The organism is Bradyrhizobium sp. RD5-C2, from assembly GCF_019972155.1.
In the GTDB taxonomy this organism is placed as follows: domain Bacteria; phylum Pseudomonadota; class Alphaproteobacteria; order Rhizobiales; family Xanthobacteraceae; genus Bradyrhizobium.
Map to the genome: position 1 here is coordinate 28,120 of NZ_BOVL01000011.1, position 55,543 is coordinate 83,662.

At 64.1% G+C, this 55,543-nt stretch carries 54 protein-coding genes and 2 pseudogenes (1 of these 56 cut by a window edge); 34 read left to right on the plus strand and 22 right to left on the minus strand.

Annotated elements, in window-relative coordinates:
• Positions 1-1,264 (minus strand): LLM class flavin-dependent oxidoreductase (locus tag BraRD5C2_RS12855; RefSeq protein ID WP_223968882.1); only part of this gene is annotated, 1,264 nt, incomplete at its 3' end.
• A gap of 314 nt (positions 1,265-1,578) precedes the next feature.
• Between BraRD5C2_RS12855 and BraRD5C2_RS12860 the strand changes: the two genes are divergently transcribed.
• The 5 genes from BraRD5C2_RS12860 to BraRD5C2_RS12880 are packed head-to-tail and all read left to right on the plus strand — an operon-like array spanning position 1,579 to position 6,196.
• The gene (locus BraRD5C2_RS12860) at positions 1,579-3,207 is read left to right on the plus strand and encodes an FAD-dependent oxidoreductase (RefSeq protein ID WP_223968884.1); all 1,629 of its coding nucleotides are present in this window, start codon (positions 1,579-1,581) and stop codon (positions 3,205-3,207) included.
• Complete coding sequence (locus BraRD5C2_RS12865) at positions 3,204-3,524, plus strand: 4Fe-4S dicluster domain-containing protein (RefSeq protein WP_212310343.1); 321 nt, start codon at positions 3,204-3,206, stop codon at positions 3,522-3,524. The genes BraRD5C2_RS12860 and BraRD5C2_RS12865 overlap by 4 nt, the downstream gene beginning before the upstream one ends.
• Before the next feature lie 48 nt (positions 3,525-3,572).
• The gene (locus BraRD5C2_RS12870; RefSeq protein ID WP_223968886.1) at positions 3,573-4,697 is read left to right on the plus strand and encodes a methionine ABC transporter ATP-binding protein; all 1,125 of its coding nucleotides are present in this window, start codon (positions 3,573-3,575) and stop codon (positions 4,695-4,697) included.
• A complete protein-coding gene (locus BraRD5C2_RS12875) occupies positions 4,687-5,352 on the plus strand; it encodes a methionine ABC transporter permease (RefSeq protein ID WP_223968888.1) in 666 nt (221 codons plus the stop codon). Before BraRD5C2_RS12870 ends, BraRD5C2_RS12875 begins: the two co-directional genes overlap by 11 nt.
• 49 nt (positions 5,353-5,401) lie before the next feature.
• Positions 5,402-6,196 carry a MetQ/NlpA family ABC transporter substrate-binding protein gene (locus BraRD5C2_RS12880; RefSeq protein WP_374707988.1) on the plus strand — a complete coding sequence of 265 codons (795 nt, stop codon included), beginning with the start codon at positions 5,402-5,404 and terminating at the stop codon, positions 6,194-6,196.
• Between the two features lie 43 nt (positions 6,197-6,239).
• Here BraRD5C2_RS12880 and BraRD5C2_RS12885 read toward each other — a convergent pair whose 3' ends face one another.
• Positions 6,240-7,643: an LLM class flavin-dependent oxidoreductase gene (locus BraRD5C2_RS12885; RefSeq protein WP_223968891.1), complete on the minus strand. Its 1,404-nt coding sequence runs from the start codon at positions 7,641-7,643 to the stop codon at positions 6,240-6,242.
• A gap of 398 nt (positions 7,644-8,041) precedes the next feature.
• Between BraRD5C2_RS12885 and BraRD5C2_RS12890 the strand changes: the two genes are divergently transcribed.
• A complete protein-coding gene (locus BraRD5C2_RS12890; RefSeq protein WP_223968893.1) occupies positions 8,042-9,367 on the plus strand; it encodes an O-acetylhomoserine aminocarboxypropyltransferase/cysteine synthase family protein in 1,326 nt (441 codons plus the stop codon).
• A 33-nt stretch (positions 9,368-9,400) separates the two neighbouring features.
• A complete protein-coding gene (locus BraRD5C2_RS12895; RefSeq protein WP_223968894.1) occupies positions 9,401-10,198 on the plus strand; it encodes a MetQ/NlpA family ABC transporter substrate-binding protein in 798 nt (265 codons plus the stop codon).
• A gap of 856 nt (positions 10,199-11,054) precedes the next feature.
• Here BraRD5C2_RS12895 and BraRD5C2_RS12900 read toward each other — a convergent pair.
• Positions 11,055-11,414, minus strand: coding sequence for a hypothetical protein (locus BraRD5C2_RS12900; protein WP_223968895.1), 360 nt, complete (start codon positions 11,412-11,414; stop codon positions 11,055-11,057).
• 36 nt (positions 11,415-11,450) lie between these two features.
• Here BraRD5C2_RS12900 and BraRD5C2_RS12905 point away from each other — a divergent pair.
• From BraRD5C2_RS12905 to BraRD5C2_RS12925, 5 genes and pseudogenes are all read left to right on the plus strand, one after another.
• Positions 11,451-11,729 (plus strand): annotated as a pseudogene (locus tag BraRD5C2_RS12905) (helix-turn-helix domain-containing protein); the annotation flags it as partial.
• A 242-nt stretch (positions 11,730-11,971) separates the two neighbouring features.
• Positions 11,972-13,222, plus strand: coding sequence for an acetyl-CoA C-acetyltransferase (locus tag BraRD5C2_RS12910; RefSeq protein ID WP_223968896.1), 1,251 nt, complete (start codon positions 11,972-11,974; stop codon positions 13,220-13,222).
• Between the two features lie 18 nt (positions 13,223-13,240).
• Positions 13,241-14,023 (plus strand): SDR family NAD(P)-dependent oxidoreductase, encoded by a 783-nt coding sequence (locus BraRD5C2_RS12915; RefSeq protein WP_223968897.1) that lies wholly within the window; start codon positions 13,241-13,243, stop codon positions 14,021-14,023.
• A 25-nt stretch (positions 14,024-14,048) separates the two neighbouring features.
• Positions 14,049-14,816 carry a crotonase/enoyl-CoA hydratase family protein gene (locus BraRD5C2_RS12920; RefSeq protein WP_223968898.1) on the plus strand — a complete coding sequence of 256 codons (768 nt, stop codon included), beginning with the start codon at positions 14,049-14,051 and terminating at the stop codon, positions 14,814-14,816.
• 126 nt (positions 14,817-14,942) lie between these two features.
• Positions 14,943-16,103, plus strand: a complete 1,161-nt coding sequence (locus BraRD5C2_RS12925; protein ID WP_223968899.1) for an acyl-CoA dehydrogenase family protein — start codon at positions 14,943-14,945, stop codon at positions 16,101-16,103.
• Positions 16,104-16,141: 38 nt separating this feature from the next.
• On the opposite strand, the gene BraRD5C2_RS12930 is transcribed toward BraRD5C2_RS12925, so the two are convergent.
• A complete protein-coding gene (locus tag BraRD5C2_RS12930) occupies positions 16,142-16,819 on the minus strand; it encodes a GntR family transcriptional regulator (RefSeq protein WP_223968900.1) in 678 nt (225 codons plus the stop codon).
• A gap of 142 nt (positions 16,820-16,961) precedes the next feature.
• On the opposite strand from BraRD5C2_RS12930, the gene BraRD5C2_RS12935 reads away from it, so the two are divergent.
• From BraRD5C2_RS12935 to BraRD5C2_RS12945, 3 genes are all read left to right on the plus strand, one after another.
• Positions 16,962-20,363, plus strand: coding sequence for a molybdopterin-dependent oxidoreductase (locus BraRD5C2_RS12935; RefSeq protein WP_223968901.1), 3,402 nt, complete (start codon positions 16,962-16,964; stop codon positions 20,361-20,363).
• A gap of 51 nt (positions 20,364-20,414) precedes the next feature.
• Positions 20,415-21,869, plus strand: coding sequence for a short-chain fatty acid transporter (locus BraRD5C2_RS12940; protein WP_223968902.1), 1,455 nt, complete (start codon positions 20,415-20,417; stop codon positions 21,867-21,869).
• Positions 21,870-22,241: 372 nt separating this feature from the next.
• Complete coding sequence (locus tag BraRD5C2_RS12945; RefSeq protein WP_223968903.1) at positions 22,242-22,445, plus strand: hypothetical protein; 204 nt, start codon at positions 22,242-22,244, stop codon at positions 22,443-22,445.
• Between the two features lie 107 nt (positions 22,446-22,552).
• Here BraRD5C2_RS12945 and BraRD5C2_RS12950 read toward each other — a convergent pair whose 3' ends face one another.
• On the minus strand, positions 22,553-23,041 hold the full coding sequence (locus BraRD5C2_RS12950) for a hypothetical protein (RefSeq protein WP_223968904.1): 489 nt from the start codon (positions 23,039-23,041) through the stop codon (positions 22,553-22,555).
• 292 nt (positions 23,042-23,333) lie between these two features.
• On the opposite strand from BraRD5C2_RS12950, the gene BraRD5C2_RS12955 reads away from it, so the two are divergent.
• On the plus strand, positions 23,334-26,387 hold the full coding sequence (locus tag BraRD5C2_RS12955) for an ATP-binding protein (RefSeq protein ID WP_223968905.1): 3,054 nt from the start codon (positions 23,334-23,336) through the stop codon (positions 26,385-26,387).
• Positions 26,388-26,480: 93 nt separating this feature from the next.
• Here BraRD5C2_RS12955 and BraRD5C2_RS12960 read toward each other — a convergent pair whose 3' ends face one another.
• From BraRD5C2_RS12960 to BraRD5C2_RS12975, 4 genes are all read right to left on the minus strand, one after another.
• A complete protein-coding gene (locus tag BraRD5C2_RS12960) occupies positions 26,481-27,206 on the minus strand; it encodes a formyltransferase family protein (RefSeq protein WP_223969283.1) in 726 nt (241 codons plus the stop codon).
• Between the two features lie 38 nt (positions 27,207-27,244).
• Positions 27,245-28,603 (minus strand): hypothetical protein, encoded by a 1,359-nt coding sequence (locus tag BraRD5C2_RS12965; protein ID WP_223968906.1) that lies wholly within the window; start codon positions 28,601-28,603, stop codon positions 27,245-27,247.
• A 58-nt stretch (positions 28,604-28,661) separates the two neighbouring features.
• Entirely contained in the window at positions 28,662-31,007 is a 2,346-nt protein-coding gene (locus tag BraRD5C2_RS12970) for a hypothetical protein (RefSeq protein WP_308444416.1), read from the minus strand.
• A gap of 180 nt (positions 31,008-31,187) precedes the next feature.
• Positions 31,188-31,463, minus strand: a complete 276-nt coding sequence (locus BraRD5C2_RS12975) for a hypothetical protein (protein ID WP_223968908.1) — start codon at positions 31,461-31,463, stop codon at positions 31,188-31,190.
• A gap of 211 nt (positions 31,464-31,674) precedes the next feature.
• On the opposite strand from BraRD5C2_RS12975, the gene BraRD5C2_RS12980 reads away from it, so the two are divergent.
• The 11 genes from BraRD5C2_RS12980 (at position 31,675) to BraRD5C2_RS13030 (ending at position 41,809) form a co-directional block, all read left to right on the plus strand.
• On the plus strand, positions 31,675-32,376 hold the full coding sequence (locus tag BraRD5C2_RS12980; protein WP_223968909.1) for an RNA polymerase sigma factor: 702 nt from the start codon (positions 31,675-31,677) through the stop codon (positions 32,374-32,376).
• 140 nt (positions 32,377-32,516) lie between these two features.
• Positions 32,517-33,341, plus strand: coding sequence for a flagellin (locus BraRD5C2_RS12985; protein WP_050405219.1), 825 nt, complete (start codon positions 32,517-32,519; stop codon positions 33,339-33,341).
• A gap of 63 nt (positions 33,342-33,404) precedes the next feature.
• Positions 33,405-35,111, plus strand: coding sequence for a flagellar filament capping protein FliD (fliD, locus tag BraRD5C2_RS12990; RefSeq protein WP_223968911.1), 1,707 nt, complete (start codon positions 33,405-33,407; stop codon positions 35,109-35,111).
• The gene (locus BraRD5C2_RS12995) at positions 35,111-35,554 is read left to right on the plus strand and encodes a flagellar export chaperone FliS (RefSeq protein ID WP_223968912.1); all 444 of its coding nucleotides are present in this window, start codon (positions 35,111-35,113) and stop codon (positions 35,552-35,554) included. Before fliD ends, BraRD5C2_RS12995 begins: the two co-directional genes overlap by 1 nt.
• 94 nt (positions 35,555-35,648) lie before the next feature.
• Positions 35,649-36,170 (plus strand): hypothetical protein, encoded by a 522-nt coding sequence (locus BraRD5C2_RS39520; protein ID WP_308444417.1) that lies wholly within the window; start codon positions 35,649-35,651, stop codon positions 36,168-36,170.
• Positions 36,171-36,395: 225 nt separating this feature from the next.
• A complete protein-coding gene (locus BraRD5C2_RS13005) occupies positions 36,396-37,067 on the plus strand; it encodes a flagellar hook assembly protein FlgD (RefSeq protein WP_097675462.1) in 672 nt (223 codons plus the stop codon).
• 19 nt (positions 37,068-37,086) lie between these two features.
• A complete protein-coding gene (flgE, locus tag BraRD5C2_RS13010; RefSeq protein ID WP_223968914.1) occupies positions 37,087-38,358 on the plus strand; it encodes a flagellar hook protein FlgE in 1,272 nt (423 codons plus the stop codon).
• Positions 38,358-38,609 carry a hypothetical protein gene (locus BraRD5C2_RS13015; RefSeq protein WP_308444418.1) on the plus strand — a complete coding sequence of 84 codons (252 nt, stop codon included), beginning with the start codon at positions 38,358-38,360 and terminating at the stop codon, positions 38,607-38,609. Before flgE ends, BraRD5C2_RS13015 begins: the two co-directional genes overlap by 1 nt.
• Positions 38,610-38,628: 19 nt before the next feature.
• Positions 38,629-39,084, plus strand: coding sequence for a flagellar protein FlgN (locus BraRD5C2_RS13020; RefSeq protein WP_092125877.1), 456 nt, complete (start codon positions 38,629-38,631; stop codon positions 39,082-39,084).
• Positions 39,085-39,111: 27 nt separating this feature from the next.
• Entirely contained in the window at positions 39,112-40,884 is a 1,773-nt protein-coding gene (gene flgK / locus BraRD5C2_RS13025; protein ID WP_223968917.1) for a flagellar hook-associated protein FlgK, read from the plus strand.
• Between the two features lie 16 nt (positions 40,885-40,900).
• A complete protein-coding gene (locus BraRD5C2_RS13030) occupies positions 40,901-41,809 on the plus strand; it encodes a flagellin (RefSeq protein WP_223968918.1) in 909 nt (302 codons plus the stop codon).
• A 19-nt stretch (positions 41,810-41,828) separates the two neighbouring features.
• On the opposite strand, the gene BraRD5C2_RS13035 is transcribed toward BraRD5C2_RS13030, so the two are convergent.
• The 4 genes from BraRD5C2_RS13035 to BraRD5C2_RS13050 all read right to left on the minus strand — a co-directional run bounded on the left by BraRD5C2_RS13035 (position 41,829) and on the right by BraRD5C2_RS13050 (position 45,265).
• Complete coding sequence (locus BraRD5C2_RS13035) at positions 41,829-42,767, minus strand: substrate-binding periplasmic protein (RefSeq protein WP_223968920.1); 939 nt, start codon at positions 42,765-42,767, stop codon at positions 41,829-41,831.
• Positions 42,764-43,057: a c-type cytochrome gene (locus BraRD5C2_RS13040; protein WP_223969285.1), complete on the minus strand. Its 294-nt coding sequence runs from the start codon at positions 43,055-43,057 to the stop codon at positions 42,764-42,766. The genes BraRD5C2_RS13035 and BraRD5C2_RS13040 overlap by 4 nt, the downstream gene beginning before the upstream one ends.
• Positions 43,058-43,127: 70 nt before the next feature.
• Positions 43,128-44,792 carry a methanol/ethanol family PQQ-dependent dehydrogenase gene (locus BraRD5C2_RS13045; RefSeq protein WP_223968921.1) on the minus strand — a complete coding sequence of 555 codons (1,665 nt, stop codon included), beginning with the start codon at positions 44,790-44,792 and terminating at the stop codon, positions 43,128-43,130.
• A gap of 227 nt (positions 44,793-45,019) precedes the next feature.
• A complete protein-coding gene (locus tag BraRD5C2_RS13050; protein ID WP_223968922.1) occupies positions 45,020-45,265 on the minus strand; it encodes a hypothetical protein in 246 nt (81 codons plus the stop codon).
• Positions 45,266-45,443: 178 nt separating this feature from the next.
• Between BraRD5C2_RS13050 and BraRD5C2_RS13055 the strand changes: the two are divergent.
• The 4 genes and pseudogenes from BraRD5C2_RS13055 to BraRD5C2_RS13070 all read left to right on the plus strand — a co-directional run bounded on the left by BraRD5C2_RS13055 (position 45,444) and on the right by BraRD5C2_RS13070 (position 47,696).
• Positions 45,444-45,844 (plus strand): annotated as a pseudogene (locus tag BraRD5C2_RS13055) (EF-hand domain-containing protein).
• A gap of 341 nt (positions 45,845-46,185) precedes the next feature.
• Complete coding sequence (gene pqqA / locus BraRD5C2_RS13060) at positions 46,186-46,266, plus strand: pyrroloquinoline quinone precursor peptide PqqA (RefSeq protein ID WP_009031067.1); 81 nt, start codon at positions 46,186-46,188, stop codon at positions 46,264-46,266.
• 242 nt (positions 46,267-46,508) lie between these two features.
• Positions 46,509-47,357, plus strand: a complete 849-nt coding sequence (locus tag BraRD5C2_RS13065) for a hypothetical protein (protein ID WP_223969287.1) — start codon at positions 46,509-46,511, stop codon at positions 47,355-47,357.
• Positions 47,358-47,459: 102 nt separating this feature from the next.
• Positions 47,460-47,696 carry a hypothetical protein gene (locus BraRD5C2_RS13070; protein WP_223968924.1) on the plus strand — a complete coding sequence of 79 codons (237 nt, stop codon included), beginning with the start codon at positions 47,460-47,462 and terminating at the stop codon, positions 47,694-47,696.
• A 3-nt stretch (positions 47,697-47,699) separates the two neighbouring features.
• Here BraRD5C2_RS13070 and BraRD5C2_RS13075 read toward each other — a convergent pair whose 3' ends face one another.
• The 4 genes from BraRD5C2_RS13075 to BraRD5C2_RS13090 are packed head-to-tail and all read right to left on the minus strand — an operon-like array spanning position 47,700 to position 50,466.
• The gene (locus tag BraRD5C2_RS13075; protein ID WP_223968925.1) at positions 47,700-48,053 is read right to left on the minus strand and encodes a hypothetical protein; all 354 of its coding nucleotides are present in this window, start codon (positions 48,051-48,053) and stop codon (positions 47,700-47,702) included.
• Positions 48,054-48,093: 40 nt separating this feature from the next.
• Positions 48,094-48,804, minus strand: coding sequence for an ABC transporter ATP-binding protein (locus BraRD5C2_RS13080; protein ID WP_223968927.1), 711 nt, complete (start codon positions 48,802-48,804; stop codon positions 48,094-48,096).
• Positions 48,794-49,531: an ABC transporter permease gene (locus tag BraRD5C2_RS13085; RefSeq protein WP_092115659.1), complete on the minus strand. Its 738-nt coding sequence runs from the start codon at positions 49,529-49,531 to the stop codon at positions 48,794-48,796. Before BraRD5C2_RS13085 ends, BraRD5C2_RS13080 begins: the two co-directional genes overlap by 11 nt.
• A 2-nt stretch (positions 49,532-49,533) precedes the next feature.
• On the minus strand, positions 49,534-50,466 hold the full coding sequence (locus BraRD5C2_RS13090) for an ABC transporter substrate-binding protein (RefSeq protein WP_374707992.1): 933 nt from the start codon (positions 50,464-50,466) through the stop codon (positions 49,534-49,536).
• Between the two features lie 149 nt (positions 50,467-50,615).
• Here BraRD5C2_RS13090 and BraRD5C2_RS13095 point away from each other — a divergent pair, with 149 nt between their 5' ends.
• Positions 50,616-50,957 (plus strand): hypothetical protein, encoded by a 342-nt coding sequence (locus tag BraRD5C2_RS13095; protein WP_374707989.1) that lies wholly within the window; start codon positions 50,616-50,618, stop codon positions 50,955-50,957.
• A 25-nt stretch (positions 50,958-50,982) separates the two neighbouring features.
• On the opposite strand, the gene BraRD5C2_RS13100 is transcribed toward BraRD5C2_RS13095, so the two are convergent.
• Together BraRD5C2_RS13100 and BraRD5C2_RS13105 are read right to left on the minus strand one after the other, a co-directional pair.
• Positions 50,983-51,807 carry a quinoprotein dehydrogenase-associated SoxYZ-like carrier gene (locus BraRD5C2_RS13100; protein ID WP_223968931.1) on the minus strand — a complete coding sequence of 275 codons (825 nt, stop codon included), beginning with the start codon at positions 51,805-51,807 and terminating at the stop codon, positions 50,983-50,985.
• Between the two features lie 43 nt (positions 51,808-51,850).
• Entirely contained in the window at positions 51,851-52,741 is an 891-nt protein-coding gene (locus tag BraRD5C2_RS13105) for a quinoprotein relay system zinc metallohydrolase 2 (RefSeq protein ID WP_223969289.1), read from the minus strand.
• A gap of 203 nt (positions 52,742-52,944) precedes the next feature.
• On the opposite strand from BraRD5C2_RS13105, the gene BraRD5C2_RS13110 reads away from it, so the two are divergent.
• Together BraRD5C2_RS13110 and BraRD5C2_RS13115 are read left to right on the plus strand one after the other, a co-directional pair.
• The gene (locus BraRD5C2_RS13110) at positions 52,945-53,826 is read left to right on the plus strand and encodes a substrate-binding domain-containing protein (RefSeq protein WP_223968933.1); all 882 of its coding nucleotides are present in this window, start codon (positions 52,945-52,947) and stop codon (positions 53,824-53,826) included.
• Positions 53,823-54,377, plus strand: a complete 555-nt coding sequence (locus tag BraRD5C2_RS13115) for a PQQ-dependent catabolism-associated CXXCW motif protein (RefSeq protein WP_223968935.1) — start codon at positions 53,823-53,825, stop codon at positions 54,375-54,377. Before BraRD5C2_RS13110 ends, BraRD5C2_RS13115 begins: the two co-directional genes overlap by 4 nt.
• Positions 54,378-54,413: 36 nt before the next feature.
• Here BraRD5C2_RS13115 and BraRD5C2_RS13120 read toward each other — a convergent pair whose 3' ends face one another.
• The 3 genes from BraRD5C2_RS13120 to BraRD5C2_RS13130 form a co-directional block, all read right to left on the minus strand.
• On the minus strand, positions 54,414-54,710 hold the full coding sequence (locus BraRD5C2_RS13120; RefSeq protein WP_223968937.1) for a copper-binding protein: 297 nt from the start codon (positions 54,708-54,710) through the stop codon (positions 54,414-54,416).
• Between the two features lie 100 nt (positions 54,711-54,810).
• On the minus strand, positions 54,811-55,428 hold the full coding sequence (locus BraRD5C2_RS13125; RefSeq protein ID WP_223968939.1) for a hypothetical protein: 618 nt from the start codon (positions 55,426-55,428) through the stop codon (positions 54,811-54,813).
• A protein-coding gene (locus tag BraRD5C2_RS13130; protein WP_050405241.1) for an ABC transporter permease crosses the window boundary here: on the minus strand, positions 55,425-55,543 show its end. It continues 730 nt past the right edge of the window; 119 of the gene's 849 nt are visible here — the last part of the coding sequence; the start codon falls outside the window, past its right edge; its stop codon occupies positions 55,425-55,427. The genes BraRD5C2_RS13125 and BraRD5C2_RS13130 overlap by 4 nt, the downstream gene beginning before the upstream one ends.

A 55,543-nucleotide genomic window follows, 5' to 3' on the forward strand; every position in this document is an offset into this window, starting at 1 on the left:
TGGTGCCAGCGTAGTCGTGCCGGAACAACCCCCGTTGCTGCAGGATCGGCACCACGGTGTCGACGAACACGTCCAACCCGGTCGGCAATACGTCCGGCATCAGATTGAAGCCGTCGGCCGCGCCGGCCTTGAACCAGGCTTCGATGTCGTCGGCGATCTGCTCGGGCGTGCCGACGATGATCCGGTGGCCGACGCCGCCACCGAGGGCGCGCAGCAATTGACGGACGGTGAGATTGCCGCGGCGCGCGATGTTCACCGTTCCCTGAAACATGGTGTGGTTGGCGTTGGCCGGCAGCGGCAGCAGATCGGGCAGGGGCTTGTCGAGCTCGAGAATTGCCGGGTCGACCTGCAACGTGCCGGCCAGTCGGGCAAGGCTGTATTCGATCGGAACCAGCTCCCAGAGCTCGTCTTGCCGCCGCTTGGCTTCCGCCTCCGTGCTGCCGATGACGGTCGCAAGTCCCGGCAGAATCACGATGGAGCTTCCGGCGCGGCCGTACGTGGCAGCCCTGGCACGCAGATCGCGCGCATAGGCGACGCCTTCGTCGATCGTTTGCGCAAGCGTGAACACCGCTTCGGCCTGCGCGGCGGCGAGGTCGCGGCCGTCGCTCGATCCGCCGGCCTGAACGGTGACGGGGCGTCCCTGCGGCGAACGCGGTACGTTGAGCGGGCCGGTCACGCTGTAGTGGGTGCCGCGATGTCCGATCGGGTGGACTTTTGATGTATCGACGAACCGCGCCGCCTCCTTGTCGCCGACAAAGGCATCGTCTTCCCAGCTGTCCCACAACGCATGGACGACTTCGGCGAACTCCTTGGCACGGTCGTAGCGCGCCTTGTGCTCGAGCACGGTGGGAAGGCCGAAGTTGCGGCTGGCTGCGGCATCGGCCGTGGTCACGGCGTTCCAGCCGGCGCGACCGCCGCTCACTAGATCCAGCGTCGCGAAGCGGCGCGCGATGTTGTACGGCTCGTTGTACGTGGTCGACGCTGTTGCGATCAGCCCGATATGGCTGGTCGCGGCGGCGACGGTTGCCAGCACGATGGTCGGCTCCAGCGACATGAACGAGCGGTAGTCGATGCGGTCGGTGATGGCGGGCGTGTCGGCCAGGAAGATCGCATCGAGCTTGCCGCGCTCCGCGATCTGGGCAACGCGCACGTAGTGGCCGACGTCGAAACAGGCGCGCGGGTCGCTGTCCGGCAGCCGCCAGGCCGACGCGTAGACGCCGGAATGCAGGAGATTGACGTTGAGGTGAAGCTGACGATGGGACATGGCGGCCGTATCTGCGATGATGCTTGTCGCTAGATATCGACATGATGCGCGCGGGAAAATGCATCGCGGCGCGGAGCAGGCAAAAAAAAATATCCGTCCCCGCCGGCGCGCCTTGTGCGCAAGCTCGTGTCGCGTTGTTCGTCGATGACGCAACATCCGGCATGCGGCGACACGAATTTTCTTTGCGCGGCAAGGCAGGTGAAAGCTTCGTCCAACTCTCCGCAAATATCTGAAATTGCCAGTCGGGCTGGCGCGCGCGACGATGTGTCGTGGCGCACCTTGCGCCGCGACCGATCCGCCTGGAGCCTTCCATCATGCCGAACCCGTCTCATCGCGCCGAACGCGTGTCCGCGCCTGAAGGCTCGGTCGTGTTCGAGGCCGACGTTCTGGTGATCGGCGGCGGACCCGCGGGGACCTGGGCCGCAGTCAGCGCCGCCGAGCGCGGCGCGCGGGTGGTGCTCGCCGACAAGGGATTTTGCGGCACCTCGGGCGCCACCGCCGCGGCGGGAACGGGCGTCTGGTACATCGATCCGGATCCGGCGTTGCGTGAGGCCGCGATGGCCAATCGCGAGAAGATGGGCGGCTATCTCCAGGATCGCCGTTGGATGACGCGCGTGCTCGACAGCACCTATCAACATAGCAATCGCCTGGCCGATTGGGGATATCCCTATCCGGTGGACGGCCGCGGCAAGTCGCAGCGCAACTCGCTGCAAGGCCCCGAATATATGCGCCTGATGCGCAAGCGTACCAAGCAGGCCGGCGTCACCATTCTCGACCACAGCCCGGCGCTTGAACTGCTCGTCGACGACGACGGGGCCGTCGCCGGCGCCAGCGGCATGCGGCGGCAGAAGCAGGATCGCTGGACGGTGCGGGCCAAGGCGGTGGTGATCGCCACCGGCGGCTGTGCATTCCTCAGCAAGACGCTCGGCTCGAACGTGCTGACTGGCGACGGCTATCTGATGGCCGCGGAGGTCGGTGCCGAATTCACCAGCATGGAGTTCTCCAACCCCTACGCGATCTCACCGGCATTCGGCTCGGTGACCAAGACGCTGTTCTACGGCTGGGCCAGTTTCAGCTATGACGACGGCAGCGTGGTGCCCGGCGCGGCGTCGAAGGGCGGACGATCGGCGATTGCGCGCGCCCTGCTCGAGGGCCCGGTCTATGCCCGGCTGGACAAGGCGGATGACGATGTGCGGCATCATATGCGCGTATCGCAGCCGAATTTCTTCCTGCCGTTCGATCGCACCGGGATCGATCCCTTCAAGGACCGCTTTCCGGTCACGTTGCGGCTGGAGGGGACCGTCAGGGGGACCGGTGGCCTTCGCATCGTTGACGACAGTTGCGCCAGCAGCGTGCCGGGGCTCTATGCCGCCGGCGACGCGGCGACCCGCGAATTGATCTGCGGCGGCTTCACCGGTGGCGGCAGCCACAATGCCGCCTGGGCGATGTCGTCGGGAGCCTGGGCCGGGCAGGGCGCCGCTGACTATGCCACCCAGGTCGGACCGGCTGCCGGGCGCACATTGTCGTCCGCGGGTGCCGTGGCATTTCGAAGCCGGTCGCGCCGTGCATTCGCGCCGGCCGCGCTGGCGAGGGCGGTTCAGGCTGAGGTCTTCCCGTACGAGCTGAACTACTTCCGCGAGGCATCGCGATTGCAGGGCGCGCTCGGGCGTCTCGACGCGGCGTGGCGCGACGTGTCGGAAGCGGACGCCGCCGACACATCCGAGATCGTGCGGGCGCGCGAGACCGCGGCGATGCTGGCGACCGCGCGATGGATGTACCGCAGCGCGCTCGCCCGGCAGGAAAGCCGCGGCATGCATCGCCGCGACGACTTCTCCGAGCAGGACAGCCGGCAGCGGCATTATGTGACGACCGGCGGCCTCGACGAGATCTGGACCTCGGCCCGGCCCCATGCCGAGGCCGGCTATGCGGAGGCTGCGGAGTGATCGAGGTCATCGACGGCGAGCGCTGTACGTCCTGCGATATCTGTGTCAACGTCTGCCCCACCAACGTGTTTGACAAGACGGACGGAATTCCGGTAATCGCCCGGCAAGGCGACTGCCAGACCTGCTTCCTCTGCGAGCTCTATTGTCCCGAGGATGCGCTCTATGTTTCGCCCTTTGCGGATCAGGCGCAGCCGATCGACCTCGTTGCGCTCAAGCAAACGGACAGCATGGGCAGCTATCGCCGGGCCGTGGGCTGGACCGATGAGACCAGCGATCGCCGCGGCGTCGACCGCAGCTATTTGCTCTTTGGTCATTGAGGCGCGGCCGCGCGCGTGGCGACCAAGACGACCTTATGGACTGACTGAATGAACGTGCATCAATCCCTGACGGCAGCGGAACCTGTCGAGACGCTGTCGCCATTGCCGCATCCGCCGACCACGGCCGATGCCATGGTCCGGTTCGAGCAGGTCGCGAAGGCCTACCCGGCTTACCGCGACAAGCCGAGCGTGCAGGCGCTCAAAGACATCGACTTCGCAATTCCGCGCGGCTCGATCACCGGCGTGATCGGGCGTTCCGGTGCCGGCAAGTCCAGCCTGGTGCGGCTGATCAACGGGCTGGAGAAGCCATCGAGCGGCCGTGTCGTCGTCGACGGCCGCGATATCTCCGGACTTTCGGGCCGTGATCTGCGCCTGGCGCAGCGCTCGATCGGCATGATCTTCCAGCATTTCAATCTGCTTTCGTCGCGCACGGCCGCCGACAATATCGCGCTTCCGCTCGAGATTGCGGGCTGGTCGAGGCGCGACATTGCGGTCCGCGTCGCGGAGTTGCTCGAGCTCGTCGGCATCGCGGACAAATATGATCGCTACCCGTCCGAGCTGTCGGGCGGCCAGAAGCAGCGCATCGGCATCGCCCGCGCGCTGGCGACGCGGCCGAACGTTCTGCTGTCGGACGAGGCGACGTCGGCGCTCGATCCGCAAACAACCCGTTCGATCCTCGATCTGCTGGCCAACATCAATCGCGAGCTTGGCGTCACCATCGTCCTGATCACCCACGAAATGTCGGTGGTGCGTCAGCTCGCCAAGGAAGTCGTGGTGATCGACGGCGGTCATATCGTCGAGCGTGGTCACGTCGCTGACATCTTCACGCATCCCGCGCATCCGGTCACCCAGGCCTTCCTCTCCGAGGTGATCGGCGACAGCGTTCCGGTGTCGCTTGCAAGTCGCTTGCAGCCACGACCGGTTGCCGGTGGTCACGCCGTCATTCGCATCCAGGTTCGTGGCGCCGACGCCGGCGACACCATCGTCGCCCGCCTTGCGCGCGAGCTCTCGATCGACGTCGCGCTGCTGTCGGCCCGGATCGATGAGATCGGCGGTCAACATGTCGGCTCGCTGTCGCTGGGCATTCCCGGCGGCGAGGCCGCGGCCGACAAGGCGGCGGCGTATCTTTCCCAGAACAACCTGCCGGCGGAGCGGCTCGGCTATGTCGCGTGACCTCCTCAATTTGATCGTTCAGGCCACCGGCGAGAGCCTGTTCATGGTGTCGATCGCCGCATTGATCGCCACCGCGTTCGGGCTTCCGATCGGCGTCTTCCTGGCCACCAGCCGCAAGGGGGAATTGTTCGCGGCGCCGGCGGTCAACAGCGTGCTGGGCATCATCGTCAATGCGACACGCTCGACGCCGTTCATCATCCTCGTGGTCGCCATCATCCCGTTCACGCGCCTGATCGCGGGCACCTCCATCGGCTCGGGCGCGGCGATCGTTCCGCTGACCATCGCCGCGATGCCGTTCATCGCGCGATTGGTTGAGGCGGCGATCCGAGAGGTCGATGCCGGCTTGATCGAGACCGCGTCGTCGTTTGGCGCCAGCCCTCTGCAGATCGTGCTCAAGGTTCTTATTCCGGAAGCGCTACCGGGCCTCGTGCTTGCGCTGACGCTCGCGGTGGTCAGCCTGCTCGGCTATTCGGCGATGGTCGGCGCGGTCGGCGGCGGTGGGCTGGGCGACCTTGGCATCCGGTACGGCTACCAGCGTTTCATGCCCGAGATGATGCTCGCGGTTGTCGTCGTCCTGATCGCGCTGGTGCAGACGGTGCAGACGGCCGGCGACTATCTCGCCCGCCGCGTCAACCGCCGCCTGCGCCATCGCTGAGACCGGCCACGATCTCTTCGGCGCCCTTTTTGCAATACTGACAATTCCTGTGGAGACCCAAATGTCGTTTCGTTCCATTGTCGCGTTTGCCAGCGTGCTCACGCTCTGGTCAGCGTCTGTCGCGGCGGAGACCATCAAGATCGGTGTGACGCCGGGGCCGCATGCGCAAATCCTCGAGGCCGTGAAGCCGATCGCGGCAAAGAACGGGCTCGACATCCAGCTGATCGAGTTCTCTGACTATGTGGTGCCGAACGCAGCGCTCGACGCCGGCGATATCCAGGCCAATTCGTTCCAGAACCAGCCTTATCTCGACAACCAGAAGGCCGATCGCGGTTACAAGATCGAGGCGGTGGGGTTGACGGTGAACTTCCCGATCGGCGTCTATTCCAAGAAGCACAAGAGCTGGGCGGACATTCCGGATGGTGGCAAGGTCTCGATCCCGAACGATCCGACCAATGGCGGCCGCGCCCTGCTGCTGCTGCGCGACAAGGGTGCGATGAAGTTGAAGGACGGCGTCGGGTTCAAGCCGACCGTCCTGGATGTCAGCGACAATCCGAAGAAGCTCAAATTCGTCGAGGTGGATGCGGCCCAGGCGCCTCGTGCGCTCGACGATGTCGATGCCGCAGTGATCAACACGAACTATGCGACCCAGGCCGGGCTCGATCCGGTCAAGGACCCGATCCTGCGAGAGGACCCGAAGGGGCCTTACGTCAACCTGATCGCGGTTCGCGCTGCGGACAAGGACAAGCCGTGGGTCAAGATCCTCGTGGACAGCTATCACACGGCGGAGGTCAAGGAGTTTGTCCTGACCAAATTCAAGGGCGCCGTGCTGCCGAGCTGGTAGCCGCGGCCGGCGACAACGCGCCGGCCGGAGTCAGGCCGTGACCTTATTCGGCGGCGTCGGAGCGGACTGTGTTCGAGACCGACCGCCGGTAGCCAGCGCCGGGATGCGTGGCATGAAGACGCGGTCCGCGCTCGGGGAAGAGTTTTTCCCGCAGCGTGCCTTCGCGATAGGCCGTCTTGTATACGCCGCGTGATTGCAGTTCCGGCACCACGAGGTCGACAAAGGCGTCGAGCGATTCGGGCGCGACGAGGCGGAACAGGTTGAAGCCATCGACGTCGGTGTCTTCCGCCCAGGCGATCAGCTCGTCCGCGACATCCTGGGGCGAGCCGACCACGAAGGGGGATCGTGCGCCGACGCGGCTCAGCGTCGCAAGATCGCCGACCTTGACTGGGCGGTCGCTCCGCAGGGTGAAGTTCTCCACCATCGACTGGATCGCGTTGCTCTCGACATATTGCACCGCCTGGTCGGGGCGATGGGTCGAGAAATCGATGCCGGTCCAGCCCGAGAGCAGCGCGAGCTGCCCAGTCTGGTCGACATGTGCGGCATAGTCGGCGAGCAGGTCTTCGGCCTCAGCCCGGGTCGGCGCGACGATCACGGTCGCGCCGGCGAACAGGCGGATATCATAGGGATCGCGCCCGGACTCCTTCGCGGCGCTCCTGATGTCGCGGGCCGCGCGGGCGAGAATTGGCCTGGTCTGCCCGTTGAGGAAGATGGCCTCGGCATGCCGTGCCGCGAAGGCGCGGCCGCGCTTCGAGGTGCCCGCCTGATACAGCAGCGGCGTGCGTTGCGGAGAGGGCTCCGCGAGGTGGATGCCGTCGACCTTGTAGTGCGGCCCTTCATGGCGGACGCGATGGATTTTGGAGGGATCGGTGAAGATGCGAGCCGCGCGATCCCGGCGCACGGCGTCATCCTCCCAGCTGCCCTCCCATAGTTTGTAGCTCGCAGCGAGGAATTCGTCGGCCGCCTCGTAGCGTTCGTCATGGGCGCGGTTGGCGTCGAGGCCCATGCCGCGGGCACCGCTGTCGAGATAGCCGGTCACGATGTTCCAGCCGATCCGCCCGTTGGTGAGATGATCGAGCGTCGAGAAGCGGCGCGCGAGCTGGTAAGGGTGTTCATAGGTGAGGTTGGAGGTGATGCCGAAACCAAGGTGTCTGGTGACGAGCGCCATGGCGGAGACCAGCAAGGTCGGCTCTGCGTTCGGCAATTGAACGGCGTGACGGAGCGCGGTGTCCGGATTGCTGCCGTAGACGTCATAGATGCCGAACACGTCAGCCAGGAAGATGCCGTCGAGCAGTCCTCGCTCGGCGGTCTTCGCATAATTGACCCAGTAATCGAGCGAGTTGTAGTCGAGCGAGGTGTCGCGCGGATGCGACCACAGGCCGGCCCAGTTGTGGCTCGGCGCCATCATGTTGAATGCGTTGAAGCGAAGCTCTCTCGATTTTGTCATCGACCTGTTCCGACAGTGATCGTGTCGGGACAACGTAACAGCTTGCCTGCGCGACTTTGTCTATTCGAACGGTCTGCGCAAAAATCCTGCTGTTGCGGAATTCCCGGACAGCACGTTACGCTCATTGCTGCGCGCGGGCGGAGTGGACGCGTCCATGCAGCTCGGATCGCGGGCCATCACCGCACTGCGTGATCGGCGATCTCACGCGCCGGCACCGGCCGCCGGGAAACGAAACAAATGCGTCGTGCCGGATGTTTCGTCTGAAAAATTCAAGATGCCGTTCCGCGAGACGTCAGCACGTCCATCGCTATTTTCCTGGGCATCTCGACAGCGGCAAGGTCGCTGCGCATCATTTCGCGACTTGCAACGCGTGTTCACCGATCCCAGGAGAGTCCGAAATGCCGGTCGAAACGAAGAATCTCGAGACGCTCGCCCTGCATGGCGGGTCCTACCGGTCCGATCCCACGACTGGTGCGGTGGCGGTTCCGATCTATCAGACCACCTCGTTCCAGTTCGAGAACACCGACCATGCCTCGCGGCTGTTCGCGCTGGAAGCGATCGGGCAGATCTACACAAGGATCAAGAACCCGACGGCGGACGCCTTCGAGGAACGGCTGGCGGCGCTGGAGGGCGGCGTCGGCGCGCTCGCCGTGGCGTCGGGCCAGACCGCCTCGGCCTTTGCCATCTTCAACCTCGCGCAGGCCGGCGACAACATCGTCTCTTCGACCGATCTCTATGGTGGCACTTGGACCCTGCTGTCGCAAACCCTGAAGCAGTTCGGCATCGAGGTGCGGTTCGTCGATCCAACCGATCCCGAGAATTTCCGCCGTGCCACCGATGCGAAGACCCGCGCCTATTTTGCGGAAACCCTGCCCAATCCCAAGCTCAACGTGTTCCCGATCAGGGAAGTGGCCGACATTGGCCGCTCGCTCGGAGTGCCGCTGATCCTCGACAACACGGCGGTGCCGTTGATCGCACGCCCGTTCGAGCATGGTGCCGCGATCGTGGTCTATTCGACGACGAAGTATATCGGCGGCCATGGCACGTCGATCGGAGGCGCGATCGTCGACGGCGGCAATTTCGACTGGGCGGCGCATGCCGAGCGCTTTCCGCTGCTGACGCAGCCGGACGCCGCCTATCACGGTGCGATCTGGACGGAGGCGGCCAAGCCGCTCGGTCCGATCGCCTACATCCTGCGGGCGCGCGTCAAGCTGTTGCGCGATCTGGGCGCCGCGATCGCGCCGCAAAATGCCTTCCAGTTCATCCAGGGGCTCGAGACGCTGCCGCTGCGGCTGCGCCAGCACAATGAGAATGCCATCAAGGTGGCGGAGTTCCTGGCCAGGCACCCCGGCGTTTCCCATGTGATCTTCCCGGGATTGCAGGACGGGGAGAATCGCCGCCGCGCCGATACCTATCTGAAAGGCGGCTATGGCGCGCTGGTCGGCTTCGAGTTGAAAGGTGGTGTCGAGGCTGGTCGCCGGTTCATCGATGCGCTGAAGCTGTTCTATCACGTCGCCAATATCGGCGATGCGCGGTCGCTCGCGATCCATCCGGCCTCGACCACCCACCAGCAGCTGACCGGTGCGGAGCAAATCGCGGCCGGCGTCACGCCCGGCTACGTGCGGCTTTCGGTCGGGATCGAGCACCCTGACGACATCATCGCCGACCTCGTTCAGGCATTGGCCCAGGCCGAGGCAGGCAGCAGCGCCCGCAAGGCGGCGTGATCGCATTTGGTAAATCGAAACAGGATTGAGATGATGAAGACATTGTTGCGCCTGGCGCACGCGGCAGGCGTTCTCCTTGCCCTGACGGCGAGTGCCGTCGCCGATGAACCCCTCAAGATCGCGACCAGCGCCGGTCCGGTCGGCCAACTCGCGGCGTTCGCCGCCAAGCTGGCCAAGGACAAGGGACAGGACATCAAGGTCGTCGAGCTGTCCGACTGGGTCGCCTTGAACGAGGTGGTCAACAGCGGCGACGTCGACGCCAACCTGTTCCAGCACGGCACTTATCTTGCGATCCAGAACAAGCAGCGCGGCTTCAATCTGGTCCAGGTCGACAAGGTCGGCGTGATCGCGCCGGTCGGGCTGTTCTCGAAGAAGATCAAGTCACTCGACGAGATCAAATCCGGTGACAGCGTCGCGATCCCGAACGAGCCGCTCAACGGCGCACGTGGATTGATCCTGCTCGAGCGGGCCGGCCTGATCAAGCTGACGCCGGGCAAGGGCTTCGCGGTGAGCCGGTTCGACGTCATCAAGAACCCCAGGAATCTGAAGATCGTCGAGCTTGATCCGGCGCAGACCTATCGCTCGCTCGACGACGTCACGCTCGCACTCGTCAACATCACCTATTTGATCCCCGCGGGCGGCGATCCCAAATCGGCGCTGCTGATTGATCGCACGGTGGATGACGGACTCGTGCTGCGCTTCACGGCGCGGCCGGACAAGAAGGATGATCCGCGCCTGAAGGCCTTCATCCAGGTCTTCGACTCGCCCGAGGTGAAGAAATTCATCGAGGACAAGCTGCCGGCGTTCATTCCGGCCGGCTTCAGCAGCTAAACGCGCGTCCGTTCACGGCGGATCGGGTGCTGCCCTGTCTCTTCAGTACGGGAGAGCAGGGCAGCGAGTTCGGCACACTGGTTGCGGATGTCGGGGAAATGTGGACAGGCGGCCACGTCGAGAACGTTGGCCGCGTGTGTCTTCAGCAAGTGTCTTGGCTCAGCTGAAACCGCAGCACGCGCTGTGCGCGGCCAGCGCGCTGTCGGCTCAACTAGCCATGCGGCCCGAACAGGAACAGCTCGTGCAGATCGCGCTGTCCATCGGGATTTGCGGCGCGGGCGCGCTTCCTGCGCCACCGCTGCAGCTGTCGGGTCATGCGACTGAGGGAGTGAAGCCAAGAGGATGCGTGACGCATAAAACCTCCGTCGAATAGTCGTCCTGTTAAAATAGCACGTCTTTGCCCAGCTCGAACGCGAACCATGATCGACGCGTCCAGTTTGCAATCAATGAGTCGAACCATGCCCGTTCTATGGAACGGTAGCTTCGCCTGCCGAGCCGACAACGGAAATTCATTCTCGGAGCTATCGCCGATCAGCGACGGCATCTCGATCTGAGCGGCGCTCGCGGAGCGAGGGCCGCGTGAGTGCGCCACATCGAACGACGAGAGCTGGTCTGCCGCACGCTCTATCGTTGCGTCTCGGCGCTCGTGGGCGGTGGCTTGTACCGCGCATCTCGCCCGATCACCGTCCAGCACCGGTCCGACGTTCGGCACGAACGGATCGGCAGCTGCTGCTCCGATAAACCGGCCTGAGCAGCTTGAGCGATGCGTGAGGTGCGACCCGAGCGCGGGGCGCCCTGCGGCGAGGACGGTTGACAGGGGGGAGCGGTCACTTTAATCACCTGACTAATTAATCAATTAATTAAGGTCTGAAACCCTAGGGAAAGAATCCGCCTGATGCCGGCCGGCCGTCGAAATCCGAAGCTGCTTGCCCCGCGCGGTCGCGGCTTCACTGGGCTGGAAGACCAGGCGCCCGTCGGCGCCATGCAGATCGGCCTCGAACAGGGCGGAAATGGCGTCGTCCAGCATGCCGCATTCGTTGCCGCTCGGGCATGGCATAGCGCCGGCTCGATCCTCACGGGCGGCGACGCGGCGTGCCCCGATCGCTGCCTTCAGATTCCGCATGCAGTTCCGTTCACGCGTGCGCCGCTCGGCGTTGCGCGCTTGACAGCGATGTCGCGGATCGGCGCGGCCTGCCCGAACCAGGGTGGGCTTCATTCACCCGTACGACAAATGAGGAGTGAGGCGTAAACGATGGGACGTCGATCTGAAGTATTGATGGCGCAAGACACCGCCGGCACGGACAACCGGCGCGTGATACAGGTGGTATCGCGCGCATTCGACATCGTGCGTTGCTTCGAAGGTCGAAGCATACGCCTGGGCAATCGCGACATCGCCGATCGCTGCGGTCTTCCCCGATCGACGGTCTCCCGTCTCACCTTGACCCTCACCCAGATCGGTCAGTTGATCTACCTGCCGCAAGAGCAGAAATATGCTCTCGGCCCGCACGCCGCCGCGCCGAGCGTCCCGTTGTTCGCCGAGGGCTGCGACAAGCCCGCCTGCGCCGACGAGCGGGAGCGCGAGACGGCGCAACCGCCGATGCTGATCAACGCGCGCTATTTCGAAGATCAGCGCAAGCCGGTTGCCGCCCCGCTTTCGGTCACGCCACACCGCTGACGCCTCGGTTTGTTCCGGGGCAGAAGACGCAGCGCAAGCGGTCGGGACCAATCGGCACGGGCTCACAGTGAAGAAACATCCAAAGTAGAGGGAAACGCATGTCTGAAGCATACATCATTGACGCGGTCCGCACGCCGCGCGGCATCGGCAAGCCGGGCAAGGGTGCGCTGTCGCATCTGCATCCGCAGCAACTGGCGGCAACCGTGCTCGGCGCGCTCAAGGAGCGCAACAAGCTCGATACGTCGACCGTCGATGACATCATCTGGTCGACCTCGACCCAGGAAGGCAAGCAGGGCGGCGATCTCGGACGCATGTCGGCCCTTGCGGCCGGCTACGACATCAACGCCAGCGGCACGACGCTGGATCGCTTCTGCGGCGGCGGCATCACGTCGGTGAACCTCGCGGCAGCATCCGTGATGTCGGGGATGGAGGATTGCGTCATCGCCGGCGGCACCGAGATGATGAGCTATCAGCAGACCCTCGCAGCCGAGCGCTCCAAGGCGGGGCAGCCGGCGCGGATGATGGGTTCGGGCAATCCGGCGCTCGACGAGATTCACCCGCAGTCGCACCAGGGCGTGTGCGGCGACGCCATCGCCACGCGTGAGGGGATCAGCCGGGAAGCCTGCGATGCGCTGGCGCTGGTCAGCCAGCAGCGCGCCAAGCGGGCGATCGATGAAGGCCGCTTCGCCAAGTCGGTGATCCCGGTCCTCAACGACGACGGCAGCGTCGCCCTCGGTCGTGAAGAATTCCCGCGCCCCGAGACCACGGCCGAAGGCCTTGCCTCGCTGAAGCCGAGCTTCGAGCAGCTTGCCGATTTCGATCTCGGCAACGGCACGACGTTCAAGAAGCAGATCCAGCGCCGTTACCCGGATCTCGAGTGGAAGGGCGTGCATCATGCCGGCAACAGCTCGGGCGTGGTGGACGGCGCCGCGGCGGTGCTGATCACGTCGAAGGAATATGCCCAGAAGCACGGCCTCAAGCCGCGCGGACGCATCGTGGCCTATGCCAATCAGGGTGATGATCCGACGCTGATGCTCAATGCCCCCGTTCCGGCGGCCAAGAAGGTTCTCGCCAAGGCCGGCCTGACCAAGAACGACATCGACGTCTGGGAGATCAACGAGGCCTTCGCAGTCGTCGCCGAGAAGTTCATCCGCGATCTCGACCTGAATCGCGAGAAGGTCAACATCAATGGCGGCTCGATCGCGCTCGGCCACCCGATCGGCGCGACCGGATCGATCCTGATCGGCACGGCGCTCGACGAGCTCGAGCGCAGTGGCGGACGTTATGGTCTCGTCACCATGTGCGCCGCCGGCGGCATGGCGCCGGCCATCATCATCGAACGCATCTGATCGCGAAAGGAACTTGCCATGAAACTCGATTCATCGGTCGCCGCCGTCGTTACCGGCGGCGCTTCCGGCCTCGGCGCAGCCACCTCGCGGGCGCTCGCGGCGCAAGGCGTCAAGGTCGCGATCTTCGACTTCAACGAAGAAAAGGGCGAAGCCATCGCCAAGGAAATCGGCGGCGTGTTCTGCAAGGTCGACGTCACCTCCGACGAGCAGGTCGATGCGGGCTTCGCCAAGGCCCGCGCGGCCCACGGCCAGGAGCGCATCCTGGTGAACTGTGCAGGCACCGGCAATGCGGTGAAGACCGCCGGCCGGGACAAGAAGACCGGCGAACCCACCCACTTCCCGATCGACGCCTTCAACCGCATCATCCAGATCAACCTTGTCGGCACCTTCCGCTGCATCGCCAAGTCGGCGAAGGGCATGCTGTCGCTGGCACCGTTGGAGCACGGCGAGCGCGGCGCGGTCGTCAACACGGCGTCGGTCGCGGCCGAGGACGGCCAGATGGGGCAGGCGGCTTATTCAGCGTCGAAGGCCGGCGTCGTCGGCATGACCTTGCCGATCGCGCGCGACCTGATGGCCGATGGCATCCGCGTCAACACCATCCTGCCGGGCATCTTCAACACGCCGCTGCTGCAGGGCGCCCCGGAGAACGTCAAGGCCGCGCTCAGCGCCTCGGTGCCGTTCCCGAAGCGTCTCGGCATGCCGGAGGAATATGCCCAGCTGGCGCTGACCATGATCACCAATGGCTACTTCAACGGTGAAGACGTTCGCCTCGATGGCGCCATTCGCATGGCCCCGCGCTGAGCTACGGCAACAGGAGACGAAAGCGATGTCTGAAGAAACTCCGGTCCTGACTGAAGTCCGCGGACCTATTCTGATCATCACGCTGAACCGGCCGGAAGCCAAGAACGCGGCTAACCTCGCCCTCTCCAAGGGCGTGGCCGCGGCGATCGACCGGCTCGACGCCGACGATGCCCTCAGCGTCGGCATCATCACCGGTGCTGGCGGCACATTCTGCTCGGGCATGGACCTCAAGGGGTTCCTCAAGGGCGAGCGGCCGTCGATCCCCGGCCGTGGCTTCGCCGGCCTCACCGAGGCGCCGCCGAAGAAACCGCTGATCGCGGCCGTCGACGGTTACGCGCTCGCTGGCGGGATGGAGATCGCGCTGTCGTGCGACATGATCGTCGCCAACCGCAACGCCAAGTTCGGGATCCCCGAGGTGAAGCGCGGGCTAGCTGCCGCGGCCGGCGGGCTGATCCGCATGCCGCGCCAGATGCCGTTCCGCGTGGCGATGGAGTTCGCATTGACAGGCGAGTTCTTCGGCGCACCGCGCGCCTACGAGCTCGGCATCATCAATCGCGTGACCGATGGCCCGGCGCTCGACGCCGCGCTCGAGCTTGCCGCCGCGATCGGCGCCAATGGCCCGCTCGCGGTCAAGGCATCCAAGCAGGTGATCGTAGAATCCAGGCTCTGGCCGGAAGACCAGATGTGGAAGAAGCAGCAAGAGATCGTCGCTCCCGTCTTCGTATCCGAAGATGCCCGCGAGGGTGCGGCGGCCTTTGCAGAAAAACGCGCGCCGAACTGGAAGGGCAAGTAAGGCGTCGCTCGTTTCGATGACGGAGCGCCGGTTTTGAAGCAGAACCGGCGCTCCGAATTTTTTTGTCAGTGCTTCGGCACACGCCGGCCGGTTTCCATGCCGCTTGAGAGCGCTATTTGGTGAATGATGCGCAACTTTACCGAAGACCAGGTCATCTTCCGCGACTCCTACCGCAAGCTCCTCGCCAGCGAGATCGCGCCTCATATGGAGGCGTGGCGGGAGGCTGGCATCGTCGACCGCAGCGCGTTCAAGAAGGCCGGCGACCTCGGCTTCCTGATGATCTGGCCCGAGGAGAAATACGGCGGGATGGGCGATGAGGACTTCCGCTATGAGCAGATCATCATCGAGGAGACCGCGCGCTCCGGCTGCAAGGGCTGGTTCAACACGCTGCACAGCCGCCTGGTCGGCTCCTATTTCAAGCGCTTCGGCACCGAAGAGCAGCGCGGCCGCTTCCTCCCGAAATGCGTCAGCGGCGAGACCATCCTGGCGATCGCGATGACCGAGCCCGGCGCAGGCTCGGACCTCGCAGGCATGCGGACGACGGCGGAAGACAAGGGCGATCATTTCCTGCTCAATGGCTCGAAGACCTATATTTCCAACGGCATCAATTCCGACGTCGTGATCGTGGCCGCCAGGCTCGCAGGCGCCGAGAAGAAACACGCCATGGTGCTCTTGATCGTCGAGCGCGGCATGGAGGGCTTCGAGCGCGGCCGCAATCTCAAGAAGATGGGCATGCCGGCGCAGGACACCGCCGAGCTGTTCTTCCAGAACGTGAAGGTACCCAAGGCCAACGTGCTGGGAGAACCGGGCAGGGGCTTCTACTATCTGATGGAAGGCCTTGCCGAGGAGCGGCTGATCTCCGCGGTCGGATCGATCGCCAACGGCCGCAAGGCGTTTGACATCACGCGCGCTTACGTGATGGATCGCAAGCTGTTCGGAAAGCCGCTCGCCGAACAGCAGAATACCCAGTTCCGCATGGCGGAGATGGATGCCGAAATCGACCTCGTGCAGGTCTATGTCGATCACTGCGTGGCCGAGCACAACGCGGGACGCCTGACCAGCAATATGGGCGCCAAGGCCAAGATGATGTCGTCGGAAGTCGAGTGGAAGATGCTCGACCTCGGCGTGCAGCTGCACGGCGGCGCTGGCTACATGGATGAATATCCGATCAGCCGGATGTTCACCGACGCGCGCGTCAATCGGATCCTGGCGGGAAGCTCCGAGGTGATGCGGCTGATCATCGGCCGCGATGTTTTCTCGGAGCACTACAAGAGCATTCTGGACTAGCTCTTCAGCGCAGCAAGCAATCTAGCTCCGGTCGCGCGCTACCCGCGTGCCTGCCGCAGCGGCTCGCGCGCGTATTCCTTCGAGCGCATCAATGCGTCGACGAAGATCGGCTCCCAGGAGCGGATGTGGCTGCGAAGCAGGGTCGGCAGCGCCTCGGTGTCGCCTGCGAGCGCGAGCTCGATTAGCCGGTAGTGCTCAGGCACCGAGGCCTGCTGCCGCTCGAGGCCGGCACGTGAGCTAATGCCGTAGAGCCGCATCTTGTCGCGCAGGCCCATCACCATGTCGGTCAAGAGCTCGTTGCCGGCGGCGGCGATGAACGCGCGATGATAGTTGCGGTCGGCTTCGAGATAGAGCTGGACGTCATCGGTCTCTACGGCCTTGGCGATCTCATCGGCCCAGCCGCGCACGGCTGGTAGATCCTCTGGAGGATTGGCGGCGACCAGCACGGCGGCGTGCAGCTCCAGCACCTCGCGCATGTCGAACAAATTGCGCAGCTCGGCCAGCGACGGCTCCACCACCTTGAAGCCGCGGTTGCGCATCGGCTCGACCAGACCGCCGCGGCTGAGCTCGAGCAGTGCTTCGCGCACCGGCGTCGAGGAGACGCCGAGGCTCGCCGCGAGCGACGGCACCGAATACATCGTGCCGGGAAGGCTCTGCCCGGAAATGATCTCGGCGCGCACCCGCTGCAGCACCTGTTCACGCAAATTCTGGTCCATGGGTGGTCGCGCCGCCTCTCGTTCCGAGCTTCGATTCGTCCCTGATTATTACTTAGCCTTGACGCGGCTGGTAGCGTATGACGTAAATGTGTAGCGCATTACTAAAATGCGTCACAAGGGCTGACTTGATGAAGAGGCGGCGGTGAAACAGCGGTTACCCGGCTATTGCACGCTTTGTCGCTCGCGCTGCGGTGCCATCACCGTGGTGGAGGACGGGCGCGTGGTCGGTGTGGAGGTATTAAATAACCACCCGACCGGTGGCGCACTTTGCGCCAAGGGCCGGGCCGCACCTGAAATCGTCGCCAGCCCGCGCCGTCTGACCGTGCCCTTGAAGCGGACCCGGCCACGCGATGCCGCCGATCCGGGCTGGATCGAGGTGTCCTGGGACCAGGCTTTGACCGAGATCGCCGACCGGCTCGCCGCCATCCGCGCCGAGAGCGGTGCCGAAGCCGTCGCATTCGGTGTCACCACGCCGAGCGGCACGCCGATGGTCGACAGTTTTGAGTGGGTCGAGCGCTTCATCCGCGGCTTCGGCAGTCCCAACCTGATCTACGCGGTCGAGATCTGCGGCTGGCACAAAGACTATGCACACGCGCTGACCTTCGGCCGCGGCATCGGCTTTCCCGATTACGACAATGCCGATGCGATCATCCTGTGGGGCCACAATCCCGCCCGCACCTGGCTCGCCCAGGCGACGCGGATCGCTGACGCGCGGCGGCGCGGCGCCAAGGTCGTGGTCGTCGATCCGAAGCCGAACGGGTCGGGTCAGCAGGCCGATCTCTGGCTGCGCATTCGCCCCGGTGCCGATGGCGCACTTGCGATGGGCGCGATCCGTCATCTCATCGCGACTGGCAGCTTCGATGCTGACTTCGTCGACCAATGGACCAATGGATCGCTGCTGGTTGATCGCGCGACCGGGCGCTTCCTGCGCGCCGACGCGTTGTGGCCTGATGGCGGGCCTGAGACTTTCGTTCGTCTCGATGCCTCGGGCTCGCCGTTCGCCTGCGACACCCGCTATGCGCCGGAGCGCAGCGGCCAACTTCGCGGCACGCTGTCGATCCGTGCGCGCGACGGCCGGATGATCTCGGCAGCAACCGCGTTCGAATTGCTGGCCGAGCGCGCCGCGCCCTATACACCGGCGCGCGTGGCGGAACTGACCTGGCTGCGTGCCGAGGACATCGACGCATTCAATGCGCTGCTCGCGGCCCGGCCGCGGCTCGCCTATCATTCCTGGACCGGTGTCGGCCAGCACACCAACGCCACCGCGATCGAGCGCGCGATCGCATCGCTCTACGCGCTGACCGGCGCCTGCGATCGGCCCGGCGGCAATCGCTGGCCGGTGCCGCCGCCGACGCGTCCGCTCAACGACTACAACATCCTGCCACCGGAGCAGCAGGCCAAGGCGCTCGGCATTGCCGAATTGCCGCTCGGCCCACCGGCGAAGGGCTGGATCACCGCGCGTGATTTCAGCCGCGCCGTGCTCGAGGGCGAGCCTTACCGGGTGCGCGCGCTGGTCGCCTTCGGCACCAACTTCGTCGTTTCGCAGGGCCATTCCGAGCGCAACCGCGCGGCGCTGAATGCGCTGGAATTCCAGGTTCATGTCGACATGTTCATGAACCCGACCGCGGAGAGCGCCGATTTCGTGCTGCCGGCCAGCACGCCGTGGGAGCGTGATGCGCTGAAGATCGGGTTCGAGATCACGCAGCAAGCGGTCGAGACCGTGCAGTTTCGCCCGCGCATGGTCGAGCCGGTCGGTGAAGTGAAGGCCGATTACGAGATCGCCGCCGCACTCGCGCTCAAGCTCGGCATGGGCAGCCTGTTCTTCGGCGGCGACATCAAGGCCGGCTGGAATTATCAACTGGCGCCGCTCGGCATCGATGTTGAGGATCTGCGCGAACATCCCGAGGGACGCCGCTTCCCGCAGGTCTTCCGCGATGAAAAATACGCCGTCACGCGCGAAGACGGAACGGCGGCGGGCTTTGCCACGCCGACACGCCGTGTCGAGATCTATTCGGAGCTGATGCTGGGACACGGGCATGACCCGTTGCCCGATCACGTCGAACCGGTCGGCAGCCCGCTCACGACAGCGGCGGACGAACGCTTTCCGCTCGTGCTCTCCACCGCCAAGAGCGGCTGGTTCGTTCACTCCTCCTGGCGGCATGTCGCCTCGCTGCGACGAAAGTCGCCCGATCCGGCCGTCGAGATCAGCCCGCAACTCGCCGAGCGGCGCGGACTTGTGGAAGGCGACTGGGCCGTGGTGGAAACACAAGGCGGTGCCGTGCGCCTGAAAGTGCGCCTCAATGCGGCGCTCGACGCGCGGGTCGTCGTCGCCGAATTCGGCTGGTGGGAGGATTGTCCGCCGCTCGGCCGCGATCGTTCCGCGACATCAGGCAACCTCACGCGCAACATCAACGCGGTGCTGCACGATGATGCGCGCGATCCGGTCAGCGGCTCCGTTCCGCTGCGCGCGATCGTCTGCGATATCAGGCGGGACGACGTGGCCAGCCGCGGCGTCTGGAGCGGCCGGCGGCGGTTCGTGGTCGGCGAGCGCAGGGCCGAGGCCGATAACGTCATGGCCCTCAGCCTGCGGCCGCTCGACGGTGGTCCGCTGCCCGACTTCCTGCCGGGGCAACACGTGATGACCGCATTGCCCGGCGCAACCGAGGCGCGCGCCTATTCGCTGACCGGATCGGGCAACCTGCCGCAAGCGCTGTCGATTGCGGTGAAGGGACGTTTCCTCAATGAGGTTCGGAGCAGCGATGCGCCGTTCTTCATGCCGGATCGACTGCATGGTCTCGATGTTGGAGACGAGGTTCTGCTGGAGCCGCCGGGTGGCATCTTCACGCCGCCATTGAAGGGGCCGCGGCCGCTGGTCTTCCTCGCTGCCGGCATCGGCATCACGCCGTTCATCAGTCATATCGAGACGCTGCAACACACGGCGCAACAGGATCGTGTAGCCGAAATCCTGCTGCTGCACGGCTGCCGCAGCGGCCGCGAGCACCCCTTCGCGCAGCGGCTCGCCGAGCTGGAAGCCTCTACGCCGGAGCTGACGCGGGTGACGTTCTATTCGGCCCCGCTCGCGCCAGACCCGGTCGCTTCGCAGTCGCTGCACAAGGGAAGGGTCGATCTCGAACAGGTCAAGCCGCTACTGGCTCGCCGGCCGCTGGTCTACATCTGCGGTTCGCCGGATTTCGTCACGGCCCAGATCGAGGCAGCCGTGGCGCTCGGTATCCCGCGGTTCGACGTCTTTGCCGAAAGCTTCGTGTCGCCGCCGTCGGTGCCGAGCGACCTCGCGCCGCGAACGATCCGTCTTGCGGGCAGCAAGCAGAGCTTCACGTGGGGACCGGAGCAGGGGACTCTGCTCGACGCTGCAAGTGCGGCGGGCGTTGCGCTGCCGAGCGGCTGCCGTGTCGGGCAATGCGAAAGCTGCGTGGTCGAGGTGGTCGATGGGGAGTTCACCCATCTCGGCCCTGTCGACGGCAGCGAGGGGCAGTGCCTCACCTGCCAGGCCGTGCCGCTCACCGATCTCACGCTCGCGCTTTGATGACCAAACACGATTGAAGGCCAACCGCATCACCGGAAGGGGATCAGATTGATGACGAATGCAACGCACGACCAGACCATGAGCCTGCGAAAACCCGTCGCTAACAACATCATGGCGCGCTTTTCGCAGGCCCTCGTTGCGTTCGCCGAGCGCTGGTTTCCGGATGCGTATGTCTTCGTCCTGATCGCCGTGATCGCGGTTGCCGCAGGCGCGATCCTGCATGGCGGTTCGCCGCTCGCCGTCAGCCGCGCGTTCGGCGACGGGTTCTGGAACCTGATTCCCTTCACGATGCAGATGGCGCTGGTTGCGATCGGCGGCTACGTCGTGGCGATGTCGCCGCCGGTCGCGGCCGTGCTGGCGCGGCTCGCGAGCGTGCCGAAGACCGGGCGCGGCGCGGTGGTCTTTGTCGGGATGCTCAGCATCTTCCTCTCGCTGTTGAACTGGGGGCTGAGCCTGATCTTCTCCGGTCTGCTGGTGCGGGAGATCGCGCGGCGCACGGATATCCGGCTCGATTATCGCGCTGCCGGCGCGGCCGGCTATCTCGGGCTCGGTTGCGGCTTCACCCTCGGCATCACGTCGTCGGCCGCTCAGCTCCAGGCCAATGCCGGCAGCATTCCGGCATCGCTTCTGCCGATCACCGGCGTGATCGGCTTCTCGGAAACCATCCTGACCTGGCAGAACATGGTCACCGTCGTGATGGTGAGCGTGGTGTCGGCGGCGATCTGCTATTTCACCACGCCCGCGCCCGAGCAGGCCAAGACGGCGGAAGACCTCGGCGTTGCGCTCGGCGATGATCGCATCGAGGCCAGGAAGCCGGCCCGTCCGGGCGACTGGCTGGAGTTCAGTCCGCTGCTGACGATCCTGATCGCCCTGCTTGCTGCGGGCTGGCTGTGGCAGACGTTCCAGTCAGGCAATCCGCTGATCACGCTGTCGGGGCTCAACACCTACAATTTCGTCTTCCTCATTCTCGGCATCGTGCTGCACTGGCGGCCGCGCAGTCTGATCGAATCCTTTTCCAAGGCGATGCCGAGCGTCTCCGGCGTACTGCTGCAGTTTCCGTTCTACGCCGGCATCGCGCAGATCCTGACCAAGGTGCCGAACAGCAGCGGCACCACGCTGTCTGACACGATCGCGCACTGGTTCGTCGGCGCCTCCAGCAATTCCACCGTGTTCTCGTTCCTGGTCGGAATCTATTCGGCGCTGCTCGGCTTCTTCGTGCCGTCGGCCGGCGGAAAGTGGATCATCGAGGCGCCCTACATCATGAAGGCGGCCAACGACATCGGCGCGCATCTGGGCTGGACGGTGATGGTCTACAACATCGCCGAGACGCTCCCGAACTTCATCAACCCGTTCTGGATGCTGCCGCTGCTCGGCATCCTCGGCCTGAAGTCGAAGGACCTGATCGGCTATACGTCGGTGCAGTTCTTCATCCACTTCCCGATCGTGATGCTGCTGGCCGCGATCCTGACGGCGACTTTCACCTATCACCCCCCGATCCTGCCTTGAGCGATCACGGCCGGGCACCAGGACACAAGGTGCCCGGCCAAGGTCGGCCAATTCGGCGGACCGCAACCGTCATCACCAAAACCGTGCTGTTTTCCCGGTCGTCGCGAATGAGGCATCGCGCCGGGCCGTGATCTTTGGTCGGTCATTTCATTGACCGCGGCGCGATTCGGCCGGATATTGATCCGCGCTAACCCGCGTTGTTCAAGGTCACTGCCATGAGACATTACCACCGCAGCTTGATGTGCGACATGCGAAACCGCATGCAGCATCGCTGCGTCTCGGCGGCGACCGGCGTCTGTTGTTGATCGCTTAAGAAAAATCCAAGCACCCGACAATCAGACAGGAGCGCCGTCATCCGGCGATCGAGCACGCATGTCCCAAGCCCAAATGTCCCAAGCTTACGTCATCGAAGTATCGGATCGAACCGCGGGTATCGTTGTCAGCGACGCCAGAGGCTTCTGCTTCTTCTCCTCGGATCGCGCCTTTGATGGCCTCGATGGCGGCTATTTCGGCTCCGCTCGCGCCGCGGAGCGTGCGGTGAGGGCGCTGTTGCAGCAGCGCCGCCCGGCGTCATAGATCATCCCCACGGCATCGGCGGTGGGCCAAGGTTGATGCGGCTGCCAGCAGGCAGCCGCGTGATGTGCAATACCGTCGTGCGGAAAGTGTCGCCTGCGATCGAGGGATCAGGCCGGGCAGACCATCGTCAGCAGCAGCAGCGTTGGCGGCTGGTTGTCGCCGTTGGCGTGTTCCCAGGTCAGCAGAATGTCGTGCCGATCGGCGTTCGGCGCATTCTTGTCTTTCTCCTTCACATCGATCTTCATCGGGATCGGAGGTTGGGAGTTGAAGCACTTGCGGACGGCGGCATCCATCAGCGCGCATTTCGTCAGCGGTACGACGCCGGCCTCGTCCTTGGAGAGGGCTGCGGTGCTTGCTTGAGTGGCAAGGTCAAGGCGCGCCTTGCCCATCTCCTTCTGCCACAACTTGCCGCTTCCGCCCGGCCACTGGTGCCTGGGCGACAGGATCGGCTGGTATTGACCATATTCCAGCGTCTCGATGTCGATGAGATCCGACGCCTTAAGTATAGCGACGCTCTTGATCATGTTGTCCAAAGGATAGTAGTGCGCGTTGATATGATCTTTGAATTGCTGGTTATTGAATACTCTTCCGCCCATAGGATTTCCCTTTCATTACAACTTTGTCTTGCTCTGGCTATACATAAGTTATGCAACGCGGGGACGTCGAACGAAATCGGTCGCACGGCTCGAGTTGCGCCGTTTGATTTCTCGCGCCTCGACCTACCACTCAAGACTGTATCTCGTCCAGTTGAGCAACCTCTCGGGTTGGCGCGGTTGCGGGCAGACTGCACGTCCGGATTGATAAGCATGTCCCGATGGGTAATCTCTACTCTAAGCTGCTCACCGGGATGCTGAGCTGGCGAGACCGCAGCAGCCTTTGAGAGCAGGAATGCTTTGCTTTGCATGCCAATCGACGATCGGAGCGAACGACAATTGGTGCGCCCAATGCGGTGCCGCCGTAGCCAAGCGCGTCGACCCCGACAGCGAACAGCGATTTGTGACGATCCTTCGCGCCGACGTGGTCGACTCCACGGGGCTCGTAGCTGACTTGGATCCGGAAGAGGCGGTCTCCCGCCTGGAGCCGGCCTTGGCCGCCATGCGCGGCGCTGTGCGCCAGTTTGGCGGAATCGTCAGCAAGGAATTGGGTGATGGGCTCGCCGCGGTATTTGGCGCCCCGATTGCTGATGACAACCATGCGCCGCTTGCCTGCCATGCTGCGATCGAGCTCGTTCGACGCGTCGCCGCTTTGGGCGATTCGGGGCTCCAGGTTCGGGTCGGGCTCCATTCGGGTCGTGTCGTGGCCTACATGGTCGCCAGCGAATATTCCAAGGTTTATGAGATTGGGGGCGCCGCGCAACATCTGGCGGCGCGGCTCGAAGCGGCTGCTGAACCGAATCAGATCTACGCGTCCGAAGCCTGTCAGAAACTCGCTGAAGGTAACGTTCAGTTCGAGTTTCTCGGACGCAGGCAGCTCAAGGGGTTTAGTGAGGCTCTGCCGATCTACCGCGTAACGGGTGCGACCGATGTCTCCAGTTGGCGGGTACGCAGGGCACGAAGCGTTGCGCGGTTCGTCAACCGGTCGAATGAGACTGCGCTGCTCAGGCGGTTGGCGCAGGACGCCGGCCCGAACCGGCAAACGGCGCTCTTGATTGGTGATCCCGGTATCGGGAAATCGCGGCTGGTGCATGAGTTCGTCGACGAACTCACCCGCGAGGGCTGGCTCCCGTTTCACGCCGAGTGCAGCCCGAATCTTCAAGGCGCGCCGTTCAGTACGTTAAAGTCCCTGATGCTCTCGATCCTGGAGGAAGTCGCGGCCGACACCGATGGCCCAACGCGCCTGATAGGACTTCAGCGTTCGGCCATCGACGCGGTGCTGGACCGTCCGATCTCGGATCCGGAATGGAGCGAGCTGGAGCCGCATGCGCGCGGCCGCGCGATCAGCGAGGCGTGCTGCGCGATTCTCGAAGGCGTGATTGTTCGCCGGCGTGCGGTGATCCTGATCGAGGATCTGCACTGGATCGATCGCGCCAGCGAGACCGTCATGGCGTCACTTGCTTCGCTGCCGGTACCCGGGCTTCTGGTGCTGCTGACCAGCAGGCCGAATGGAGTTCCGGATTGGGTCGCGCGCTGCAACGCTGAAGTCGCGGCGTTGCGCTCGCTCGGCGAGGACGCCGGACGGGAGATGCTGGACGACATCCTGGGCTCGTCCGCGAACATGGCCGACCTGAAGAGCCGCGTCGTTCTTCATACCGCCAGCGTTCCGCTCTTCATCGAAGAGGTCTGCCGCAGCCTCAAGGACAGCGGGGTTCTCCGCGGGCATTGGGGCGATCTGGCGCTGGCGCGTCCGGTCGGCGATCTCGGAATTCCGAGCAGCATCCAGGGCGTGATCGCCACGCGTCTGGACCGCATCTCGAAGGAGGAGCGTTCGCTGTTGCAGATCGCGGCGGCGTTGGGACCCCAGTCGATGGAATCCATGCTGCGCGCGGTGGCCGGTCTGTCGCCGGAGGCGCTTCAGCGCTGCCTGATCGCGCTCGATCGCGCGGAGTTTCTGGTGAGGATCGATGTCGAGCAGGATGGCTTGCTCGAGTTCCCGCACGAGATGGTTCGCCAAGTGACCTATGACTCGATGGTCGAGAAGCTACGGGAAAGCGTCCATGCGCGCATTCTTGCGGCGCTGGAGGCCAATGGGAGTTCGCATGATGAGCCCAACAGGCTCTGTTACCATGCAACCCGGGCCAAGGATTGGCAAAAAGCCTTCGCTTACGGCAGAACTGCCGCTCGGAAGAGTCTGGCACGATCGGCATTTGCCGACGCAACCAACTACTTCGAGATCGCGATGACCGCACTCGACAAGACGCCGTTCGCTCGCTCGCGCGAAGCGGATGCGGTCGACCTTCGCATCGAGGCGCGCACAGCCTTCATGAGCGCAGGCAAGGTCGCCGAATGGTTCGACCTTGGAAGGGATGCGGAGGGGCGCGCCAACGCGATTGATGATATCGGGCGGAAGGTCGCGGCGATGGCGGTCAGGTCGGGGGCGCAGAACTTCTACGGCACGCCGATCGAGGCCATCGAAACCGGTGAGGAGGTTGCTCGCTTGGCAGGAGAGTGGGGCAATCCCGGTTGGCTCAACCTTGCTCAATACAGCCTTGGCCAAGCCTATTTCATTGCCGGGCGTTATCGCGACGCAGAGCAGATGCTGGGACAGGCGTGCCTGCGCCTGTCAGGGCCGGATGCCAGCGCGCCGCCCGGGACGACGCCGAAAACCCTGGAGCTGCTGTCCTGCATGATGAAGAGCGTGACCCACACGACCTTGGGAGAGATTGATACGGGGGCCGAGTTTCATCAACGCGCGTCAACAATCGCCAATGAGAGCAACAGGCCATTTGATCGCGTTGGCGCGGGGTATAGCGCTGGTTGTCTAGCGCTCGGGCGTGGCAATCCTGGCGAAGCAGCGGCGATCCTGGAAGACGCTTTTGCCATTACACAAAAGTATGGAATTCGCCTCTTTGTACCGGTCATCACCTGCCATCTCGGTATTGCCTATCTGGAACAGGGACGTCTCGCTGACGCGCGGATTACGCTAGTCGAAGCCCGAGAGGTCGCCAGGTCGGTGAGCTATACCTCGATCGTGCTACGTACCTCGATCTATTTGGCACTCGCTCTCAGCCGGCTCGGGGATGTGCAGGCTGCGCTGAACATGCTGCGAGAGGCTCGGAATACCGCGCGGCAGCAAGGATTCTCCGGCCTCGAAGCCGAGGCGCTGTTCGGAGAGGCGACGGTATCGCCGGCGTCAAACGAGAACGACAGGACTTCCATTCTGCACAAGTTGCGCGCAGCGATTGCGATTGCATCGAGCAGTGGAACGAAGCCGCTGCTGCATCGGGCCGAAGCGCTCCTGAACGGAATGCTTGCCGATCCCCAGGGTGAACCTTGGCGGCACTAGAGCCTGACCCGGAGAGGTGCGAAACGACTCTCCGAAAAGATCATGCTTGGACAGTGCAAGCGCGGTGACGCTTCAACCTGATCTCGTCGCGCTTCAGGACGCAGCAGCGAGCGGTGGCGAGATCACCTGCGGTGCCTCGGGAGCCTGCGTGGCGGCTGTCGCCAGCTCGAAGCGGATGCCGTGCACGGAGACGGTCAGCGGGATGGCGCGGAAGTCGTCATGGAAGGCGCGGATCCGGCGGGCCAGCTCGTTTGGGCTGATGCCGGCGGGAAGCTCGCACATGTCGCGGTACATCTGCCGGGTGCTCTTGATGCCGCACCAGGCGATTTCCAGCTCCGGTAGCGGTGAGGGATCGCGGGCAAGATCGCGCGACATCCGCCAGAACAGATGGGCAAGCCGCACATACGCGATCTGCTCGAGCCCGCGCACGCTGATCTTGTCGGGAATGATGAAGGACTCGACCCCGACGATCGGGCCGGAATCGACGCGCGCGGCCATCACATGGGCGGTCGCGCCGAACGTGCGCGCACCGTCATAGAGCGCGAAATGCGCCGGCGCCCAGCCGGGATATTGCGGCGGGCCGGGGTGGAAATTATAGGCGCCGTGGCCGAGCGCCGCCAGGATGCTTTCGGGCACGATGACGCTGGTCGTGAATGCCAGCAGCCTGGCCTCACGCAACACCTCGGGCTCGATCGCCGCGAGCTCCTCGGCCGTCACCGCGCAGCGGAACGACAGCGCCGGATTGTGCGCCTTCAACAGCTCGGTGAGCGCGAATTGCTGGTCGGCGACGCCGGTGAGAAGGATGATGGTTTTCATGATGTCGATGTCCTTCTCTTGCCTGGTGGTTGTGCCGTTGATCAGCCGCGCTGCCCGGTCATGACGAGGACGCTGCCGGCATCGCGGGATTGACCCACGGTGCGGAACAGATCGGCCGGCAATGCTTGCCAGGGCGCAATCTCGATGATCCGGTTGTTCGCGCTGGCGGCTGCCGATTTCGCCGCGCGGATATCGTCCTGCCAGGGGCAAAGCGCGAGCTCCAGCCGGCCGAACCCGCCGCAATCGGCGGCGAACGCGCCGGTGACCGCCTCGATGCTGGCGGCCATTTCGCGGGCGTCGCTGGTCGCGATATCGCGCATGATCACGGTGATCGCGTCGTTCGAGGCTGCCGGCGACTTGATCACGATCATGGCGTCGCGGCCCCCGCTGCGGCTGGCGCGCCGCGCGGCCCGCATCGTGATGCCGAATTCGGCGTCGGGCCCGAGGTCACTGTTGTCGGTCGGCAGATTGTGGACGACCGTGGTGTGGCGGGGCGTGCCGGCGTCTTCGGCCGGCGCATGGTACGAGCGCGGCAGCCACGCGGTGTCGAGCGCCATCTGCGACGACGTCAGGCTCCAGGCCTGGTCGAGCAGGTAGCCCTCCCAGACCGCGGGGTAGGCGGTCGCGATGTGATGCCAGTTGCGCAGCAGCGCTTCGGCGGCCGGGGTGCGGCCGAGATACAACGTGCGCGCCGACATCTCCCACCGGTTCCACTTGTGGAGTGCGATGTCGCATCCGAGGGAGGATGGCAGCAGGGGCGGTTCGCAAAGCGTCGCATCGGCCTCGATGAACAGCAGCGGCTCGCGGTGCTGCTGCCACATCTGCAGCATGAAGGCCGACCTCTCGGACGCCTGCATGTGCGCGCCGTCGGCGGTATCGATCGGCACGATGTCGCAGGCGATCTCGAATTCGGCCAGCTTCTCGCGGAGCGCGCGGGCATGATCGTCGCCACAGGCGCGGGGATAGCAGGAGACTACGCGCAGCGCTGCGTCGGATCGAGTACCTTCCGCGGGCGCGATCGGGCGCCAGTTGAGGCCGCCCCACCACATCTCGTGCGGGCCATCGAAGCTCGGCCCGATCGTCCCGAAGTCGGTCAGCTTGGACTTCAGGAAATCGAAGGCCGGATTCTCGCCGAACGGGATCACGACCGCACAATCGGCGCGAAGCGACCGGTAGAGTATTTCGGCGGCGGGGCCGCTCGGCGGCTCGACGAGGATGACGACACCGTGCTCCCGCGCCGGCACCGAACCGGCCTGGTGGACGGTCGCAGGTCCGAGCCGTTCGGACAGCCATGCGAGCCGCCGGCGCTGCGCAGCGCTCATCCGGATGTTGTTGGTCGCCAGTAATTGGTCGAAATTCGTCTGCAAGCCGTCCGCTTGCACCGTGTCAGCCGAAATCATGCCCGCGCTACCCCTCGTTAACCTTCTACGAGCGGGGCGGCCAGATCAGGCGGACAATTCAGTGGCCGTTGGTTGCCTGCGCACCGCTAGCGCTGCGCCAGGTCAGCGTGGCCGAGGGGACTCCGTTACCGTCGCGGCCCTCGACGGTAAGGATGCGGTCATGGTCGAGGGCGGTCAGCGCGACGGTGTAGATCGCAACATCGTCCTCGAAGCCGTCGACCGGGATCAGCAGCATGCCGTCCTCATTGGTGGCACGGAACTGACGGCCGCTCCGCTCGAGGCCCGCATCGACCAGCCGTTCCGCGGCGATCGTCTTTACGTTCGAACTCTCCGCCGCCTTCGCGGCGTTCTCGCCGTATTGGACCGTGATGCCATGGAGCATTCCGGCGCGGCTGAGCTTGGCCAGCGGCAACGCGATGGTCGCAACCGCCATGCGCCGCGACAATGGAATCCGCAGGCGGAGGTCGCCGAGCCCGGTGTGATAGACGCCGACGGCTTCCAGCAACGCATGGCCGTTCGGCCCGAACAGGCCGACCTGTAGCGTCCCGCATTGCGCCTCGCCGAACACGTTCGCGGGCAGGCGATTGGCGCCGAACAATGTGTAGAGGTAGGCGTGCGACGGTGACAACGCGGCAAAGCTGCCGGCCAGCCACATCGGGGGCGCCGGTGCCGTGCAGGCGGCCGAGAGGCCGCGCGCGACGATGCAGTCATTGATGAAGCCGGCGTCGAGCAGCGGCGCCAGCGCCTGGGTGCCAAGGTTGACGTCATGCTTGATGCCGCCGAGCAGCACGAGTTCATCATCGTCGGGCAGCAGCAGGAGGCGTCCGAGCACGGCGGCGGCCCAGCGTGCCGCCACAACGGGATCCGCGTCGGGCCGCAATGCGTAGTGCGGCGCCAGCTCGCGGGCGCGCGACGCATAGGCCAGCGTCCCGGATTGAACCTCGTTCGCCAGCGCCAGCTGAGCGGCCGGGCGCTGATCGCCCTCGCGTAACACCTCTCCGCCGCGATAGTCGCGTGCCGATCCTTCATCGGAACAGCAAAGCTGCTCCAGCAACGCGACGTTGCGGATCAGCATGCGCTTGACGTGCGGCGTGACGATGCGATCCGAAATCAGACCTTCTGCGGTGTCGTCATCGCCGACGTCGTCGAAGGCATCATCGAGCGTCAGCAGATAGGCGCCATGCAGGCGGATGCGAATGCCTTCGCGATCGAAGATGCGGCGCAGCGACTTCTGCACGCTGGCGGAGTAGCCGAGGTCGACAAGGATGAGGTCGGTGCAGCCGTCGAAATCCGCGATCTTCGCCCGAAGATAAGCCAGCAGGCGCGTGCGGACGCCGGCAGCGATGTCGGTGATTTCGCGCAGGTCCATCAGATCGGGCAGGGCGTCGGCGAGTTCGCGGCCACTCGCAATGCCGTCAGGATACCGCGCGAAGAACTTCATCACCGCCGGTGGTTGCACCTTGACGATGTCGACAAAGGTCGCCGCGTCGATCTTGACGACGCGGCTCAGCAGCTCGCTGAGAGGTTCGAGCGTATCGGCGGACCCGACCAGGCTCACACGGCGATTGATCTCGACATAGGCCCCGGTCTCGCCATGGCTTGCCTGCCAAACGCGATACGGCAACAGACCATCGCGGCCGAGGAAACCGATCGCGACGCGCGCGCCCTCGCGCGCCAGCGCAGCGCGCCGCGCTTCGATGAAGGCGTCGAACGCCGCCATCACCGGGCCGAGCACGGTGACGCCGAGGTTGAAAGCGGGAGAGTGCTCAGCACTGCGCGCCGTCACCGCGCGCCGCAGCGTGCGCGCGCCGCAATCGAGCCGCGACGGTTGATCGGGGCACAGCAGTTCGAAGATCGATGTTTCGCGCTGAAACTTCGACGCCAGCGGCGCGCTGGCTTGCGGATAGTAGCGCGGGCGGATGCCGTGACGGCGGGCGCCCTTGATATCGGCGTTGTGATTGTCACCGACATGGAATGAGCTTGCCGCATCGATGCCTTGCTCGAGGAGATAGGCCTCGAACAGCGCTTCGCTCTTGCCAGAGCCGTGATCGCAGGATGCGTAGAGGAAATCCCAGGTCAGTCCCGGGCTGCAGGCGCGCAGCAGTTGCGCGAGCTGCTCGGTGCTCCAGTAGGTGTCTGAAATGAAGCCAGTGCGAAAACCGCCCCGCTTCATGTCCAGATATTGCTCGAACATTTCCGGGTTGGCGCGGCACAGTTCGAGCTCGGCTTCGAATTCGATCTGCGCGAGATCGCCCAATGCATCGCGGCTCAGGCCGAACAGCCTGAACGGAAAGAACTTGTAGATGTCGGCGATGCGCACTTCAGCAGAGCCGCTGCGCTCCAGCGCCAGCTTGCGCGCGCGCGCCTCCGCCTGGATTCGATGCTGAACGAAACTGACGGACATATTTGGAAATTTTTCAGCAATGCGAGAAAGCTGAAAAACCCTTTCAAATACGCCATCCGGCGTCGTGCAGGCGCGCAACAGAAATGTATCGAAAACATCGAATGAACATGCAGAAACATTCTGCGCTCGACGCGTTGCGTCGACCGTCATGATCGTCATGCGCAAAATTCCCGCCAGTCCTCATGCGTTGAACGCCTGCGTGAGACAAATCAGGCGCGATGATTCAAAAAAGTTGATGCGGGATTCGAAAACGCGCGCTTCGCGACTGACAGATTCAAAAAATCCGATAACGTCGAAATGGTGATTCGGAAAAATTTGCCTAGTCGCAATCGTCGAATGCAAGATGGCGACCAACGGCGATGGATCACTCGCATGCTCCGCGCATGCATGTGTTCGCGTGGCGTTAGTTGATGTGACAACAGCGTTTTCCGGCGCGACGAAATCTTCCGCGGGCATGCGAGGCGATGCTGAACGACTGCTCCAGACTCCGTAGAATTGCTGCCTGCGCCTTCGCGCAGCGGCAGCTTTTGCCGGGCGGTCGGCAAAAAAATCCAGCTAAGCATTTGAAAAATAACGAAAAAACTTCGCCTGGTTTGTCTGGCCCCTCCGTTCAACGCTCAGAAGCCGCATGCGATGTGTGCTTGCGGCGTTGGTTGGAGAGCGGCGGATGAGTTACGCGCTTGATGTGATGGCAGCGGTCGAGGTCGAAGCTACGGCGGCCACGGCTGCGCCGGTCGAAGCGACTGCTGCCTGGAGCAACGTTCCCACGATTGCCGATGCAGGCCCGCTCGACACCGTCGAAATCCAGGACGAGGACAAGGAACTGCTCGACCGCCTAGCCGCCGGCGACGAGGCGGCGTTTCGTGCTCTCGTCGAACGCCATGTCGATCGCGCCTACGCGATCGCGCTGCGCATTGTCGGCAACGCCGCCGATGCCGAAGACGTGGTGCAAGACACCATGCTGAAGGTCTGGACGCATCGCGGCCGCTGGCAGCATGGCCGCGCCAAGTTCTCGACCTGGCTCTATCGCGTCGTCAGCAACCGTTGCATCGATCTGCGCCGCAAGCCGCGCACCGAGAATGTCGATGTCGTGCCCGAGGTGGCTGACACTCAGCTCGACGCCTCGACCGTCATCGAGCGCAACGAGATCGGCAATCTTCTGGAGCTTGCGATGCAGCGGCTGCCCGAGCAGCAGCGCGTCGCGGTGATCCTCTCCTACCACGAGAACATGAGCAACGGCGAGATCGCCGAGGTGATGGATACGACCGTGGCCGCGGTCGAGTCGCTGCTGAAGCGCGGGCGGCAACAGTTGCGCGAGTTGCTCAAGCGGCACGAGCGCGACCTGCGCGGTGCGTTCACCGACTGTTAACCATAAATTTCGGCTTCTGAAGATTTCGCGCCTGACCACCGGCGGCCGCTCCGTTTGATCGGTCGGACGGGGGCTGGATCCGCGTCACCTCACTTTCTCACGATGCGGCATGCCATGCCCCATCAGCACAGGAGCTAATCATGCCCGCAATTTCCACCAACACAGCCGCCAACTCCGCGGTCCGTTACCTCAACATCAACTCGATGCAGGAAACCAGCGCGCTCTCTAAGCTGTCGAGCGGCTCGCGCATCACTTCCGCTTCCGACGACGCGGCCGGCCTCGCGATCTCGACCCGCATTTCCTCCGACATTACGACGCTGCAGCAGGCTGCCACCAACGCGGCGCAGGCGACCTCGATCCTGCAGACCGCCGATGGCGGCGCGTCCAACATCTCGGACATCCTGGCCCGCATGAAGTCGTTGGCTTCCGAGTCCGCCTCCGGCACCGTGGCTGACTCCAGCCGCGCCTACATCAACTCGGAATTCACGCAGCTCAAAGGCGAAATCGACTCGATCGCGTCCGGCACCCGCTACAGCAGCCAGAGCCTGCTCGACGGTTCGAGCGTGTTCTCCTCGGGCGTCTCGGTGCTGGTCGGCTCGACCTCGGCCGACACCATCACGATCACGCTGACCAGCCTGACGGCATCCTCGCTCGGCGTGACCTCGCTCGACGTCTCCAGCCTGTCGAGCGCCACCAGCGCGATGTCGGCCCTCGACAGCGCGATTGACACCGTGTCGTCCGCCCGCGCCGAGATCGGTGCCCAGGAATCGCGCTTCAACTTCAGCGCCGACTCGATCTCGACCCAGACCCAGAACCTGCAGTCCGCCAATTCGGCGATCAAGGACGTTGATATCGCTTCCGAGCAGGCGACGCTGTCGTCGGCCGAAGTGAAGACCCAGGCCGCGGTGTCGGCGGAAACCGCCGCCAACCAGATGCCGCAGTACCTGCTCAAGCTGCTCGGCTAATTCGAACGATAGGTCGGGCCGGCATCTTGCCGGCCCGATTCTCACGACGGCGGAGGTGTCGACATGACGGTTAGCAGCGCCACCTCGAGCACATCAGGTACGACATCGTCGAGTTCCGCCAGCTCTGCCAGCACGGTGACCACGACCGGCACGACCAACTCGGCCAGTATCGACTGGACCGCCCTGATCGATGCCGAAGTCAACGCCAAGCTCACGGCGGCGACCACGATCACCACCAAGATTACCGCGAACCAGGCCAAGGTCACGGCCTACCAATCCTTGCAGACCGAGCTGTCGACACTGGCGACCGGATTGTCGTCGCTCAGCACGTCGATCATCAACACGATCGCGACCAATGCGTTCGCCACACGTTCGGCGACGATTTCGTCCACCGGCGACGTCAGTGCCTCCTCGGCGCTGTCGATGAGCGTCAACAGCGGCTCGGCGACCGGCAATCACACGCTCCAGATCACCCAGCTCGCAACCGCGCAGAAGGTAATCGGCACTTCGCAGTCGAGCAGCTCGACCGCGCTCGGTTACTCCGGAACGTTTTCGCTGGGCCTCGCCGGCGGCAGCAGCACGGCGATCTCGATTACCAGCGGCATGTCGATGCAGGATATCGTCGACACCATCAACGCCCAGACCTCGAGCACCAACGTTCAGGCCTCCATCGTCCAGGTGTCGAGCGGGTCCTATGAGATGGTGCTGACGGGGACCCAGGACGCCGCCAACATCACCTATTCGTCGACATCCGGCGACGACATCCTGAACAAGCTCGGCGTCACGGACACAACGGGGGCGTTCACCGACGTGCTGCAGAAGGCGCAATCCGCCGAATTCACCCTCGACGGCATCGCGCTCACCCGCAACACCAACGATATTTCCGACGTGCTCTCGGGCGTCACGTTCGACCTTCTGCAGCCGACACCGAGCGGCACCAGCCTGAACATCAGCATCTCGACCGACACCAGCCAGATCACGTCAGCGCTGCAGACCTTCGTCACCAACTACAATGCGTTTCGCGACCAGGTGATCGCGCAGTCCGCCCAGAATTCCGACGGCACGGCGTCATCGAGTGCGGTGCTGTTCGGCGACAGCACGATGCGCGATATCATGACCCAGCTTCAGCAGGTGCTCAGCGGTTCCGTCGGCGGCATGACGATGGCCGACCTCGGCCTGTCGTTCAACGAGAACAACGAGCTGCAGCTCGACACCGGCACGCTGTCGACCGTGCTGACGCAAAACCTGACCGGCGTGACCAAGCTGCTGTCCGCACAGACGACGGCCTCGTCCAGCCAGCTCAACGTCGTCAACACCGGCACGTCGCCGCAATCGTTCACGCTCGATGTGACGGTGGATTCGACCGGCACGCTGAGCGGCGCCTCGGTCGGCGGCGACAGCTCCGGCTTTTCGGTGGTCGGCGACTCCATCATCGGCAATTCGGGCACGATCTACGCCGGCATGGCATTCACCTACACCGGCTCGACCTCGCAATCGATCACCGTGACGTCATCGTCCGGGCTTGCGGCACAACTTTATCAGCTCGCACAAACCAACTCCGGGACCAGCGGTCAGCTACAGACCATGATCACCAACCTGCAATCCCGCGATACCGATCTGCAGTCCCAGGTCAGCGACATCCAGAGCAATGCAGCGACGTTCAAGGCGCAGCTGCAGCTTCAATACGCCAATTATCAGGCCGCCATCGAAAGCGCGAACAACACGCTGGGCTACCTGAGTGCCCTCCTGAACGCATCATCGAGTAAATAATGACCCAGAATGCTACGGCCTACCTCGCCAACAATGCCTATCGATCCGCCGCGGTGGCGGTTCCGCCGCTGAAGGCGGTGGTGATGCTGTGCGACGGCGCCATCACGTTGCTGCAGAAGGCGCTGGATGCGCACGAGGCGAAGCGCTTCGAGGAAGGGCACACTTATCTGACGCGGGCTACCGCGATCCTGCGCGGACTGAGCCACCATCTCGACGTCACCCGCGGCGGCGCAATGGCCGACCGCCTGTTCCGGACCTACAACGCGCTGATCATGGCGTGCCTGCGCTCCTACGGCCGGCCGCACGCCAGGGAGAATTTTCGGCGTATCATTGCCAGCCTGACCGAGCTCCGCGACGCCTGGAAGTTCGTCGAGGCGACCGCCGGCAAGGCCGCCAAGGCCAAGACGCTCGACAAGGCGCTCGAATCAGCCACCGGCCGCTGAGCGGGCGAATCGGCCGGCGACCCAGTTTCGCCGGAAGGGGGCAGGGCGCTCGGGCGGGCGTCCTGTTGGGGAAAAAGGCCGCTCGGTGAGCACCATGCTGGACCTGACGCTTAGGCGGCGGAAATTGATTTCCGCCGTCCCGCGAATGCTTTATGACAGCCTTGGCGACGAGGCGGGATCTGCGCGCGGGATGGACGTTGCGACATTCGAAGACCTGATCGACCGGCTGGGGGAGGATCTGTCCCGCTGGCCCGATGATCAACGTCTTGCCGCCGTCCAGCTGCTCGCATCCTCGGTCGAGGCGCGGACGCTCTATGAAGAAGCGAGCGCGGTCCGCCGGGCGCTCGCGGCGCCGCCGGTTCGCGCACCCAAGGGCCTTCTCGACCGCATCGTGACCGCGGCGGCGAAACTGCCCCAGCAGGAACCGCCCCAAGAGCCGGCCTCGGAGCCGGCCGCAGCCGAGGAGCAGTCGAACGATGCGCGGGCTCAAGGCGATTCCGCACAGCAAGGCAAGGTGCTGCCTGCGCTGTTGCTGGCCCTCTGCTTGCTGCCCGCGCTGGCGCCGCCGGCATTGATGCTCGACGAGCCGGATCTGCCAATCAGCCTCTCGCTCTAAGCTCTCCGCATTCTCTTGCAGCGCACTGCGCCCTCCCGCGGCGGGCGCATTTGCGTGCTGCGGCGCCGCGGCCGATCGGCAAATTCTGCCGATTAATCAAATGATTCCGCGCGGATGAATCCGCGCCTGAAATCGCCGCGTCATCCGTTTTATCTGCGAACGACTTCACGATCCCAATGTTTCACCGCGTTCCGTCGCCTAGCCCGCGACGAAGAGAGCCTTGTCATGACCGTTTCCTCGGCAACCTCTGCTGCAGCCTCCGCCGCCTCGAGCTCGTCGTCGAGTTCGTCAACCAGCGCGTCGATGGGGATGAGCTCGACCGATTTCCTCAACTTGCTCGTCAGCGAACTGCAAAACCAGGATCCGCTGAATGCCACCAGCACGACCGACTTCATCAATCAGCTCACCTCTTACGCGAACTTCACCGAGCAGCAGTCGACCAACGCCAGCATGACGTCGCTCGCAAGCTCGTTCTCGAGCCTCGTGACGCTCAACTCGGTCAACTATATCGGCCACACCGTCGAGGCGAAGACGAACACGGCGGAGCTGACCAACGGCTCGGCGACCTTCGGCTACTCGCTCACTTCGGCCGCTTCCAACGTCGCGATCGCGATCCAGGATTCCTCAGGCAACACTGTGTGGAGCGGCAAGGGGACCGGAACCGCCGGCTCGAACACCTTCACCTGGAACGGCCAGACCACGAACGGCACCCAGCTCAGCAATGGCGGCCAGTACACGATCCAGGTGACCGCGACCGACTCCGCCGGGAACTCGCTGCTCAGCTACACCACGATGACTGGAACGGTGACCGGGATCGATGCGTCCGGCTCGACACCTTCGCTGCTCGTGAACGGTGTCCCCGTCAGCGCCGCCAACATCATCGGCGTCACGTCCTGATTGCTTCCGGAGTATTATCATGAGTCTTACTGGTGCACTTTCCTCGGCGATCTCGGCGCTCAATTCGCAGAGCCAGTCGCTGGCAATGATTTCCGACAACATCTCGAACGCCGATACCACCGGCTACAAGACCACGTCGGCGATGTTCGAAGATCTGGTGACGGCGTCGAACAGTGCCACCTCGTACACGTCCGGCGGCGTCAACGTGTCCGGCCGCGCCAACATCAGCCAGCAGGGATTGCTGGCCGCGACCACCAACGCCACCGACGTTGCGATCCAGGGCAGCGGCTTCTTCGTCACCACGAATGCGACGACCGGCGGCACCACCTCCTATACGCGCAACGGTGCGTTCACCACCGACAACTCGGGCTATCTCGTCAACAACGGTAACTACCTCGAGGGCTGGCGCACCGACGCGCAAGGCAACATCCTCGGCAATGCGTCGGCCGCGAGCCTTGGGCCGATCAACACACAGGTTGCTGCAACCAGTGGCAGTGCTACGACCAAGGCGACGATCGCAGCGAACTTGCCGTCGGATGCGGCGACTGGTGCCACCTTCAGCAGCTCCATGACGGCGTACGACTCGCTCGGAACAGCGAATTCGATCCAGATCACCTGGACCAAGACCGGCGCCAATGCCTGGACCGCAAGCTTTGGAAATCCAACGCTTGCCTCGAATTCGAGTACGACGACGGGAACAACGAGCAGCGGCACAGTGGCCATCACTTTCAATAGCGATGGTTCTCTCGCCTCGACGAATCCAAGCCCGCCGACGATCTCGGTGACGGGCTGGACCGACGGGGCTGCCAACAGCAGCATCGCGCTCAATCTCGGTACCGTCGGCAAGACTGATGGCCTGACCCAGTACGCCTCGGGTGAGACGACCCCGTCAGTCGACCTGACCGGCATTACGCCCGACGGTCTTCCCTACGGCAAGCTGAGTAGCATCGCGATCGGCAAGGGTGGTGTGGTCGATGCGACCTACTCCAACGGGCAGACCATCGCGATCTACAAGATTGCGGTCGCAACCTTCAGCGACCCCAACGGATTGAGCGCGGCCAGCGACGGCCTGTACTCCGCGACGGCAGCCTCCGGCAACGCCACGCTACAGACCTCGGGGGCCAACGGTGCCGGCACGATCTACGGCAGCGAGCTGGAATCGAGCACAACTGACACCAGCGGCCAGTTCTCCAACATGATCTCGGCGCAGCAAGCCTATTCGGCGGCGTCACAGGTGATCACCACCGTCAACAAGATGTTCGACACGCTGATCTCGGCGGTGTCGCGATGATGACCGAAGCGAAGAATGACCGATTGCTGGTCAGGCTTCAGCGGCTGAAGGCGAGGGCTGCGTCGGCTCAGCCGAACGATCGGGCGCAACTCATTGCGTTGCTCGACGACGTCGAAACGCTGCGGGACCTGCTGATGCGAGAATGCGCACGGCTCGACCAGGAACTCAACCGGGCCTCGGTCCGGGTAACGGCAATCACCGCGTATGGACGCAGCGCACAGTCGGTTCGCGCCCTGCGTCGCGGACACTAGCTTGAACGGGAGCGATGACATGACACCGGAACGCAACATCAAGATCAATCCCGCGGGCAATGACGAGCGCGCCAGGTCGTTGATCGCACTGATCGACAATCTGATCGAGATCGTGAACGAGGAAAACGTCGAGCTCGCCAAGGGCCTGCCGGCCTCTCGGCTGAAGCAAGTCGACGAGAAGAACCGCCTCGCGACGCTGTTCGAGCAGTGTGTCGCGGAGGCCGTCGGCAAGACCGCCAATCTCAACGTCCAGGATCGCGTGCTGCGCGAACAGCTGATGGACCGGATCCTGAAGCTTCGGGTCGCGATGGACGAGAACGTGATGCGGCTGCGTGCGGCGATCGATGCCAGCAACCGCCGGATCGAGGCGATCATGCAGGCGATCCGCGAGCAGATCGCCAACGTATCGCCATACGGAGCCGGTGGCCGTCGCGTCACATCCGCGATGTCCTATGGCACCAACGTGCGGGCCTGATCGGGCCGTCGCCGGAGGGAGTTGGCCGTGTCGTCGCTCGATATCGCACGAAGCATCGCATTCAGCGGCCTGTCTGCCACGCAGGTGCAGATCAGCGTCGCCTCGGCCAATATCTCCAATGCGGACACCAAGGGCTATACCGAGAAGACCGCCAACCAAAGCAGCAGCGTCACCAGCGGCGTCGGCACCGGCGTCACGATCTCGGGGATCACCAGCGCGGTCGACAAGCTGCTCCTGAAGTCGCTGGTCGGGGCCAATTCCGATCTCGGCGCCGCCGACACCAACAACAACTATCTGACTGAGCTCCAGCAGCTCTATGGCAGCACGTCGAGCAGCGGCAGTTCCACGACGGGCACTTCGCTGGCCAACACGATCGCGGCATTCGAGTCGGCGCTGTCCTCGCTTGCCAGCACGCCGAGCAGCGCTTCGCTGCAATCCAACGCCGTCAGCGCGCTCGCGGCCGTCACCAATCAGCTGCAGCAGACCTCGAGCGGCATCCAGAAGCTGCGCGCCAATGCCGACCAGGACATCGCCTCGTCGGTCACCGACATCAATGCCGACCTGCAGCAGATCTCCGACCTCAACAAGCAGATCAAGCAGGAAGCGGCCGCAGGCCAGCCAACCGCCGATCTCGAGGATCAGCGCAACAGCGCACTGCAGGACGTCGCGTCGCAGATGAACGTGAGCTATTTCACCACGTCGAGCGGTGATCTGCAGATCTATACCGGTTCCGGGCAGGCGCTCGTCGACAGCACGGCGCACCCGCTGAGCTATGCGGCGGCGCCCAGCGTCACGGCGTCGACAACGTATACCGCGGGATCGGCGACGAGCGGCTTCAGCGGCATCACCGTCAACGGGGTCGACATCACTTCGCAGATCTCCTCCGGCAAGGTCAGTGCCCTGATTACCCTGCGCGACCAGACCCTGCCGGCCGCGCAGTCGCAACTCGATGAGCTTGCGCAGCAGCTGGCTTCGAGCGTGAATGCGGTATCGAACCAGGGCACATCGGTGCCGCCGCCGACGAGCCTGACCGGTACGGCGACTGTCAGCAATTCGACATCGTTCGCGGGCACCGGCACGGTGCGGATCGCAGTCGCCGACAAGAGCGGCAATCTCGTATCGTATCAGGATATCGATCTATCGGCGTATTCTACGGTGGGGGCTCTGGCCGCCAAGATCAACACCATCTCCGGCGTATCGGCATCGGTCGATGCCAACGGACATTTGTCGATTTCGGCGACCGGGTCGGGCAATGGCATCGCCATCAATCAGATGACGAGTTCGGTCGGCGGTGAGGGATTCTCCCAGAATTTCGGGCTCAACGACCTGATTACCGGGACCAGCGCCTCTAACATCGGGGTGCGCAGCGACATCCTCAGCGGCACCGCCGCGCTGCCGACGGCGACGCTCGATGCATCGTCCACGCTGACGGTCGGAAACTCGGTGCTGTCGTCGGGCTCGGCGACAGTGGTGAACGCGCTCTCGAGTGCGCTGACGGGGTCGACCAACTTCGCGATGGCGGGTGGGCTCGGCGCCACCACTGGCTCTTTCACCGACTATGCGGCAGCGATCGTTGCCAGCGTTGCGGGCAAGGCGAGCCAGGCATCGGCGACCTACACATCCAAGCAGACTGCACAGTCGACCTATGCGAGTTCGCTGTCGTCGCAGTCCGGCGTCAACATTGACCAGGAAAGCGCGAATCTGAGTGCGTTGCAGAACAAATACGCTGCCGCATCCCAGATCATTACGACCATCAATTCCATGTTCTCGGCGCTGATGACCGCGATGGGCACAGCCTGAGTGTGAGGGCGTTGTCATGATGATGCGTGTTGCCACCTTCGCGCAATCGGAGCAGATGATATCAAGCGCGCTGCGCGTGCAGTCGGTGATGGCCAACGAGCAGGTGCAGGAGTCCTCCGGGCTGCAATCCGAGGATTTCGGCGGCTACGGTTCCGGCGCCGGGCGCGTGATCAATTTGCAGGTCTCGGTGACGCGGGCCCAGTCCTATATCGATGCCAGCAATCTCGCCGACAACAAGGTGCAGGCGATGTATTCGGCGGTCGGCTCGGTGACCGATATCATCACGCAGCTTCGGACCCAGCTCAGCGCCGCCACGACCGGCAGCAGCACGGCGACGGCATCGGTGATCAACTATGCCCAGCAGGCGATCTCGCAGATGCAGGGGCTGCTCAACACCCAGTATGACGGCGAATACGTCTTCAGCGGCGCCCGCACCGACACTGCGCCCGTGGATCTGTCGAGCTATGACACCGGAACGGGCTCGCTGACGACGTCGGATACCAGCTACTACAAGGGCGACAGCGAGATTGCGTCGGTACGCGTTTCCGACAGCCAGTCGGTTTCCTACGGCGTCACCGCCGACAATCCTGGCTTCGAGCAGGTCCTGCGGCTGTTGAAGTACGTCGGCAACAGCACGACGTTGTCGTCGAGCGATATCTCGCAGGCGCTCAACCTCGCCAGCACCGCGCTGGATGCAACGTCCACGGTGCAGGCAAAGCTCTCGACCTCGGCGTCGCAGATCGAGACCGCCAGCACGGACCAGAGCGACTACCAGAATTTTGCCAAGACCCTGTCGACCAACCTCACCAGCGTCGACGTCGCCGCGGTGACGGCGCAGCTTTCGACCTATCAGGCGCAGCTGACGGCATCCTATTCGGCGATCGCCAAGATCCAGAGCATGAACTTGGCCAATTATCTGAAATAGCAGGCCCGCGGCGAGCGGTTCATCGGTTCAGGATCTTCAGCCAGACATCGCCGAGGATGATCGGCTCGCGCGGAGCGAGCCAGGTGAGGCCTGCGGCCTTGCCGAGCTCGGCGATGGCGCCTTTGGCTTGCAGGTCGGACAGCACCTTGTTGACGGCCTCCAGCAGCGCCTTGTCGGTCTCGAGGGCGACGTAACCGCGATTGGCGCCGATCGGATAGTAATAGCCGGAGGCGGTGATCCTGGTGTCGGGATGATCGGCGCGGTAGGCGTCGAACCGGCGCAGGTCGAGCAGGGTGGCGTCGAATTCACCGCGCTCCAGCTCTCCCAACAGGTCGCTGCGTCCGGGAACGAGGTGGGTGATGTCCTCGATCAGCTTACCCTTGTCGAAGGTCATCAGGATGGCATCGCCCAGCGTGCCGCTTTCGATCGTCAGGTGAAGGCCGGCGAGATCGCCGATGTCGGCGATCTTGCGGTCCTTGAGCCGGTCCTTGGCCTTGGGGCCGAGCACGACGGTCATCGGCGAATAGATGTAGGGCTGACTTGGCGCCAGCACCCCGATCGGAATGCGCCGGCGGCGATCGTCGCGCGTGGCGCCATCGAAGTCCGGCAGCTTGGCCGTCGCGACGCCCGGCGCCTTCAGCGAGTCCGTGGTGAAGGCGTACCCGCCGACCAGCGAGCATCGCCCGTCCGACAGCAACGCATTGGCCTCCAGCGCGGGGCTCGAATCCTCGTCGAGCTTGCTCTCGAACCACTGGATCTTGAGCGGCCGCCCGAGCCGCTCGGCGATGACTTGCGCGAGCGCGACGTCGAAGCCGGCATCCGGTTTGCCGCGGTGATGCGCCGACAACGGCGGCAGATCCTCATCGAGGCATATCTTGAGCGGCGCGTCGGCGGCATGCGCTGTCGCCGTGGCGGCGAGAAGCAGGGCTGCCGCAGCGCCCGTCAGGAGCGCTCTCATTGGGGCCTCCGGCTCGACAGGAAGGCCCAGACGTCGGCGATCTCCTGCTCGCTCAGGATGTCGACCCAGGGCGGCATCTTGCCGTTCTTGCCTTGCTTCACGGTGGTCACGAAGCGCGTCTTGTCGTCGGGAAACGCACGCAGGTCCGGCGTGATGGTGCCGGAGTTGACCATGTTGGGCCCATGGCAATGCGAGCAGTTCTTGGCGTAGGTGACCTTGCCCTGGTCGGCCTGACCCTGAAGGTCGATTGCACTGGCTTGCTGTGCGGCTGCCGGGATCAACGTGATCAGGGCCGCCGCGACGGCGGCGAAGATCGCCGCCGTCAACAGGGTTACTCTTTCAGTCACGTGTGCTCCGCGCTCAGTTCTTGACCGCGAACACCCACAGCGAGCCGCCGGGTGGGACCTTGGCTAGCCGCTCGTCGCCCGAGAACAGCGAATAGACGCCGCCATAGCCCGAGGTGACGGCGACATACTGCACGCCGTCCTGCTGCCAGGTCACGGGTTGTCCTTCGATGCCCGAGCCGGTCTGGAACTGCCAGAGCTTCTTGCCGCTGTCCGCGTCGAATGCCTCGAATTCGCCAGTCAGCTGACCGGAGAACACCACGCCGCCCGCCGTGGAGAGCACACCCGAGAAGCGCGGAATGTCGCTCGGCACTTCCCACTTCGCCTTGCCGGTCATCGGATCGATCGCCTTGAGATGGCCGCGCGGTCCGGTGCCCCATTCCCAGGGATCGGTGAGGTCCATGCCGACATACCATTCGCCCTGCTTGAACGTCACCGGTTCGGACTTGTACTTGCCGCCGAAGGCGAGCGTGTTGGCATAGGCGAGGCCGGTCTGCGGATTGAATGACATCGGCTCCCAGTTCTTGCCGCCGAGGATCGACGGGTAGACGGTGACCTTCTTGCCGTCACGCGCATCCTTGACGACGTCGGTCTCGATCGGCCGCCCGGTCTTCAGGTCTACACCGGTGGCCCAGTTGACGTTCACATAAGGATTTGCCGCGAGCAGCTTGCCGTTGGTGCGGTCGAGCACGTAGAAGAAGCCGTTGCGGTTGGCATCCATCAGCACCTTGGTCGGCTTGCCCTCGACATTCATGTCGGCGAGCACCATCTCGGCCACCGAGTCATAGTCGAACGGATTGTTCGGCGAGAACTGGTAATGCCACTTGATCTTGCCGGTCTTCGGATCGAGCGCCAGCACCGAGCAGGTGTAGAGGTTGTCGCCGGGACGCACCGCCGAGTTGAACGGTCCGGGATTGCCGATACCCCAATACACGGTGTTCAGTTCGGCATCATAGGAGCCGGTGATCCAGGTCGATCCGCCGCCCAGCTTCCAGGTGTCGCCCTTCCAGGTATCGCCGCCGGGCTCGTCCGGAGTCGGGATCGTGTAGGTCCGCCAGAGCTTCTTGCCGGTCGCCGGATCCCAGCCGTCGATGAAGCCGCGGGTGCCGAATTCGGCGCCGGAGATGCCGGTGATCACGACGCCATCGGCGACCAGCGGCGCCACCGTCATCGAGTAGCCTTCCTTGATGTCCGCGGCCTTTTCGCGCCACAGCTCTTTGCCGGTCTTGGCATCGAGCGCGATCACATTGGCGTCGAGGGTGGTGCGGAACAATTTGCCGTCATACAGGGCCGCGCCGCGATTGATGATGCCGCAGCAGACGATACGCGGCGTCTCGGCGGGATACTCGACCTTGGTCTTCCAGATCTGCTTGCCGGTCTTGGCGTCGATCGCGATCGTGGCGCTGTGCGTGGTGACGTAAAGGACGCCCTGGTAGACGAGCGGCTGCGATTCCTCGCTGCGGTCGTCGTTCAAGCTGTAATTCCAGACCGGGACCAGATTCTTGACGGTGTCCTTGTTGATCTGGTTCAGCGTCGAGAAGCGCTGAAGGTTGTAGCCCATACCATAATTGAGAACGTTCGATGTATCAGTCGCGCCCTTCACCAACTGCTCGTTGGTCTGAGCGCTTGCACCATAAGATGCAAGAATCACGAGGCTTGCGGCCAGCGCAATGCGTCTCATCATATCCTCCCAATGAACCTTTTCCCGCACGCCTATTCCTGACGTTGCGACGGAACCATCCCCCTGAAACCAAAACGGGTCAATACGAAAACGTGAACGAACCCCAGCAGCCTCAAGAGACCGGTCGAAAGCCTCAGGTTTTCGCTGATGCGCCCGTAGCTTACCGCCACGTGGAATACACAACGCCATGTGCGACCCGCCGCTATGCCGCAGCGCGAACGGTTCGATCAGCTAGACGGCGCATGCGGACAGGCACTCGGACGCGGCTTGGTGCCCCGCTTGTCCGGCGGCACATTGCAATTGTCGATGCGCTGCTCGTCGGTCCATTTGCGTCCAAGCCGCTCCTTGCCAGTGAGCGTGCGCTGCTGGACAACCTCTGCCGATGGGGCAGGGGCCTTGTTCTGCGCGGACGCGGGCGCGGCCAGACCGAGCGCAACCAGGCAGCCCAACGTGGTCCTGCAAATGTCGCTCATGGGTCACCTCGCTTGTTCCGGTGCAATGCCATCCGAACGCCACAGATGATCCGTGAGGAAGTTTCTTTCCACCCGAAACCTGACAGGTCTCGCGGGTTGCACTAGCTGTGGGAAGCTTCGTCGAAGCTGCTATGGTGGGCCGGTATCTTTGCGGAGCGACACTCAAGGGAGACGAACGATGATTTCGCGCCGATCGCTTGCTTTGACTTTGGCCATGGCCGTGCTCTCAGGTCCTGCCCTGGCCGCAACGGGCGGTCGCAGCGCGCTCAAGATGCTCGATCCCGACAATGACGGCACGGTCGACCTTGCCGAGGCCAAGAAGGCTGCCGCCGATCTGTTCGCGAAGCTCGATCCCGATCACGACGGCACGCTCGACGTGCGCGAATTGCGCGGACGGCTGACTGCGAAAGAGCTCAAGATGGCGGATCCGGATCACGACGGCACCCTGACGCTCGACGAGTATCTCGCGGTCGTCGAGCAGCGGTTTTCAAGGCCGCCGATCCCGACAATGACGGAACGCTGGATGCGAAGGAGTTGAAGTCGCGCGCCGGCCGGGCGCTGCTGCGCCTGCTCAAATAGGTCCGTGCCTGCGCATCTCGCCGGGCTGATCCCGGTTATCGACGCTGGATTCCGCGCATAACAAAAAAAGTTGCGATTTCGCTCTTGGGCAAGACGCCGCCGGCGTGATCGGGTTTGCTTATCGGTACGTAGCCGCCCGGCAGCCGGAAAATGCCTGACAGATCAGCGTCGGGGTTTCCCAATCGTTTCAAAGCCGGGCGGACGTCAGCGAGCCGTCGTCCGTTTCGGCATGCCCAGCAGCGAAGTCGGGTCCTTACCCGGCCGGCTTGCGCCCTGGAACAGCCAGCCCTAGCTTGCCGCGCGGCGCGACGCTTGCGCCAACATATACTTGGGAGAAGGAAATGGCCTGGAAAACACCGAAGATCGTTGAAGTGCCGGTTGGCATGGAAATCAACATGTACGCCTGCGCAGCGCGCAAATAATCCGAGACAAGTAACGCGAGGCAGCCTGCCCGGCCCGAGCAGCTTGCTGCATCGAGCCGCGGCAGGCGTCTTTCGCGGCCGCGATGCTGCCGCTCGAATTTCCTGCAGATCCTTCCCACAACACGTTGAAATCGAGACCACCTGCGCGATTGGCGGGCCATGCTGCTTTGTCCTACAGTGCGGCTTGAGGCGGTGGTCCGGGGACGATGAGTTTCGAAATCAGGCGAGGGCGTTGGGTGGGCGTGCTGGGCGCGGCGATTGCCGGCGTCGCGGCCGTGCTGCCGCTCGGCGCCTACGCCGAGGGCTTTGATACCGAGCATATCTTCGGCTTCATGATCGGCTCCGATGTGGGCGACGTCGGCGAGCGGGAATTCCAGAGCCAGACCACCGGGCGCTTCGCCAAGGATGGCGGCCGCTATCGCGCGCTCAATCAGGAGATGGAGCTCGAGCTCGTTCCGGCGCCGAACTTTCGTGTCGAACTCGGCACGTCGTTCAGCGCTTACGATATCAATCGCGTCCCGGGCTTTGATGATCGCCGCCAGTTGTCGTGGCAAAGCGTGTCGGTCGATTTTCGTTATCGCTTTCTCGATCGTGAGGCGGCGCCCTTCGGCATGACGGTCGCGCTGGAGACACGCGCCGGCCGCGTCGATGAAACGACGGCCGCGGCAGTCCGCAGCTACGGCACCGAGCTCACGGTGGCGTTCGACCGTGAGGTGATCCCGAATCTGGTGGTGGCGGCGCTGAACGTTAGCTACGAGCCCGAATGGACGCGGATGCCGCGCACCGGCACCGCAGAGCAGGATGCCACGATCGGCGTCGCGTTTGGCCTGATGGCCAAGGTGAGGCCGGATATCCTGATCGGCGGCGAAGCGCGTTATTTCAGGAAGTATGACGGGATCGGCCTTGATGAACTGTCCGGGCAGGCGCTGTTCATCGGTCCGACCGCCTATTTTCAGCTCTCGGAGCGCTCGCGCCTGACTGCGACCTGGAGCGTCCAGGCCTGGGGGCAGCGGGCCGGCAGCAATGCCGCCCTCGACCTGGTCAATTTCGAGCGCCACCAGGCGCGGCTGGTGTACGGTCTGAACTTCTAGAGCCGGGTTCCCGCGCCCTGTCACGAGCCTGTGAAACCCTGACCTGGCTGATTACGTATTCCGTCGTGTTATCTATTTCGTGAGCACGCTTAGGGATCGCGCATGAACCCGATTGATCTGATCGTCACCGTATGTGCCGTGCTGTCGCCCGCCACCTGCGAGGAGCAGCATCTGGTGTTCAACTGGAGCGGTTCGCTGCAACAATGCGCCATGGCCGCGCCGCCTTACATCGCGCAATGGGTCGGCGAACATCCGAAATGGACGGCGGTGCGATGGCGTTGCGAATATCCGCACACCAACGATCGCGCCGGCACGGACGGCAAACCGCCGGCGGCCTAGCTGTTACTTGTTGCAGTCCTTCAAGTCCTTGTCGGACACCGAAAACACGGCATCGGCCTTGATCTCCATGTCGCGAACGAAGCACTGCTTTGCGCCGCTGTAGCCGACCTTGGCATCGTAGCGGCCGGGCTCGACGCCGGTGATCCGCAGGCGCTCGTCGTGGTCGACTTCCTTGTCCTTGTCGTTGAGCGTCTGGTTAGGACCCCACTCGTTCTTGCCTGCCGGCGACAGCTCGAAGCTCGAAATCGTGGCGCTGGTCAGATTCCACAGCCGGATGCCTTTGCCCTTGCTTTGGGCGAGCACTGTGGCCGGCAGCACAAGCAACGCAATACCAACAGCAATCGACGCACGCGGCATCCAACCTCTCCCTTACGCTTCGTCCAAGGATGACGGCGTCTCACATATTTGCAAGGTCCAACTGTGAGAGCCGCCGCTTGATTTCGTCGATCTCCGGTTCGCTGCGCGTTGCGCGCGGCGCGGCAATGGTTTCGACGTGAAGGATTCGGGCGGGTCGCGGCGACAGGAAGAACAGGCGGTCTCCGAGGCGGACTGCGTCGTCGAGATCGTGGGTGACGAGGAGCGTCATCATCTTCCGGCTGGCGACCAGCGTGGCGACCTGGTCGCGCAACCGCCCCGCAAGCGCATTGTCGAGCGAGGCCAGCGGCTCATCGAGGATGAGGAAATCCGGCTCGATGGCGAAGGCGCGGGCGAGCGCGACGCGGCGGGCAAGGCCGAGCGACAGCTCACCGGGAAAGTGGTTGCGATGCACGCTCAATTCGAGCACCTCGAACAGCGCCGACAGCGTGCCGTCGTCGACATGCGGTGCGGCGATCCGCACATTCTCTTCAACGGTGCGCCAGGGCAACAGCCGCGGCTCCTGGAACACCATGCCGAGGCGCATGCCGGGGGAGCGCGCGACGTGGCCCTGGTAGTTGGCGTCGAGCCCGGCGAGAATCCGGAGCAGGGTGCTCTTGCCGCAGCCCGATGGGCCGAACAGCACGCCAACCTCGCCGGCGTTCAATGTGAAGGTGACGTTGTCGAGTACGTCGTGCCGCTTTCCGGCTGCGCTCGCAAAGCTCTTGCCTGTGATATTGACCTCAAGCTGCACGGAGCCGCCACCGCGTTAGCCTGGTTTCAAACGGCTGCACCAGCAGGGTCTCGATCACGAGCACGACACCGGCAAAGCTCAGCGAGTAGGCCAGCAGCAACGGGATGTCGAACAGCTGGAAGGCGACGCCGATCTCGAAGCCGACCCCGTTGGGGCGGCCCAGATATTCGGCGACCAGCACGATCTTCCAGACCAGCGACAGCCCGGAGCGTGCAGCGGCCGCGATGTAGGGCGCAAGCTGCGGCAGGACCACATGCCGGAAGGCGCGGCCGCGCGGCAAGGCAAACGCCGTTGCCATCTCGTCGAGCGCGGGGTCGAGCGCGCGGGCGCCCTCGCGCAGGGTGACGACGGCAGTCGGCAGCTTGTTGATGGCGATGGCCGTGATCGCGGCGACCTCGGTCAGCCCGGCCCAGATATAGGCCAGCACGATGACGACGAGTGCCGGCAGGTTGAGCAGCAGGATCAGCCAGGGATCGCCGAGGCGATTGGCAAGCGACACGCGGCCCATCAGATAACCGATCGCCGAGCCGAGCGCCATGGCGAGGGTGAAGGCCAGCGCGACGCGCGCCAGCGTTGCGCCGAGATTGACGAACAGCGCGCCCGATCGCGCTTCGACTATGAGGACCGACAGCACCGCCGGCGGCGCCGGCAGCTTCGCATCGCCGATCAACAGCGAGGCGATCCACCAGGTCGCGATGAACAGCGCGAATGACAGGAGGCGCAGCACCGCTAGTCTCCCGGGATCGCTTGGTAGAACGTGCCGGGATCGAGCTCGGTCGCGGTGCCGACAAGATCGCGGCCGCCGAGCTGCGCCAGCACCCGGTACAGCACGCGTGCATCCGCCTCTTCGTCAGCGATCGGACGTCGCGGGATGCCCTCACGGTAGCGGTCGCGATAGGCGTGTAGCGTCGCCGCATCCTGCGCACCGGTCAGCGGCGCAATCGTGTCCCATTCGGCATTCGAGGTCGCCAGAATCTCTTTCGCGGCGCGCGTCACGGCGATGAAGCGGGCCACCAGATCCTTGTTGGCGTTGGCCCAGGCCTCGTCGAACACGTACCCAATCATGGCGATGCGGCCCTTGCTGCCGAGCTTTTGCAGGATCTCTTCCATGCCGGCGAGCCGGCGAAAGCCTTTGGCCTCAAGCGCCGCGCAGAAATTCCAGTAATTCAGCGTCGCGTCCATCTCGCCGTCGAGCGTCTTGGCGGTGAGCAGCGGCGGCGCGCCGTAGACGATCGTCGCCTGCGACTTCAGGTCGACGCCGTCCTGCTTCGATGCGGCCTGCAGCAGCAGCCAGTTCTTGTCGATCGCGCCGCCGGCAACGGCAAGCTTGCGCCCCTTGAGGTCGGCGAGCGTCTTGAGCGGCGAGGCGGCCGGGACCATCACGGCGCCCAGCGCGCTCGAATAGGGATAGAATTGCAGCTTGGCGCCGAGCGAACGTTCGCGCGACACCCAGGGCCAGTCGGACACCATCACGTCGGCCGAGCCGGAGCGCAGCGCGATCTTGCCGGCCTCGGGGCTGGCGAGCTCGACGATATCGATCGACAGATTGGCCTTCTTGTCGAGACCATGGGAGCGAATGACGGCCAGTTCCCAGGCCAGCGTTCCGGTCTTCTGCGCTGCAACGCGGATGGTCTCCGCGCTGCACGAGGTGCCGAACTGCATGACCGCCACGACTGCCGCAGCCAACACCGTGCGTACAGAGATGATCATCGTTTGTTGAGCCACTTCCCCGAATGTTTTCTTTTCTGATCAACATCCATAGCATAGCTTGCCGGAAGAGAAGAGGAAGCAGGACCATGGCAGGAGCTGGCATGCTACGACCGATTGTCGCCGTCCTGGTGCTCGCCGGGACGACCATCAGCGTGCTGGCCCAGGAGATCAACGACTATCCAACCTCGGCGCGGGCCGAATATGTGTTCGGCTGCATGAAGTCCAATGGCGAATCGCGGCAGTCGATCGAACAATGTTCCTGCTCGATCGACGTGGTCGCCTCGATCATCCCCTATGACCGCTACGTCACTGCCGAGACCGTGCTGAGCATGGCGCAGGTGCGCGGCAATCTGGGCGGCCAGTTCCGCTCGTCCGAGCAGGCCGCCAACGCGCTCAGCGACCTCAGGCGGGCGCAGGCCGAGGCCGAAGTCAGGTGCTTCTAGCGTCGATCGTGAGATCGCGAGCGCGTCAGGTCCCGGGATTCTCGACCTTCCATTCGTGGTCGAAGACGTGCCCGTCGGTGTCCTTGGCCTCGGCGCGGAAGTGCTTGGCGCCATTGGAGACGTAAGTGAAGCGAATGTTGGGGTCCTCTGAAATCGAGATGCCGCCCTCCATCGCCAGCACCGGACTGTCGTCCTGCCAGATGTGCAGCTCATTGACGAAGAAGGCCGGGATATAGAGCTGTGTGACCTGGTCCATCTGCAGGCCTGAATTATTCGGATGCCCGATCATGATCTGGGCCTCGCGTGTGCTCGTCGCAGGCCCCTGTTCGGACTTTGTGAACTGCCGGTAGCGCATCTGGCCGAGCCGGTTGTTCGCTTCCTCGACGTTCTTGCCGGCCGGCGCCGAGCAGCCGCCGGACGCTTTGACATAGACCTTGCTCACGTAGAGCTTGCCATCGCTGAGCTCGGCGACGGCGTGCACATTGGTGTAGTTGTTGACGCGGACGCGGGTCGAGATCTCGGTGACGTTGGCGTCCGGACCGAGGGTGAACTTCGCGGCCATCGGCGCCGGGTTCTCGTCGATCACAAGCGTGATGACGACGACGCGGCGGCTATCGCCAGGCTGCAGCTTGGTGCGCAGCGTCACCGGAACGATCGCGGCATCTTCCGCGCGCACCGGCATCTCAATGCCGATCACATCGTTGCCGTCATTCATCGGACGATTGCTGAAGATGTCCTGGACGAGGCCCGGCCAGGGATCATAGGTCTCGGCTGCGAGCGCAGCGGGTGTCCCCAGCGCGATCGCAAGAAGGCTGGCGATGCAAAGCAGGCGGGTGCGATGTCCAGTCATGTTCGCGAGATCCTATGCAGCCGCGTCATTATAGGACCAACAGCTACTCCCATTCAATTTCCGAGAATGCTGCAGTTGCGTTGCGGGCGTTGTAATCGTCGAACAATTGCCAGCGCGGCCGCTCGGCTGCCGCGGCATGCTCCGCCGCAGCCGTGATCGGCTTGCCGCCTGCGACCAGCGCACGGACGTCCGCGGCCAGCGTCTCAAGGTAACGCCGCTCGTCGGCAAGTGCTGCAGGCCACGCACTCACGGGTCCGTGACCTGGAACCACGCGCTCGGCAGGAATAGCCTGGAGGTCGTCGAGCGCACGCAGCCAGCCCTTGAGGCTGCCGTCGACCACCGGAATATGCTCGAGGAACACCAGATCGCCGGCGAACAGGGTGCCGGTGCGTTCATCGAACACGGTGAGGTCGTTGTCGCTGTGGGCGGGTGGCCATGCCTTCAGGGTGAGGCTCCGTCCGCCGAGGTCGAGCTTCAGCGTGTCCGTGACCAGCACGGTGGGCGGAACGATCCGGACCTCGTCGATCAAAGCATCGCCCATGGTTCGGCGAAAGCCGTCGAGATAGAATTGCCCGCGCGCTCCCAGCGCGCGGGGCAGGGCCTTGTGGCCGACGAAACTGGTCCCGTCAGCCACGAAAGCCGCGTTGCCGAAGCTATGATCCGGATGCGCGTGGGTGTTGATCACGTAGCGGATCGGCTTGTCGCTATGGCTGCGCACGGCGGCGAGCAATTGCCGCCCTTCGCGGACGCTGCCGCCGGTGTCGATGACGGCAATGGCGCTGTCGCCGACCACGAAGCCGACATTGGCGATGGCGCCTTCGTTGTCGCGCGTCATCAATGCAGTGACCCCGGTGTGAACGAATATTCCGGGGGCGACTTCGCTCACAGGCAATTCCGCCTCTTGAGCCCGCGCTATGGTCGGCGTCCAAAGCATCAGGAGCAGCGCAAGCACCGAACCGCCATGAGCCATGTTTCCGCCTCAGTTTTTCCGGGACGCGCGATCGATGTCGCCGCGCTCCAGTTTGCGCTGCAACAAGCAACGCGGCACCGTCGCGATCATTATCCCTGTTGCACGTCATGTTGCGCCGGGCAATTGGCGGATGGCGGCAATCTGTCCGATCGAGAGGAGACCGCGCAATGAGAGTTATCGGATGCCGTCCTGTCCTGTTCGCGCTTGCCGGCTTCATCGCCTGTCTCGCCGGCCGCGATATCGCGCGTGCGCAGGTCAATGAGCAGGGCGAACTCTCCATCGAGCTGGTCGATCCCAAGGTGCTGCGCATCTGCGCCGATCCGCGCAACCTGCCGTTCTCGAATGACAAGGGCGAGGGTTTTGAGAACAAGATCGGCGAGCTGTTCGCCGAGAAGCTGCAAAAGAAGCTCGATTACATGTATTTCCCGCAGGCGACCGGCTTCGTGCGGGTCACGCTCGGCTCGCATCGCTGCGACGTGATCATGGGCTTTCCGCAAGGCGACGACCTCGCGCAAGGGACCAATCCGTATTACCGCACGGCCTATGCGATCGTCGCCAAGCCGGGCAGTGGACTGGATGAGGTCACGACGCTCGAGGATGAGCGGCTGAAGGGCAAGCATATCGGCATCGTCGCCGGAACGCCGCCCGCGACCAACATGGCCATCAACGGCCTGATGAGCAATGCGAAGCCCTATCCGCTGATGATCGATACGCGCTACGATTCCTCGGCCGAGGCGATGATGAACGACCTCGAAAAGGGCGAGATCGACGCCGGCATCCTGTGGGGGCCGATGGCCGGCTTCTATGCCAAGAAGGCGAACCCGCCGCTGCATGTCACGCCGCTGCTCAAGGAGACCTCAGGACCCAAGCTGGTCTATCGCATCGGCATGGGCGTGCGGGCGTCCGACCAGAACTGGAAGCGGCAGCTCAATCGCCTGATCCAGGAGAACCAGCCGGCGATCAACAAGATCCTGCTCGACTTCGGCGTTCCGCTGCTCGATGAGAACGACCGTCCGATCGGACCGGAGACCGCGACCAAATCGCCATGATCAGGCTCGCGGCCATGCTCGCGGTGATATTACTCGCCGTTTCGCATGTCCGCGCGCAGGACCACCTTGCAGAGCCCGAGGGCTACCGAACCGAGGATTATCGCGCGCCGGTGCCGATCACGCTTGCGGGCGCACGGGTGCTCACGACCGCGGAAGCGGAAGCGATCTGGCGCGACAAATCAGGCGCCTTCGTCGACGTGCTGCCGCGCGCGCCGAAGCCTAACCTGCCGGCCGGCACGGTGTGGCGCGAGCGGCCGCATCGCGATATTCCCGGCAGCATCTGGCTGCCCGACACCGGCTACGGCAAGCTCGCCGCATCGACCGAGGACTACATGCGACGTGGGCTGGTCCGCGCTTCGGGCGACGACAAGGCCCGATTGCTCGTGATCTACTGCCAGGAAAATTGCTGGATGTCGTGGAACGCCGCTAAGCGCGTGCTGTCCTACGGCTACCGGAATGTGGCGTGGTATCCGGACGGAACCGACGGTTGGGGGCGCGCCAATCTGCCGCTGACGGATGTCGAGCCCGAGCCGCGCGAGGGCGAGCAATAAGCCCGTCCTCACGAGGCCAGGAAATGCTCCAGCGAGCTACTTCTGCTTGTCGAGCTTGTTGATGGTCTTGCCGCCGTCGCCGTCCGACGTGGTGAACGTCACCTTGTCACCGGCGTGAAGCTCCTCCAGCGATTGTCCCTTGGCCACCTTGTATTCCTGGATCGCGCCGCCGGCCGCGCCGACGGTGCCGGTTTGCGCCTGCTGGATCGAGATGGTCCCACTCAGTCGGTCAATCTTGGTGACCATTCCCGACATGGATTGCTGGGCCAAAGCCGCTGTGGTGATCAGGCTCGCGGCGGCGAGGCTGGTCATGACGATCTTGGCTGCTCTCATCGAGGTCTCCCAACTTCAGATATAGTTGGAGACAACGAGCGGGCAGCGCAGTTTGTTCCGGCGGCGAGTCAATGATCCCCGGGGCGATCGGCCGCAGGCCTCAATCCAGTTCCTGCTGGATGGTGCGGCTGAGCGCGAACAGCCGCTGGTCGATGATGGTCGGCACCTCGCAGACGAATTTCACCACGCGGCCGCGGTCCTCGAAGATCCGGGTCTCCCATACCAGCTGGTTGCCGAGTTCGTCGACCTTGGCCTGATCCGGCGGCGTGGCATCCTGCAGTGCCTGCAGCGCGATCGTATCGGCGCGGATCTTTTCTGCGGCCTCGCGCTGCTTGCGCATCACGCGCTCCAGCCCGTTCAAGACCGAGGCCCGCTGGCCGTTGAGCGTATCGAACAGGCCCGCGAAGAGCAGTTTTCCCGCATTGGCCTTGTCGGCCGCGGCGGCCGACAGGAACTCGGTGATCTCCTTCTGGGCATCCTCGAGCGGAACGCGGCGCGCCGCGAGCTTGGTCGCAAGTTGGCTGATCTTCGGATTGTCCCGCCACTTGGTCTCGGCATCGCCGAGTGGCGGCCCGGCCCAGACCGCAGCGAGCGAGATCTCGGGCACCTTGGCCTGTTGGCAGGGCCAGTCCGGGTAACGCGGGTCGGCCGCGAACGCGACCTGGTTCGACAGAACCATCGCGAGCAGCGCGCCGAGTGCTGGCCGCCAACCTGTCATGCCTCGCCTCCGCCGGGTCCGCGGCGCACCAGGCCGCGCGATGGATCGTAGGCCAGGATCGCGCCGATCATGAACACCACCGTGCAGCCGCCGACCACCGCGAGCGAAACCCAGT

What these genes read in the sequence shown, in the direction of transcription:
- BraRD5C2_RS12860 (WP_223968884.1), top strand. Translation starts at nt 1,579, where the DNA reads ATGCCGAACCCGTCTCATCGCGCCGAACGCGTGTCCGCGCCTGAAGGC.
- BraRD5C2_RS12870 (WP_223968886.1), top strand. Translation starts at nt 3,573, where the DNA reads ATGAACGTGCATCAATCCCTGACGGCAGCGGAACCTGTCGAGACGCTG.
- BraRD5C2_RS12875 (WP_223968888.1), top strand. Translation starts at nt 4,687, where the DNA reads ATGTCGCGTGACCTCCTCAATTTGATCGTTCAGGCCACCGGCGAGAGC.
- BraRD5C2_RS12885 (WP_223968891.1), bottom strand. Translation starts at nt 7,643, where the DNA reads ATGACAAAATCGAGAGAGCTTCGCTTCAACGCATTCAACATGATGGCG.
- BraRD5C2_RS12890 (WP_223968893.1), top strand. Translation starts at nt 8,042, where the DNA reads ATGCCGGTCGAAACGAAGAATCTCGAGACGCTCGCCCTGCATGGCGGG.
- BraRD5C2_RS12895 (WP_223968894.1), top strand. Translation starts at nt 9,401, where the DNA reads ATGAAGACATTGTTGCGCCTGGCGCACGCGGCAGGCGTTCTCCTTGCC.
- BraRD5C2_RS12900 (WP_223968895.1), bottom strand. Translation starts at nt 11,414, where the DNA reads ATGAAGCCCACCCTGGTTCGGGCAGGCCGCGCCGATCCGCGACATCGC.
- BraRD5C2_RS12910 (WP_223968896.1), top strand. Translation starts at nt 11,972, where the DNA reads ATGTCTGAAGCATACATCATTGACGCGGTCCGCACGCCGCGCGGCATC.
- BraRD5C2_RS12915 (WP_223968897.1), top strand. Translation starts at nt 13,241, where the DNA reads ATGAAACTCGATTCATCGGTCGCCGCCGTCGTTACCGGCGGCGCTTCC.
- BraRD5C2_RS12920 (WP_223968898.1), top strand. Translation starts at nt 14,049, where the DNA reads ATGTCTGAAGAAACTCCGGTCCTGACTGAAGTCCGCGGACCTATTCTG.
- BraRD5C2_RS12925 (WP_223968899.1), top strand. Translation starts at nt 14,943, where the DNA reads ATGCGCAACTTTACCGAAGACCAGGTCATCTTCCGCGACTCCTACCGC.
- BraRD5C2_RS12930 (WP_223968900.1), bottom strand. Translation starts at nt 16,819, where the DNA reads ATGGACCAGAATTTGCGTGAACAGGTGCTGCAGCGGGTGCGCGCCGAG.
- BraRD5C2_RS12940 (WP_223968902.1), top strand. Translation starts at nt 20,415, where the DNA reads ATGACGAATGCAACGCACGACCAGACCATGAGCCTGCGAAAACCCGTC.
- BraRD5C2_RS12945 (WP_223968903.1), top strand. Translation starts at nt 22,242, where the DNA reads ATGTCCCAAGCCCAAATGTCCCAAGCTTACGTCATCGAAGTATCGGAT.
- BraRD5C2_RS12950 (WP_223968904.1), bottom strand. Translation starts at nt 23,041, where the DNA reads ATGGGCGGAAGAGTATTCAATAACCAGCAATTCAAAGATCATATCAAC.
- BraRD5C2_RS12955 (WP_223968905.1), top strand. Translation starts at nt 23,334, where the DNA reads ATGCTTTGCTTTGCATGCCAATCGACGATCGGAGCGAACGACAATTGG.
- BraRD5C2_RS12965 (WP_223968906.1), bottom strand. Translation starts at nt 28,603, where the DNA reads ATGATTTCGGCTGACACGGTGCAAGCGGACGGCTTGCAGACGAATTTC.
- BraRD5C2_RS12970 (WP_308444416.1), bottom strand. Translation starts at nt 31,007, where the DNA reads ATGTCCGTCAGTTTCGTTCAGCATCGAATCCAGGCGGAGGCGCGCGCG.
- BraRD5C2_RS12975 (WP_223968908.1), bottom strand. Translation starts at nt 31,463, where the DNA reads ATGCCCGCGGAAGATTTCGTCGCGCCGGAAAACGCTGTTGTCACATCA.
- BraRD5C2_RS12980 (WP_223968909.1), top strand. Translation starts at nt 31,675, where the DNA reads ATGAGTTACGCGCTTGATGTGATGGCAGCGGTCGAGGTCGAAGCTACG.
- BraRD5C2_RS12985 (WP_050405219.1), top strand. Translation starts at nt 32,517, where the DNA reads ATGCCCGCAATTTCCACCAACACAGCCGCCAACTCCGCGGTCCGTTAC.
- fliD (WP_223968911.1), top strand. Translation starts at nt 33,405, where the DNA reads ATGACGGTTAGCAGCGCCACCTCGAGCACATCAGGTACGACATCGTCG.
- BraRD5C2_RS12995 (WP_223968912.1), top strand. Translation starts at nt 35,111, where the DNA reads ATGACCCAGAATGCTACGGCCTACCTCGCCAACAATGCCTATCGATCC.
- BraRD5C2_RS39520 (WP_308444417.1), top strand. Translation starts at nt 35,649, where the DNA reads ATGCTGGACCTGACGCTTAGGCGGCGGAAATTGATTTCCGCCGTCCCG.
- BraRD5C2_RS13005 (WP_097675462.1), top strand. Translation starts at nt 36,396, where the DNA reads ATGACCGTTTCCTCGGCAACCTCTGCTGCAGCCTCCGCCGCCTCGAGC.
- flgE (WP_223968914.1), top strand. Translation starts at nt 37,087, where the DNA reads ATGAGTCTTACTGGTGCACTTTCCTCGGCGATCTCGGCGCTCAATTCG.
- BraRD5C2_RS13015 (WP_308444418.1), top strand. Translation starts at nt 38,358, where the DNA reads ATGACCGAAGCGAAGAATGACCGATTGCTGGTCAGGCTTCAGCGGCTG.
- BraRD5C2_RS13020 (WP_092125877.1), top strand. Translation starts at nt 38,629, where the DNA reads ATGACACCGGAACGCAACATCAAGATCAATCCCGCGGGCAATGACGAG.
- BraRD5C2_RS13030 (WP_223968918.1), top strand. Translation starts at nt 40,901, where the DNA reads ATGATGATGCGTGTTGCCACCTTCGCGCAATCGGAGCAGATGATATCA.
- BraRD5C2_RS13035 (WP_223968920.1), bottom strand. Translation starts at nt 42,767, where the DNA reads ATGAGAGCGCTCCTGACGGGCGCTGCGGCAGCCCTGCTTCTCGCCGCC.
- BraRD5C2_RS13045 (WP_223968921.1), bottom strand. Translation starts at nt 44,792, where the DNA reads ATGAGACGCATTGCGCTGGCCGCAAGCCTCGTGATTCTTGCATCTTAT.
- BraRD5C2_RS13050 (WP_223968922.1), bottom strand. Translation starts at nt 45,265, where the DNA reads ATGAGCGACATTTGCAGGACCACGTTGGGCTGCCTGGTTGCGCTCGGT.
- pqqA (WP_009031067.1), top strand. Translation starts at nt 46,186, where the DNA reads ATGGCCTGGAAAACACCGAAGATCGTTGAAGTGCCGGTTGGCATGGAA.
- BraRD5C2_RS13070 (WP_223968924.1), top strand. Translation starts at nt 47,460, where the DNA reads ATGAACCCGATTGATCTGATCGTCACCGTATGTGCCGTGCTGTCGCCC.
- BraRD5C2_RS13075 (WP_223968925.1), bottom strand. Translation starts at nt 48,053, where the DNA reads ATGCCGCGTGCGTCGATTGCTGTTGGTATTGCGTTGCTTGTGCTGCCG.
- BraRD5C2_RS13090 (WP_374707992.1), bottom strand. Translation starts at nt 50,466, where the DNA reads ATGCAGTTCGGCACCTCGTGCAGCGCGGAGACCATCCGCGTTGCAGCG.
- BraRD5C2_RS13095 (WP_374707989.1), top strand. Translation starts at nt 50,616, where the DNA reads ATGCTACGACCGATTGTCGCCGTCCTGGTGCTCGCCGGGACGACCATC.
- BraRD5C2_RS13100 (WP_223968931.1), bottom strand. Translation starts at nt 51,807, where the DNA reads ATGACTGGACATCGCACCCGCCTGCTTTGCATCGCCAGCCTTCTTGCG.
- BraRD5C2_RS13105 (WP_223969289.1), bottom strand. Translation starts at nt 52,741, where the DNA reads ATGCTTTGGACGCCGACCATAGCGCGGGCTCAAGAGGCGGAATTGCCT.
- BraRD5C2_RS13110 (WP_223968933.1), top strand. Translation starts at nt 52,945, where the DNA reads ATGAGAGTTATCGGATGCCGTCCTGTCCTGTTCGCGCTTGCCGGCTTC.
- BraRD5C2_RS13115 (WP_223968935.1), top strand. Translation starts at nt 53,823, where the DNA reads ATGATCAGGCTCGCGGCCATGCTCGCGGTGATATTACTCGCCGTTTCG.
- BraRD5C2_RS13120 (WP_223968937.1), bottom strand. Translation starts at nt 54,710, where the DNA reads ATGAGAGCAGCCAAGATCGTCATGACCAGCCTCGCCGCCGCGAGCCTG.
- BraRD5C2_RS13125 (WP_223968939.1), bottom strand. Translation starts at nt 55,428, where the DNA reads ATGACAGGTTGGCGGCCAGCACTCGGCGCGCTGCTCGCGATGGTTCTG.